General features: G+C 31.6%; 68 protein-coding genes, 1 pseudogene and 1 riboswitch (1 of these 70 running past the window's edge). Of the genes and pseudogenes, 51 read left to right on the forward strand and 18 right to left on the reverse strand.

Features of this window, described 5'->3' with window-relative positions:
• From LQ682_RS05720 to LQ682_RS14145, 3 genes are all read left to right on the forward strand, one after another.
• A partial coding sequence (locus LQ682_RS05720) for an IS3 family transposase (protein ID WP_239724001.1) occupies positions 1–483 on the forward strand: 483 nt, incomplete at its 5' end.
• 170 nt (positions 484–653) lie between these two features.
• On the forward strand, positions 654–1,127 hold the full coding sequence (locus LQ682_RS05725) for a GNAT family N-acetyltransferase (protein ID WP_070044924.1): 474 nt from the start codon (positions 654–656) through the stop codon (positions 1,125–1,127).
• 78 nt (positions 1,128–1,205) lie between these two features.
• Complete coding sequence (locus tag LQ682_RS14145) at positions 1,206–1,337, forward strand: hypothetical protein (protein ID WP_256933706.1); 132 nt, start codon at positions 1,206–1,208, stop codon at positions 1,335–1,337.
• A gap of 250 nt (positions 1,338–1,587) precedes the next feature.
• Here LQ682_RS14145 and LQ682_RS05730 read toward each other — a convergent pair whose 3' ends face one another.
• Positions 1,588–2,124 (reverse strand): GNAT family N-acetyltransferase, encoded by a 537-nt coding sequence (locus LQ682_RS05730; RefSeq protein WP_017000750.1) that lies wholly within the window; start codon positions 2,122–2,124, stop codon positions 1,588–1,590.
• Positions 2,125–2,317: 193 nt separating this feature from the next.
• Here LQ682_RS05730 and LQ682_RS05735 point away from each other — a divergent pair, with 193 nt between their 5' ends.
• Positions 2,318–3,322 carry a LysM peptidoglycan-binding domain-containing protein gene (locus tag LQ682_RS05735; RefSeq protein ID WP_017000749.1) on the forward strand — a complete coding sequence of 335 codons (1,005 nt, stop codon included), beginning with the start codon at positions 2,318–2,320 and terminating at the stop codon, positions 3,320–3,322.
• A 65-nt stretch (positions 3,323–3,387) separates the two neighbouring features.
• On the opposite strand, the gene LQ682_RS05740 is transcribed toward LQ682_RS05735, so the two are convergent.
• Both LQ682_RS05740 and LQ682_RS05745 read right to left on the reverse strand, forming a co-directional pair.
• Positions 3,388–3,885 carry a GNAT family N-acetyltransferase gene (locus LQ682_RS05740; protein WP_017000748.1) on the reverse strand — a complete coding sequence of 166 codons (498 nt, stop codon included), beginning with the start codon at positions 3,883–3,885 and terminating at the stop codon, positions 3,388–3,390.
• 91 nt (positions 3,886–3,976) lie between these two features.
• Positions 3,977–4,939, reverse strand: a complete 963-nt coding sequence (locus LQ682_RS05745) for an arsenic resistance protein (protein ID WP_147641211.1) — start codon at positions 4,937–4,939, stop codon at positions 3,977–3,979.
• A gap of 123 nt (positions 4,940–5,062) precedes the next feature.
• Between LQ682_RS05745 and LQ682_RS05750 the strand changes: the two genes are divergently transcribed.
• Positions 5,063–5,812, forward strand: a complete 750-nt coding sequence (locus tag LQ682_RS05750) for a hypothetical protein (protein WP_239724003.1) — start codon at positions 5,063–5,065, stop codon at positions 5,810–5,812.
• Between the two features lie 124 nt (positions 5,813–5,936).
• Positions 5,937–6,488 carry an NADH-quinone oxidoreductase subunit J gene (locus LQ682_RS05755; protein WP_147641210.1) on the forward strand — a complete coding sequence of 184 codons (552 nt, stop codon included), beginning with the start codon at positions 5,937–5,939 and terminating at the stop codon, positions 6,486–6,488.
• A 32-nt stretch (positions 6,489–6,520) separates the two neighbouring features.
• Here LQ682_RS05755 and LQ682_RS05760 read toward each other — a convergent pair whose 3' ends face one another.
• Genes LQ682_RS05760 through LQ682_RS05775 form a run of 4 tightly spaced genes read right to left on the reverse strand, consistent with a single transcriptional unit; the run spans position 6,521 to position 10,444 of the window.
• The gene (locus tag LQ682_RS05760; protein ID WP_239703767.1) at positions 6,521–7,435 is read right to left on the reverse strand and encodes a CobW family GTP-binding protein; all 915 of its coding nucleotides are present in this window, start codon (positions 7,433–7,435) and stop codon (positions 6,521–6,523) included.
• Between the two features lie 13 nt (positions 7,436–7,448).
• Positions 7,449–7,985, reverse strand: coding sequence for a dCTP deaminase (dcd, locus tag LQ682_RS05765; RefSeq protein ID WP_103268594.1), 537 nt, complete (start codon positions 7,983–7,985; stop codon positions 7,449–7,451).
• Positions 7,986–7,997: 12 nt separating this feature from the next.
• Positions 7,998–9,329 carry a nucleoside recognition domain-containing protein gene (locus LQ682_RS05770; protein WP_239706435.1) on the reverse strand — a complete coding sequence of 444 codons (1,332 nt, stop codon included), beginning with the start codon at positions 9,327–9,329 and terminating at the stop codon, positions 7,998–8,000.
• Positions 9,323–10,444, reverse strand: a complete 1,122-nt coding sequence (locus tag LQ682_RS05775; RefSeq protein ID WP_239706434.1) for an NAD(P)/FAD-dependent oxidoreductase — start codon at positions 10,442–10,444, stop codon at positions 9,323–9,325. The genes LQ682_RS05770 and LQ682_RS05775 overlap by 7 nt, the downstream gene beginning before the upstream one ends.
• A gap of 294 nt (positions 10,445–10,738) precedes the next feature.
• On the opposite strand from LQ682_RS05775, the gene rpsN reads away from it, so the two are divergent.
• The 4 genes from rpsN to LQ682_RS05795 all read left to right on the forward strand — a co-directional run bounded on the left by rpsN (position 10,739) and on the right by LQ682_RS05795 (position 13,573).
• Positions 10,739–11,008: a 30S ribosomal protein S14 gene (gene rpsN, locus LQ682_RS05780; RefSeq protein WP_017000733.1), complete on the forward strand. Its 270-nt coding sequence runs from the start codon at positions 10,739–10,741 to the stop codon at positions 11,006–11,008.
• Between the two features lie 49 nt (positions 11,009–11,057).
• Entirely contained in the window at positions 11,058–12,251 is a 1,194-nt protein-coding gene (locus tag LQ682_RS05785; protein WP_017000731.1) for a GTP-binding protein, read from the forward strand.
• 295 nt (positions 12,252–12,546) lie between these two features.
• A complete protein-coding gene (locus LQ682_RS05790) occupies positions 12,547–13,059 on the forward strand; it encodes a GrpB family protein (protein ID WP_017000729.1) in 513 nt (170 codons plus the stop codon).
• 13 nt (positions 13,060–13,072) lie between these two features.
• Entirely contained in the window at positions 13,073–13,573 is a 501-nt protein-coding gene (locus tag LQ682_RS05795) for a GNAT family N-acetyltransferase (protein WP_070044930.1), read from the forward strand.
• A gap of 87 nt (positions 13,574–13,660) precedes the next feature.
• On the opposite strand, the gene LQ682_RS05800 is transcribed toward LQ682_RS05795, so the two are convergent.
• Positions 13,661–14,080, reverse strand: a complete 420-nt coding sequence (locus LQ682_RS05800; protein ID WP_017000726.1) for a YolD-like family protein — start codon at positions 14,078–14,080, stop codon at positions 13,661–13,663.
• A 182-nt stretch (positions 14,081–14,262) separates the two neighbouring features.
• On the opposite strand from LQ682_RS05800, the gene LQ682_RS05805 reads away from it, so the two are divergent.
• Positions 14,263–14,763, forward strand: a complete 501-nt coding sequence (locus LQ682_RS05805; RefSeq protein WP_070044931.1) for a GNAT family N-acetyltransferase — start codon at positions 14,263–14,265, stop codon at positions 14,761–14,763.
• Here LQ682_RS05805 and LQ682_RS05810 read toward each other — a convergent pair.
• On the reverse strand, positions 14,760–15,161 hold the full coding sequence (locus LQ682_RS05810) for an NUDIX hydrolase (RefSeq protein WP_017000722.1): 402 nt from the start codon (positions 15,159–15,161) through the stop codon (positions 14,760–14,762). The genes LQ682_RS05805 and LQ682_RS05810 overlap by 4 nt on opposite strands.
• A gap of 167 nt (positions 15,162–15,328) precedes the next feature.
• Here LQ682_RS05810 and LQ682_RS05815 point away from each other — a divergent pair, with 167 nt between their 5' ends.
• On the forward strand, positions 15,329–16,024 hold the full coding sequence (locus LQ682_RS05815; RefSeq protein ID WP_064211751.1) for an MBL fold metallo-hydrolase: 696 nt from the start codon (positions 15,329–15,331) through the stop codon (positions 16,022–16,024).
• Positions 16,025–16,162: 138 nt separating this feature from the next.
• Positions 16,163–17,335 (forward strand): DUF4352 domain-containing protein, encoded by a 1,173-nt coding sequence (locus LQ682_RS05820; protein WP_239724005.1) that lies wholly within the window; start codon positions 16,163–16,165, stop codon positions 17,333–17,335.
• Between the two features lie 45 nt (positions 17,336–17,380).
• Here LQ682_RS05820 and LQ682_RS05825 read toward each other — a convergent pair whose 3' ends face one another.
• Complete coding sequence (locus tag LQ682_RS05825) at positions 17,381–18,685, reverse strand: TrkH family potassium uptake protein (protein ID WP_103268590.1); 1,305 nt, start codon at positions 18,683–18,685, stop codon at positions 17,381–17,383.
• Between the two features lie 149 nt (positions 18,686–18,834).
• Here LQ682_RS05825 and LQ682_RS05830 point away from each other — a divergent pair, with 149 nt between their 5' ends.
• A complete protein-coding gene (locus tag LQ682_RS05830; RefSeq protein ID WP_103268589.1) occupies positions 18,835–19,767 on the forward strand; it encodes a nucleoside hydrolase in 933 nt (310 codons plus the stop codon).
• 312 nt (positions 19,768–20,079) lie between these two features.
• Here LQ682_RS05830 and LQ682_RS05835 read toward each other — a convergent pair whose 3' ends face one another.
• Positions 20,080–20,298, reverse strand: a complete 219-nt coding sequence (locus LQ682_RS05835) for a hypothetical protein (RefSeq protein WP_239724007.1) — start codon at positions 20,296–20,298, stop codon at positions 20,080–20,082.
• A gap of 193 nt (positions 20,299–20,491) precedes the next feature.
• Here LQ682_RS05835 and LQ682_RS05840 point away from each other — a divergent pair, with 193 nt between their 5' ends.
• The gene (locus tag LQ682_RS05840) at positions 20,492–21,892 is read left to right on the forward strand and encodes an MFS transporter (RefSeq protein ID WP_103268588.1); all 1,401 of its coding nucleotides are present in this window, start codon (positions 20,492–20,494) and stop codon (positions 21,890–21,892) included.
• 106 nt (positions 21,893–21,998) lie between these two features.
• Here the strand turns inward: LQ682_RS05840 and LQ682_RS05845 are convergent, their stop codons facing one another.
• Entirely contained in the window at positions 21,999–22,415 is a 417-nt protein-coding gene (locus LQ682_RS05845) for an organic hydroperoxide resistance protein (RefSeq protein WP_017001064.1), read from the reverse strand.
• A gap of 170 nt (positions 22,416–22,585) precedes the next feature.
• On the opposite strand from LQ682_RS05845, the gene LQ682_RS05850 reads away from it, so the two are divergent.
• Positions 22,586–23,551 carry a DMT family transporter gene (locus LQ682_RS05850; RefSeq protein WP_103268587.1) on the forward strand — a complete coding sequence of 322 codons (966 nt, stop codon included), beginning with the start codon at positions 22,586–22,588 and terminating at the stop codon, positions 23,549–23,551.
• Positions 23,552–23,623: 72 nt separating this feature from the next.
• Positions 23,624–23,806, forward strand: a complete 183-nt coding sequence (locus LQ682_RS05855) for a CsbD family protein (RefSeq protein WP_017001066.1) — start codon at positions 23,624–23,626, stop codon at positions 23,804–23,806.
• A 48-nt stretch (positions 23,807–23,854) separates the two neighbouring features.
• Here the strand turns inward: LQ682_RS05855 and LQ682_RS05860 are convergent, their stop codons facing one another.
• Complete coding sequence (locus LQ682_RS05860) at positions 23,855–24,679, reverse strand: DUF4352 domain-containing protein (RefSeq protein ID WP_239724010.1); 825 nt, start codon at positions 24,677–24,679, stop codon at positions 23,855–23,857.
• A gap of 272 nt (positions 24,680–24,951) precedes the next feature.
• Here LQ682_RS05860 and LQ682_RS05865 point away from each other — a divergent pair, with 272 nt between their 5' ends.
• From LQ682_RS05865 to LQ682_RS05875, 3 genes are all read left to right on the forward strand, one after another.
• The gene (locus LQ682_RS05865) at positions 24,952–25,365 is read left to right on the forward strand and encodes a universal stress protein (protein ID WP_017001068.1); all 414 of its coding nucleotides are present in this window, start codon (positions 24,952–24,954) and stop codon (positions 25,363–25,365) included.
• Positions 25,366–25,506: 141 nt separating this feature from the next.
• On the forward strand, positions 25,507–26,244 hold the full coding sequence (aroD, locus tag LQ682_RS05870) for a type I 3-dehydroquinate dehydratase (protein WP_064204456.1): 738 nt from the start codon (positions 25,507–25,509) through the stop codon (positions 26,242–26,244).
• Between the two features lie 95 nt (positions 26,245–26,339).
• Positions 26,340–26,879, forward strand: coding sequence for a nitroreductase family protein (locus LQ682_RS05875; RefSeq protein WP_064204455.1), 540 nt, complete (start codon positions 26,340–26,342; stop codon positions 26,877–26,879).
• Between the two features lie 464 nt (positions 26,880–27,343).
• Here LQ682_RS05875 and LQ682_RS05880 read toward each other — a convergent pair whose 3' ends face one another.
• Positions 27,344–27,664 carry a thioredoxin family protein gene (locus LQ682_RS05880; protein ID WP_017001078.1) on the reverse strand — a complete coding sequence of 107 codons (321 nt, stop codon included), beginning with the start codon at positions 27,662–27,664 and terminating at the stop codon, positions 27,344–27,346.
• Positions 27,665–27,806: 142 nt separating this feature from the next.
• Between LQ682_RS05880 and LQ682_RS05885 the strand changes: the two genes are divergently transcribed.
• From LQ682_RS05885 to sufB, 13 genes are all read left to right on the forward strand, one after another.
• Positions 27,807–28,160: an arsenate reductase family protein gene (locus LQ682_RS05885; protein WP_017001079.1), complete on the forward strand. Its 354-nt coding sequence runs from the start codon at positions 27,807–27,809 to the stop codon at positions 28,158–28,160.
• Between the two features lie 66 nt (positions 28,161–28,226).
• Positions 28,227–28,607, forward strand: coding sequence for a glycine cleavage system protein GcvH (gene gcvH / locus LQ682_RS05890; protein WP_239724012.1), 381 nt, complete (start codon positions 28,227–28,229; stop codon positions 28,605–28,607).
• A 103-nt stretch (positions 28,608–28,710) separates the two neighbouring features.
• Positions 28,711–29,115, forward strand: a complete 405-nt coding sequence (locus LQ682_RS05895) for a toprim domain-containing protein (protein ID WP_017001080.1) — start codon at positions 28,711–28,713, stop codon at positions 29,113–29,115.
• Entirely contained in the window at positions 29,072–29,395 is a 324-nt protein-coding gene (locus LQ682_RS05900; RefSeq protein WP_017001081.1) for a thioredoxin family protein, read from the forward strand. The genes LQ682_RS05895 and LQ682_RS05900 overlap by 44 nt, the downstream gene beginning before the upstream one ends.
• 29 nt (positions 29,396–29,424) lie before the next feature.
• Positions 29,425–29,531: riboswitch (SAM riboswitch) on the forward strand.
• Between the two features lie 75 nt (positions 29,532–29,606).
• The gene (locus tag LQ682_RS05905) at positions 29,607–30,632 is read left to right on the forward strand and encodes a methionine ABC transporter ATP-binding protein (RefSeq protein WP_064211461.1); all 1,026 of its coding nucleotides are present in this window, start codon (positions 29,607–29,609) and stop codon (positions 30,630–30,632) included.
• Complete coding sequence (locus LQ682_RS05910; protein WP_017001083.1) at positions 30,625–31,320, forward strand: methionine ABC transporter permease; 696 nt, start codon at positions 30,625–30,627, stop codon at positions 31,318–31,320. The genes LQ682_RS05905 and LQ682_RS05910 overlap by 8 nt, the downstream gene beginning before the upstream one ends.
• Positions 31,321–31,334: 14 nt before the next feature.
• Positions 31,335–32,153 (forward strand): MetQ/NlpA family ABC transporter substrate-binding protein, encoded by an 819-nt coding sequence (locus tag LQ682_RS05915; protein ID WP_064204452.1) that lies wholly within the window; start codon positions 31,335–31,337, stop codon positions 32,151–32,153.
• 159 nt (positions 32,154–32,312) lie between these two features.
• A complete protein-coding gene (locus tag LQ682_RS05920; RefSeq protein WP_103268583.1) occupies positions 32,313–32,918 on the forward strand; it encodes a short chain dehydrogenase in 606 nt (201 codons plus the stop codon).
• A 645-nt stretch (positions 32,919–33,563) separates the two neighbouring features.
• On the forward strand, positions 33,564–34,343 hold the full coding sequence (sufC, locus tag LQ682_RS05925; RefSeq protein WP_017000937.1) for a Fe-S cluster assembly ATPase SufC: 780 nt from the start codon (positions 33,564–33,566) through the stop codon (positions 34,341–34,343).
• 35 nt (positions 34,344–34,378) lie between these two features.
• Positions 34,379–35,695 carry a Fe-S cluster assembly protein SufD gene (gene sufD, locus LQ682_RS05930; RefSeq protein WP_017000938.1) on the forward strand — a complete coding sequence of 439 codons (1,317 nt, stop codon included), beginning with the start codon at positions 34,379–34,381 and terminating at the stop codon, positions 35,693–35,695.
• A gap of 2 nt (positions 35,696–35,697) precedes the next feature.
• On the forward strand, positions 35,698–36,963 hold the full coding sequence (locus LQ682_RS05935) for a cysteine desulfurase (RefSeq protein ID WP_174700894.1): 1,266 nt from the start codon (positions 35,698–35,700) through the stop codon (positions 36,961–36,963).
• Complete coding sequence (gene sufU / locus LQ682_RS05940; RefSeq protein ID WP_064211459.1) at positions 36,953–37,393, forward strand: Fe-S cluster assembly sulfur transfer protein SufU; 441 nt, start codon at positions 36,953–36,955, stop codon at positions 37,391–37,393. Before LQ682_RS05935 ends, sufU begins: the two co-directional genes overlap by 11 nt.
• 46 nt (positions 37,394–37,439) lie before the next feature.
• A complete protein-coding gene (sufB, locus tag LQ682_RS05945) occupies positions 37,440–38,837 on the forward strand; it encodes a Fe-S cluster assembly protein SufB (protein ID WP_017000941.1) in 1,398 nt (465 codons plus the stop codon).
• Between the two features lie 547 nt (positions 38,838–39,384).
• Here sufB and glcP read toward each other — a convergent pair.
• Complete coding sequence (glcP, locus tag LQ682_RS05950) at positions 39,385–40,752, reverse strand: glucose transporter GlcP (protein WP_016999751.1); 1,368 nt, start codon at positions 40,750–40,752, stop codon at positions 39,385–39,387.
• Positions 40,753–40,951: 199 nt separating this feature from the next.
• Here glcP and LQ682_RS05955 point away from each other — a divergent pair, with 199 nt between their 5' ends.
• From LQ682_RS05955 to dgoD, 5 genes are read left to right on the forward strand one after another with little or no spacing between them, the layout of a single operon-like run.
• The gene (locus tag LQ682_RS05955) at positions 40,952–42,172 is read left to right on the forward strand and encodes an ROK family transcriptional regulator (protein WP_239723961.1); all 1,221 of its coding nucleotides are present in this window, start codon (positions 40,952–40,954) and stop codon (positions 42,170–42,172) included.
• An 18-nt stretch (positions 42,173–42,190) separates the two neighbouring features.
• A complete protein-coding gene (locus LQ682_RS05960; protein WP_135021386.1) occupies positions 42,191–42,976 on the forward strand; it encodes an SDR family NAD(P)-dependent oxidoreductase in 786 nt (261 codons plus the stop codon).
• A gap of 21 nt (positions 42,977–42,997) precedes the next feature.
• Positions 42,998–43,951 carry a sugar kinase gene (locus tag LQ682_RS05965; protein WP_239724014.1) on the forward strand — a complete coding sequence of 318 codons (954 nt, stop codon included), beginning with the start codon at positions 42,998–43,000 and terminating at the stop codon, positions 43,949–43,951.
• Between the two features lie 12 nt (positions 43,952–43,963).
• Positions 43,964–44,608: a bifunctional 4-hydroxy-2-oxoglutarate aldolase/2-dehydro-3-deoxy-phosphogluconate aldolase gene (locus tag LQ682_RS05970; protein ID WP_016999755.1), complete on the forward strand. Its 645-nt coding sequence runs from the start codon at positions 43,964–43,966 to the stop codon at positions 44,606–44,608.
• A 1-nt stretch (position 44,609) separates the two neighbouring features.
• A complete protein-coding gene (dgoD, locus tag LQ682_RS05975; protein ID WP_239724017.1) occupies positions 44,610–45,758 on the forward strand; it encodes a galactonate dehydratase in 1,149 nt (382 codons plus the stop codon).
• Positions 45,759–45,836: 78 nt separating this feature from the next.
• Here the strand turns inward: dgoD and LQ682_RS05980 are convergent, their stop codons facing one another.
• Complete coding sequence (locus LQ682_RS05980; RefSeq protein ID WP_016999757.1) at positions 45,837–46,301, reverse strand: ImmA/IrrE family metallo-endopeptidase; 465 nt, start codon at positions 46,299–46,301, stop codon at positions 45,837–45,839.
• Between the two features lie 37 nt (positions 46,302–46,338).
• Complete coding sequence (locus tag LQ682_RS05985) at positions 46,339–46,668, reverse strand: helix-turn-helix transcriptional regulator (protein ID WP_026023660.1); 330 nt, start codon at positions 46,666–46,668, stop codon at positions 46,339–46,341.
• Positions 46,669–46,809: 141 nt separating this feature from the next.
• Between LQ682_RS05985 and LQ682_RS05990 the strand changes: the two genes are divergently transcribed.
• The 8 genes and pseudogenes from LQ682_RS05990 to LQ682_RS06025 form a co-directional block, all read left to right on the forward strand.
• Positions 46,810–47,130 carry a phage holin gene (locus LQ682_RS05990; RefSeq protein WP_218707442.1) on the forward strand — a complete coding sequence of 107 codons (321 nt, stop codon included), beginning with the start codon at positions 46,810–46,812 and terminating at the stop codon, positions 47,128–47,130.
• A gap of 19 nt (positions 47,131–47,149) precedes the next feature.
• Positions 47,150–48,403: an N-acetylmuramoyl-L-alanine amidase gene (locus LQ682_RS05995; RefSeq protein WP_064211456.1), complete on the forward strand. Its 1,254-nt coding sequence runs from the start codon at positions 47,150–47,152 to the stop codon at positions 48,401–48,403.
• A 274-nt stretch (positions 48,404–48,677) separates the two neighbouring features.
• The gene (locus LQ682_RS06000) at positions 48,678–49,046 is read left to right on the forward strand and encodes a YxeA family protein (RefSeq protein WP_016999760.1); all 369 of its coding nucleotides are present in this window, start codon (positions 48,678–48,680) and stop codon (positions 49,044–49,046) included.
• Between the two features lie 162 nt (positions 49,047–49,208).
• The gene (locus LQ682_RS06005; protein WP_016999761.1) at positions 49,209–50,057 is read left to right on the forward strand and encodes a DUF72 domain-containing protein; all 849 of its coding nucleotides are present in this window, start codon (positions 49,209–49,211) and stop codon (positions 50,055–50,057) included.
• A 10-nt stretch (positions 50,058–50,067) separates the two neighbouring features.
• Positions 50,068–50,889: a sulfite exporter TauE/SafE family protein gene (locus LQ682_RS06010; protein ID WP_016999762.1), complete on the forward strand. Its 822-nt coding sequence runs from the start codon at positions 50,068–50,070 to the stop codon at positions 50,887–50,889.
• Positions 50,890–50,901: 12 nt separating this feature from the next.
• Positions 50,902–52,227 carry a bifunctional metallophosphatase/5'-nucleotidase gene (locus LQ682_RS06015; protein ID WP_239724019.1) on the forward strand — a complete coding sequence of 442 codons (1,326 nt, stop codon included), beginning with the start codon at positions 50,902–50,904 and terminating at the stop codon, positions 52,225–52,227.
• A gap of 81 nt (positions 52,228–52,308) precedes the next feature.
• A complete protein-coding gene (gene lipA, locus LQ682_RS06020; protein WP_016999764.1) occupies positions 52,309–53,226 on the forward strand; it encodes a lipoyl synthase in 918 nt (305 codons plus the stop codon).
• Positions 53,227–53,238: 12 nt separating this feature from the next.
• Positions 53,239–53,604: pseudogene (locus LQ682_RS06025) on the forward strand (YutD family protein); the annotation flags it as partial.
• A 772-nt stretch (positions 53,605–54,376) separates the two neighbouring features.
• Here LQ682_RS06025 and LQ682_RS06030 read toward each other — a convergent pair.
• Positions 54,377–54,646 carry a DUF3055 domain-containing protein gene (locus tag LQ682_RS06030; RefSeq protein WP_016999766.1) on the reverse strand — a complete coding sequence of 90 codons (270 nt, stop codon included), beginning with the start codon at positions 54,644–54,646 and terminating at the stop codon, positions 54,377–54,379.
• Between the two features lie 107 nt (positions 54,647–54,753).
• Between LQ682_RS06030 and LQ682_RS06035 the strand changes: the two genes are divergently transcribed.
• From LQ682_RS06035 to dltA, 5 genes are all read left to right on the forward strand, one after another.
• The gene (locus LQ682_RS06035; protein ID WP_070044943.1) at positions 54,754–55,197 is read left to right on the forward strand and encodes a DUF86 domain-containing protein; all 444 of its coding nucleotides are present in this window, start codon (positions 54,754–54,756) and stop codon (positions 55,195–55,197) included.
• Complete coding sequence (locus LQ682_RS06040; RefSeq protein WP_064211452.1) at positions 55,184–55,951, forward strand: TIGR01457 family HAD-type hydrolase; 768 nt, start codon at positions 55,184–55,186, stop codon at positions 55,949–55,951. Before LQ682_RS06035 ends, LQ682_RS06040 begins: the two co-directional genes overlap by 14 nt.
• A 21-nt stretch (positions 55,952–55,972) precedes the next feature.
• On the forward strand, positions 55,973–56,938 hold the full coding sequence (locus LQ682_RS06045; protein ID WP_239724021.1) for a 2-hydroxyacid dehydrogenase: 966 nt from the start codon (positions 55,973–55,975) through the stop codon (positions 56,936–56,938).
• Positions 56,939–57,189: 251 nt separating this feature from the next.
• Complete coding sequence (locus LQ682_RS14150) at positions 57,190–57,333, forward strand: teichoic acid D-Ala incorporation-associated protein DltX (RefSeq protein ID WP_017001077.1); 144 nt, start codon at positions 57,190–57,192, stop codon at positions 57,331–57,333.
• Between the two features lie 15 nt (positions 57,334–57,348).
• Positions 57,349–57,671, forward strand: the 5' end (the start) of a protein-coding gene (gene dltA, locus LQ682_RS06055; protein ID WP_147641136.1) for a D-alanine--poly(phosphoribitol) ligase subunit DltA. It continues 1,138 nt past the right edge of the window; only the first 323 of its 1,461 coding nucleotides appear in the window; its start codon is at positions 57,349–57,351; the stop codon falls past the right edge of the window.

Raw genomic sequence — 57,671 nt, forward strand, 5'->3', positions numbered from 1 at the left:
TTTAATGAAACTAAGAAAAACAAGAAATGGTTAACTGATGTGACTGAATTTAAATTAAAAAATGGCAATAAAGTATACTTAAGTGCGATTTATGATTTAGGTAGTAAAACTATTTTAAGCTATGAATTGAGTAGTTCAAATAATAACCAATTAGTATTTAACACGCTTGATAAAGCTGTTAAAAAAGTAAAAAATACCAAGGGTATTATATTTCATAGCGATAGAGGGTTTCAATATACTTCTAGAAGTTTCAAGGCAAAATTAAAAGAGCATAAAATGATTCAAAGTATGTCACGTGTAGGCTGTTGTATTGATAATGGACCTATGGAATCAGTATGGGGAATGATGAAAAGTGAAATTTATAAAGGAAATAAGAACTTTTCTTTTATAAATTATGAACAGGCAGTAATAGAATTAGCTAAATATATCCATTTTTATAATACTAATCGAATTACATTAAAAATGGCCAAATCCATAGCTTAGCTATGAATTTGACCAAAAAGACATTTTTATTATTTAGTTGTCTACTTGACAGGGTTAACTTCATATTTTAAACTTTGATAGGTTTTTTATTCCACGTTTCATATATGCTTAAATAGTATTAATATAAAAAAGAGTCATATATTACTTTTAAAGAGCAGGAGTGAGACAACATGAACATAAGAATGTTTGAAACAAAAGATGCTGAAGAAATAAGCGAATTAATTATACATACACTTAGAACAACGAATGTTAAAGATGAGCCTATTGAAGAAATTGAGAAAGTAGTTAGTACGATGACACCAGAAGCTATTATAGAAAGAGCAAGTTTTACTAACTTTTATGTCTTTGAAGAAGAATCTAAAATCGTTGGAACAGGTGCTATTGGACCGTACTGGGATAGTGAAACTGAGAGCAGCTTATTTACAATATTTGTTTCACCAGATTATCAAGGTAAGGGAATAGGAAAGTTAATCATTCAAACATTAGAAAGTGATTTTTACTTTAAACGAGCTGAGCGCATTGAAATACCCGCTTCTATCACTGCCGTACACTTCTATAGAAAATATGGATATGATTATAAAGACGGTATTAAAGAACCAGATGATGAAGGACTTTTAAGACTAGAAAAGTTTAAACACAATTAATATATAGACTAAAAAAGATGGGTATATAATATACATAAGAACTGTAAAAAATTAGGATTTTTTAAGGAGAGATGTTAAATGCAAAGAATGAAGAAGCGAACGATTTTTATGGAAGTGGTATCAGATATTTTATTTGAAATACCAGGTATATTAATGCTTATACCAAGATTTTTTATCTGGGTTGGAAGAGTTATCTCTAAAATATTCTAGTAGTATAATTAATTTGTATACAAAAAATGAAGAGATAAATAAGATATTAATATAAATAAATGTGTAACCTTCTTAATTGTTGGGTATGTACTGATAAAGGTATAAAATAATCCGAAAACAAGGAGTTAAACAATATGCAAAGTATTATCAAACGAATTTTTAGATATATTAGTGTAGCAGTCATAATGAGGTTAATACGTAAATTAATAAATAAAGGTTCTAATAAAAAGGGTAATTAGGTGTAAAACACTTAATTACTCTTTTCCCATTCTTCTCTTAATAATCCCATGCGAATAGAATCATAATAACAACCATTATAATATCTCACTTTTCTTATTTTAGCTTCCATAGTCATACCAAGCTTTTCACCAATTCTTATCATACCTTTATTTCCAGACCATGTTGTATAGCCTACACGTACTATATTTAAAGTGTTAAATAAATGTTCTATCCATATACTCATAACTTTTGTACCTATACCCTTACCCCAAGTATGTGGTTGATGAAGAGTAATACCCATTTCTAGCCATCTAGAAGGTTCGTGTTCCCAGTAGTATGAAACTGTGCCTATCACATCATCATCATATATGACAGCCTTCTTATTAGGCACATTTACCCAAGTATCTCTCAGCTTTAAAAATTCCTCAAATGACATTGTTTCATGTTTGAAATAGGGAGCATCCCATTTTTTCCATTCGGGGTTTTCTTCTTTAAATGCTAAAGACCAAATTATATATAAATCATCTTCTTTAATAGGCCTTATAAATAACTTTTGTGTTGAATTCATAACTTACCTCATTTCTATATCAATATTAAATGTAATTATACAATATAATGTTGTTTCTTGAATATGAGTCATAAAAATAAAAAACAAAATATTTCAAACATGTTAATTAATAATTACAAATATTAATATCCTGTATTAATTAATATTATTTTATCATACAATGTTCAAAGAACTTTAATGAAGGAGGATTATTATGAAGTATAAATTTGGAACGGTATTAATTTTGACATCTGGTTTATTGCTTTCTCAATCTGGTTTGCATGTGAATGCTGAAGAATCTAATGAGGCGAGTAATAGTCAAACTGAAAATACAAGTAAATCAATTAACTTCGAAGAGGCTCAAAAAATGAAGCCGAAAGAACTTACGAATTTACTAACGGATGAAGATTTAGAGTTACATAATAAAGTTGCTGAGCATGGTTCTACTGAAATGAGATCAAAGAAAAGTACGAACGAAGCTTATCAAGATGTAAATAATTACATTGAGAAAAATAACATAAAGCCATCGAATATTACTCAAGATTCTAGAATGGATAGCTTACCAAAATATGATTTTAAATCTGATGAATTTATTGGTGTAGTTATTCATGAAACATCTAATCCTAGTAGTACAATCGATGATGAAATTAATTATATGTATAATAATTATGAGAGTGCATTTGTGCATGCATATGCAGGTAGTAATAAAATAGTACAAACAGCATCAAGTGACTATTTAGCGTGGGGTGCAGGTGCTAAAGCGAATCCTTACTTTTACCAAATAGAATTAGCGCAAGCAAGTACGTTTGATGAATTTGCTAAATCAGTAAATAATCAAGCATATTTAACAGCTGAAATGCTTAAACAAAATGGTTTAAAACCATCATTAGCAGATAATAATGAAGGTACTGGTACTGTAATCAGTCATAATGCCATCAGTGAATATTGGGGTGGAACAGACCACACGGATCCTATCAATTACTTTAGTCAATGGGGATACGATATGGATCAGTTCTATAAACTTGTAGAAAAACATTATAATGGAACGAATGAAACAGATAATGAAGAGACTATAAGTGGTGATACACATAAAGTAGTTTCAGGAGATACATTATATAATATTTCTAAACGAAGCGGTGTAAGTGTAGATAAACTTAAAGAATTAAATGATTTAAGTTCAAATGACTTAACAGTAGGACAAGAATTAAAGTTAAAATAATTAAATAAAGCTAATAAGATTAAACAGCTCTAAACGTAAGAAAACCTTACGTTTAGAGCTGTTTTTTATGAAATATATTCACATTTTAATAAAGCCATTAAAAAAGCGTCTTTATATTTACCTTTAGCATAAAAGTGTTCTCTTAATAGACCTTCTTTTTTAAATCCGTAACTTTCATATATATGTATAGCTTTTTCATTATCTTGGTCTACATATAAATAAACTTTATGCATGTTTAAAATATCAAACGCGTAACTTGTAGCATTATCAAAGGCAAATTTAGCATATCCTTTGCCACCGAATTCTGGTTTAATAATAATTTGAATTTCACAGTTACGGTGAATATAATCAATTTCTACAAGTTCAACAATCCCTACAATCTGTTTATCATCTTCAACTATAAATCTTCTTTCAGATTCATCAAGTAAATGTTTATCAAACAAATACTGAAGCTCAGTTAACGATTCATATGGTTCTTCAAACCAATATGACATGATTGAATATTCATTGTTTAATTCGTGTACAAAAGGTAAGTCATTAGATTCTAATGCTCTAACTCTCAAGATTTCACTCCTAATTATTCATAATATAACTCTATTATTACACGACTTCATTAAATAACAAAATAAAGTTATTAAGATATTAAAAAATAATTTATTTGATGATTTTTTTTATGACGCGTATATAAACTAATTCACCAATTAATTCAACAACTGTTTGTGTCACAATTACTACCGTAACGATAGCAGACCATTCTTTAGGTAACGAAAGAGCTAAAGGTAATACAACTAAAGCATTTCTTGTACTAGAACTGAATGCTAAAGTTCTTTTTAAATCAACAGGTAGTGCAAAAAGTTTTCCTGTAAATGACCCAATGAATGGAGCGATAACCATAAAGCAAATATAAATAGGAATAACTGTAATAACATTATCCAAATCATGAGTTAACGTAGAAATATGAGAGGCAATAACCACGATTAAAACAAGTGCCATAAAAGGAACAGGAAGCCATTCAGTTAAATTCAAACACTTTTTCATTTGGATAGATTTTTGACTCGCTAGTTGTAAAATCAGGACTAAAATAAATGGAATTAAAATTAATAAAACAAACGTTTCAATAAATGGTCCTAATTTTATATATTGAGAGAAGTCTTGTCTTAAAAATAATACAAAATAAACAGGCAACAAGACAAACTGTACAATAAACAATATTGGAGTAGAGATTAGCATGTACTGAGCGTCACCTTTACCTAGTTTAGTGAAGACGATGACATAATCAATGCATGGTGTCAGTAAAACAAGATAAACACCAATTAAAATGGGTATAGATGTCACATTGAAAAGAGACACAAGTATAAAAACAAAAATAGGTATTAAAATAAAATTCGAAACAAGTAGCGCTAAAACATATTTAAAATCTAATAGTTTATCTTTAAGGTTTAAAAACGGTATTTGAGCAAACATGCTAAATAATAATATAGCTAAAAAAAATGAAATAAAAGGCTCAAACAGTTTTTTTAAATCACCAAACGATAAACCTAAAACAGCACCACAAATCAAGAAAATAATATAAATATAAATCTGTTTAACCTCTAAAAATGATTTAATATGCTGCATAAAAATCTCCTTCAAAATATCATTTCAATTATATATAAGTTTACCAAAAATAATGAGAATGTATTATGGTATATTAAAAATGAATAGAATTTGTTAAATCACTTTAAAAAGTCGGTGGTAGATATGAAAAGTATATATATGTTAGATAGTTTAGATACGAATGTAGAAGTTGAAAAATTAGCAAGATATTTTTATAACGAAATTAAAATCTATGTTGAAAAATTAAAAATAGAATATGAATTAAAAGATGAACCAGCACATATTATTTGGACTAGTAAGTATGTAATGGAAAATGTGTTACAAAAAAATATCCCAGCTTATACTAATGAAAAAGGTGTTTTTATAAGTATAGACTTAGATAGCTGGAAAGAATTTTTAACAGAAGCAATCCAAGACGATATGAGTGTTGATACAAAAACATTTTTCAATCATTATTTGAAGAAGGAAATTTTATGTATATTAGGGCATGAAATAACACATCACTGTGATTTTTTCTTGTCTTATTTTGATGATGAAGATGTTTCTTCAGATGATTTATGGTTTGAAGAAGGACTAGTTATGTTCTTACCGAGATTTTATTTTTATACAGAAGAAGAATTTAGCAAAATATATAATCTTGAATTAGAATTATTCAATTATTATAAAGAACGTTATGATGAAAAATATTTAGAGGCTTTCACATATGATTTGTATGAAAATGAAGATACAAATTCAATTATGTTTCATTATTGGAAAAGTTTTTTAGCAATCACTGATTTAGTATTTAATCATTACAACAAAAATATACATCTATTAATTGAAGATTATCATAGTTGGGATAAAGGAGGACGTAATCAAAGGTTGAGTGAATATTTGTATAAAATCAAAAATTGAGATACTTTAAACTCGCTATGAAAACGTGTTCTTTCGGTTTTTGAAACAAAATAAATGACATTTGTTTACATTAGGTCTAATATATACTGATGTAAAAACGAAAAAATCAAGGGAGTAATGAAAAATGGAAAGTTTTATATTTAGCGTTTTAGGAATTATAGTATTAATAGCTTTTTGTGCAGCGATAGGTACAACTGTGGTTAAAGCGATTAAAGATACTAGGTTTAGAGTTCCGTTGCTAAGTACCATTGTATTATTCTTTTTAACTTTAGGTTGTATTGTTGGCGTTGTATCTACTGAGCCAAACCAAGATCGTGATTCAACTTTTAATATGGATGGTAATGTGGCACAAGCTCAAGCTGATCACTTCAATCAAGAGAAAATGAATCATTCTATTGAGATTGATTATGATAAGTTCAATAATGAAACTTATGATCATGATCAATTATTAAAAGTAACGAATGCAAAGGTTAAGAAAATTAGCGAGAATGAAGTAGGGAATAAGGTTGTGGAAGTAGTAAAAGAAAGTGGTAATAGTACAGAATCTTATTTTATTATTGATTACGACCATAAATTGCTAGAAGAAGGTAAAACTTATACGTTTTATGGTAAAGAAGATTTGAAATTTGACGAGAATAGCCAAGTGCATGGTCTAAATGTTTGGAAAGTAGAATAATATAAAATCCAATTTATAAAAAAAGCATCTCATCATTTACTTTGATGAGATGCTTTTTTTATTTCATTAGGGGAAAATACCGCTTCTTTATTCAAATTATCGCCAATCAATATTAAGTAATCATCGATATTAATGTTATATTGTTCTATCCTTAGGTTATCATTTGAAACTTGGATTAAATATTTATTTGGATCGTTTTTAAATGTAATAAAGCCTTTAATTCTATAGATGTTATTAGGTAAATCTTTTAACCATGTTTTAAAACCTTCCATCATAATTGGTTCTGTTAATGGATAATATTTATGGAAAACATGACCATGATGATGTGCGTCGTGTTGTGTAACCTTTAAATCTCGATTAGATTTTGTAAAATGACTAAAATGGATATTTCCAAATGTCGTAGAAAAGATATCCGCTTCTGTATAGTCTTCTTGTATAGATTTCATTGTGTTTATAGCGTCATCTGTATCCATCATGTCGATTTTGTTTAATACAATATCGTGACAATATTTAAGTTGTATATCTATCAGTTGTTGTGTTTGTTCAGTATAAGAAGAAAGGTGTTGATAAGCCGGTAAATCCACAATGCCAATAATTGTTCTTATTGTTGAAAATGGCGCAAGTACCGGTGTTAAGCATGCATCTAATACTTCAAGTGGATGGGCGATGCCGCTACATTCTATAAATACGACATCTGGTTGGTATTCTAAATAAACTTGGTGTAATTGTGTTGCAACATCTTCTTTCATAACACAACATATGCATCCATTTATCATTTCACTTATTGGAACGTCAGATTGAATGAGCTCAGTATCAATGCTACGTTTTCCGAACTCATTCATAATGACTGCTGATTTTTTATTTTCTTGTTGAACATCATTGATTAAACTATTCAACATCGTCGTTTTGCCGCTTCCTAAAAATCCGGTTATAATTACAATTTCCATTTAAAAGCCACCTTTATTTTGGGTCTTTATCCATATAAACTTTACTACCTGTTGTATTCTTTTGTCCTTGATATTTACCATTGTAAGCATGATTGGCAGGAGAACGTGTTTGAGCGAGAACTAATTGACATATACGCTGATTAACATTTATTTCTAATGCAAAATCGTTCGCGTTGAATAACTCTAATGTAATTTGTCCAGCAAATCCTGGATCAACCCATCCTGCGTTTTGTATGAATAAACCAGCTCTTCCTATAGAACTTCTTCCTCCTACAAATCCTGTTATATCATTCGGTAACTCAATATACTCAACAGTAGTTGCTAAGACAAAGGATTTAGCAGGTATGGTGAATTTCTCTGCGTGAATCTCGTTGTACTCTATAGCTGTTGATAAAGGCTGCACACCACTTTTAGGTGTTTTAGGTAAAAGGAAATGATTGCCTAATGTTAAATCGATAGAAGCGGGTTCAATAAACGCTTCATGAAAAGGTGTAATTTTTAATTTTTCTTCGTTGATATATTGCTTTATATCTTGATCCGATAATATCAAGGTTTAATTCCCCTATAATAAATTTAAAATTAATACTGTAATGAAGAAACAAATCGTTGCAGTTACCATCTGTTTGCCAACGATTTTAATGCCTTCTAGCCAACCTAAACTTTTAATTATCATCGTAATTGTTACTGAACAAGCAGAAAAAGTCGAACTAAATAATATAAGTAAGAAAGCACTTTTTAACGAAATAGATTGTAGTATAGCTCCATGATTCATATTAAATAAAAGCATGCCGTCTTTTCTGATCATTGAAAAAAGAATGCCTGTTGACATTTCTTTAGGTACGTTAATTGGTTGTAATATGATATTGAATATATTTGAGACATAAACAAGTATAGGTGTCATAGATAATAAACTTGCTAGGATGCATATTACGAAGAATATAGGTAAAGCTTGAACGAGAAAAGATTTAATTGTATCCATAGATTGAAGCCATATAGCTTTTATAGAAGGCTTTCTTACTTTATCTAATACAAAATAATGTGTAGGTAATATAGACTTTGGAGACCATAGTTTTATATGTATGATTCCACCTATAAAGACAATTAAAATATAAGGCATAAAGAGCCAGGGTGCGTTCATCACACTAAAAAGTGATAAAGTTGCACCAATTTGATAACTGCATGATGAACCGAAACTTATTAAACTAATGCAATTGCTTTTACTACAAGCACTACAATCATGGTTGGCTCTTAATACTGCAGCTGAGTTACAACCGAACCCTTCAATCACTGGTACAATATCGTAACCGGTTAAACCAACTTTAGTCATAATTGGATCGATTGACCATACGATATAAGATTTTAAATGACTTTCACTCACAATGTTTGTAGAAATACTAATGAATATGACAACTGGTAACGCCCAGACGACAGAATAAATGCCAAGGGATAGTAGCCCATAATCACCGAACAATATATCATTTAAAAATTCTGATTGAAAGTGTAGACTGTTAGATGTAAAACTAAGAAAACTTTCCATCCAGTTGTTTTGAACAAAGCTTGAAAGATAAAAAGATATATAAATAGGTAACATAAACATTAAAATAATAAGTAATAATGATGATGTCATATCTTTCAATGTAGGAACTCGACGCAACTTTTCTTTTCTAAGTAATTCTAGTTCTGAAATGATATCTTTAGTTTCAGAACGATTTTCTATGATGTTTTTATGTGATTCATCTAATGTTAAATTTAATTTTTTCTTAATAATAAAGTTTTTGAAAGACATTTTTTGTTCAGTTGTCAGTTTATTTAAATGCTTTACAACAATATAATGTTTTTCATTAGGTATATTAGAAAATGGCCCATCTTTTAAATTGTATTCCACTCTTAACATGAGCAATCAACTTCACAGCAAGAATAATCATCTAAATACATTTGATTATTCTTATAAAATTCAATTGCATCTTCATTTGCTTCTATGCCTTCTCTTTCACAAACAAGGTTAGCTAATACTGAAAAGCGTGTTCTAAATTTATAAATGTAGCAAAGAATGACATCTTGATGTTTAACTGTATCTCCAATTAGGAATATATTTTGATTAATTGTTGATTCATCATCGTCAGTTAATTCATAACTATTCCCGTTATTTTCAAATAGAATATTTGTTAACGGATTATTTTGAACAGGGTTAAAGCCAGTAGCTAAAATTGGTTCATTTGCAACAGTTATACTTCGTGTTTGATTTTCAAACCTTATTGTATATTGATTATTTATGAAATCAATTTCCTCTATAGAATAGTTTGAGTGTAGTTTAATAGGATAACCTTGTTCTACTAACTCAACATAACGCTGATGCGTGTATGGCGAAAGTCTAACGCTTGGGTCAGGATCTTGTTGGTCGTAGCTTGTAGAATTTGTGTATATATCGACTTTCTTACCTAAAAGGGCTAAGTGTATTGCAGCATCGAAGCCACTTTCATTTCCTCCTATTATAGTAGCAGTTTCTCCTTCAACATTTGAAAAATTCTTTATCTCACAGTAATGAACACCATGTTTAAATGGTTTATGTGGAAATGAGAAATTACCTGTTCCTATAAAAATATAATCTGCTTTAAAACCTTTCTTTTCTGTACTTATAGTATATGAATCATTTTGTTCATCAGTTGAAATATCGATGACTTCTGTATGTTCCTTTATATTTAACTCATATATTTGAGTAAGTGCATTTAAATATTGAGCGTATTCAAATCCTGAAATATGTTCCTTTTTAAATGTGAATGCTGGAGAGCTATGTGGTGTAATAGCATTGATGTCTGGTGTACCAAATCCATTTGTGGTAAAAGATGGCGTAATAAATCGAGTAGTATCTGGCCAATTAATGAATGATTCACCAACTTTACCTTTATCTAAAATCATGACATCTTGCAAACCAAGTTCTTTTAGAGCAATAGCCATACCGATTCCAGAAGGGCCGGCACCAATTATTATTGCTTTAAATGTATCTTTCATATTATACACTTCCTAAATCGTAATAACTACGTTTTGTATAATAGTAAAGTATCATCTTTGAAGTAGGTAAGCAAGTTTAAAATTATTGAAATTGAAAGAAATGAAATTTTCTACTTGCAAAAGTTGGAATTATGTTTTATAGTTAAAGCGTAGTCATTACGATTTACCTCCGAGAGATTACGTGGCTACTTCATTTACTTTATTTAATATACGATTTCAAGCCAACTTCTTTGTTGGCTTATTTATTTCATTATTCACATTATGTTCAATAATAATTTAAAAGGAGTTATATACATGGCAAAAAAATCTAAAATAGCAAAAGAACAAAAACGTATTCAAATGGTAGAGAAATATAGAGAAAAAAGAGAAGAATTAAAAGCAAATAAAGACTACGAAGGTTTAAAAAAACTTCCTAGAGACGCATCACCTACGCGTATTACACGTAGATGTCAAGTTACTGGTAGACCTAGAGGTGTATACAGAAAATTTGGTATGTCTAGAATTGCTTTAAGAGAATATGCGCACAAAGGTCAAATTCCTGGCGTGAAAAAATCAAGTTGGTAAGCAACTGTGTGATTTGGGCATAAGCAATTAGAAAGTAGGGGGAAACAAATTGAATAAAATACCTGTAACTGTACTAAGTGGATATTTAGGTTCAGGAAAAACGACGTTATTAAACAACATCTTAAAAAATAGAGAAGGTTTAAAAATAGCGGTCATCGTAAACGATATGAGTGAAATCAATATAGATAAAGATTTAGTCATAGAAGGTGGGGGTATTTCTAGAACTGATGAAAAACTCGTCGAACTTTCTAATGGCTGTATTTGTTGTACATTAAGAGAAGATTTATTAGTAGAAGTACAAAAAATAGCAGAACGTGGAGATGTAGACCAAATTGTAATTGAATCAACAGGTATTTCAGAACCCGTACCAGTTGCTCAAACATTCTCATATATTGACGATGAACTAGGTATCGATTTAACAAGCATTTGTCGATTAGATACTATGGTAACAGTAGTCGATGCGCACCGCTTCATTAACGATATGCGCTCTGAAGATTTATTAACTGATAGAGATCAAGGTGTTAGTGAAGAAGACGAAAGATCAATTTCTGATTTATTAATAGATCAAATTGAATTTTGTGACGTGTTGATTCTAAATAAAACAGACTTAGTGGACAAAAAAGATTTAGATCAACTAGAGAATGTATTAAGAAAATTACAACCAACCGCTAAATTTATAAAAACAAACTTTGCTGATGTACCAATTAAAGAGGTTGTTAACACAGGCTTATTTAATTTTGAAAAGGCGAGTAATTCTGCCGGTTGGATTAAAGAATTGACTGAAGGCGGTCATGCTAGTCATACACCAGAAACTGAAGAATACGGTATTTCATCATTTGCATACAGAAGACGTTTACCTTTCCATGCTGATAGATTTAATAAATGGATGGAAAATATGCAAGGGAATATCATCAGAGCAAAAGGTATTGTATGGTTAGCACAATATAATCACGTAGCTTGTCTATTTTCACAAGCAGGTTCATTCGTTAACATCCATCCAATAACATATTGGGTTGATGCAATGAGTGAAGCACAAAAAAATGAAATACTAAGTGAAAGACCTGAAGTAAAAGCAAATTGGGATCCAGAATATGGAGATAGAGAAACACAATTTGTTATTATCGGCAGTGATTTAGACGTTGATGAAATTACAAAATCATTAGATGAATGTCTCATTAATGCAGATGAAATAGATCAAGACTGGTCACAATTAAAAGATCCATATAGTTGGGTATTACAATAAAACTTATGAAATAGGAAAGAATCCGAGACAAAAGCACGCTCGGGTTCTTTTTTTATGGAATAATTTATTTCTCATACTCTTTTTTTGTACATAATGGTAATATTGGTGGAAATAGATTCATAATGTATAAAAATATCTTCGAAAGAAGTAGTGAAACGTGAAACATATGAAGAAACGAATTTGTCTATTAAAAATTCAAAGTTTATTGAAATAAACAAGTTACTAGATAATTTAAGTTGACCAAATAGAACTAAAGAACTTATTTTATGTTATTTATTAAATAAGGGGTGATCATTTGAAGATTAGGTTAAGTTCATATAAAGAAAGTTGGAAAAGTCTTTATCAAAATGAGTGTAAAAATTTAGAGGGAATTTTAGGAGATTTAATTATTCAGTTTGAGCATTTTGGAAGTACTTCTATTGAAGGGATGAAAGCTAAACCAGTTATCGATATGATGGTTATAGTACGTGATATTCAAAAGGTCGATCAGTTTAACTCATTATTTATAAACTTAGGTTACGAAGTAGCGGGAGAATGGGGTATTAGTGGCAGAAGACTATTAAGAAAAGGCGGAGAAAACAGAACCCATCATATACATATATATGAACAAGGAAATAAAGAAATAGAAAGACATATCATTTTTAGAGATTATTTGAGAGTAAATGAAAAGGTTGCCCAAGAATATAGCCACTACAAAGAAATGTTAGCAAGTAAATACCATGACACACGAGAATACAGTAAAGCTAAAAAAGATTACGTGAGAAATATTGAAAAAGAAGCTTTGATGTGGTTTGACAATCTGAAATAGGAGGCGATTTATATTGAAAATTCGTAAATTAAATAAAACTGATGCCATTGAATTTAGGGAGCTTAGATTATTAGCTTTGCAAACTGATGCCCAAGCTTTTGCTTCTTTGTATGAAGATGAGGTTGAATATCCTTTTAGTAGATTTGAACAACGTTTAGAAAGTACTGATTCTAAATTTACATATGGTGGATTTAGAAATGATGAACTTGTATGTGTTGCAACATTTTATAGAGAAGGTGTTAAAAAGCTACAACATAAAGGGAACATAGTCGCTATGTATTGTAAAGAAAAGGATAGGGGGAGTGGTGTTTCTGAAAGCGTAGTGAAAGAACTTATAAAAGAAGCATCTAGTATAGAAAGATTAAAAGTGATTGATTTAACAGTTTTATCTATGAATGATAGAGCGATTCAATTTTATAAAAAATTAGGTTTTGAAAGATTTGCAACTGAACCGATGGCTATTTATGATGGAAAGCAATATTATGATGAAGATATGATGCGATTTTATTTATAGAAGGTTCGATAAAACAAAATTATCGAACCGTAAAAACCTAAAAACGACAAAAAAGAATCGCTGGTATCTACAGGCGATTCTTTTTCATTATTCTATTCCTAATATACAGTCCATATCTAAGTACATGACTTGTTTATTTTCTTGATTAATAACTTGTAGCATATTAATTTCGGAGTTGAATTTATGTATTTCACATTTCACTTGTTTAATATAGCCATTGTGCCAATATTTAATTTCGCAATTTGGATTATAGAAAATTTTCTCCGCTAATACATGGTTTAAATCAGCTAGCGCGGATTCATCAAGTGTAGGTTTTTCTATCTTTGTTTGATCTTTAATATATTGTGAGATTTCTTCGAATTGCTGTGGCATTGTCGCAAATGGCGCCCATTTAATCATTCCTCTTCCTTGAGGAATTCTCGGATTTAAATATTCTCTTGGAATATTTCTGTAATCTGTCTCATTTTGAAATTCTTCAGGCATATCTGGATTAATTATTTTTACCACATTATCATCTCCAAAAACATTATACTTTTATTATACGAACATATGTTCTGTTTTGTAAAGTGAAATCTTCTTTTAATAAAAGTTGAGTAAATATATAGGAATTAGTTTATATAGATATGTAATTATGTTAAGATAATCCCAATCGTTTAGTCATAAAGCATAGAAATATTAGGAGGATTAGGATGGATTACTATTTAAGAGATTTAAAAGAATCGGATTTAGATGATATTCACGCGTATACTTCACTACCTGAAGTGGCGAAATATCAAACTTGGGATCCGTTAACATATGAAGAGACTGAAGAATTTGTACAAACGTTATTAAATAGAGATGAAGATTGGATGTACAATGTAATAGTAGATGCGGATACGGATAATGTTATAGGTGCTATCCAATTAATAAGTGATAAGAAGAATAATAGTGGAGAAATTGAATTCACTATCCATCCAGAATATTGGAGCAATGGTATTGCAACAGATGTAGCTAGAACTATTGTGAAGTATGGTTTCAAAGTGTTGAAACTGAATAGAATATGGGCTTCAACAGACATAAATAATACCGCTTCAGAAATCGTACTTCAAAAATTAAAAATGAGACATGAAGCGATATTGAGACAAAATATTAAACTTAAAGATGGTTATAGAGATACACTAGTATATAGTATCTTGAAAGATGAATACTAGAACGTAACAAGAAATGGTTCTTTTTCATTCAGACTTAAAGAGATTCTTTCTTTGAAATTTTTCCACGTAACCATTTCCATTGCTTCATCATATGTAAAGAAGCCTACTTCTAAACTTTCGTCACTCGTACATAACTCGCCACCTATGTAGTGTGCTAAAAATAATGTGTTGACAATACCGTCAGTAGTGTTTTGGAAAATACCACAGAATCTGGTGATTTCAATGTGAGCGCCAGATTCTTCTTTTACTTCGCGTATAGCTGCTTCATGCAAAGGTTCACCGATTTCGACTTGACCACCAGGCATCTCCCAACCACGTTTAGGTCCTTTAATTAGTAATATTTCCTGTTCGTCGTTTAATACAATACATGCAGCTGAAACGATATGTTTAGGTATCATGCTAATCCTCCTAAAAATTAAAAAGCCAAAAACCTTTCTAATGTAATTTGTTTCCTTTAAAATAATATTATATATATCATTTTATATAGTAGTAATTGTAATGAGAATCATAATAATTAACAATTTCGAAAAAGACCGTTAGAAAATAAAGGAGCTCTATTATGACTATTCAAATAGAAGAATTAGAAATAAAGTTTAATTATGAAGGGCATGAGCATGCTATATATCCAACGCTCATCGTATTAGAAGAGGCTTTAACACTTGTTGATACTGGGTATCCCGGTTTCTTACCGAAGATAGAAGAAGCTGTTCAAAACTTAGGTTATGATATGAATAATTTACAAAATATCATTATTACTCATTATGATGACGATCATATAGGGGCTCTTAAAGCCTTTAAGGATAAATACCAACATGTAAAAGTAATAAGTAGTTTCATAGAAGCAAAGTATATAAACGGTAGTGAAAAATCTGAAAGACTTACTCAAGCGGAAGAATTATTAAAAAGCATGCCTGAATACGATAAAGAGAAAGGTACACAGTTCATAGAACTACTAGAATCTTTAGATCATGTGGAAGTTGATATAGAAGTTACAGATGGTGCAATCATACTAGAAGAAGAGGTCGAGATTGTGCAAACCCCTGGTCATACAAGTGGACACATTTCTTTATACATACAGTCAGAAGATAGCGTGATAACAGGTGATGCCGCAGTAAAAGAAGGTGAGGAGCTTATAGTAGCAAATCCGGACTATAGCATGAATTTAAAAGAAGCAAAACATTCATTAAAAAAAGTTGTTGATTTAAATGCTTCAAAATATTTTTGTTACCATGGTGGTTTGTTAGTAAAAGAGAAAGAGTAAATAAGTTTAGTGAATTAATTTTAAATTTCAAATTTTAGGGAATGATTATAAAAAGGAAATAAAGTTTGTTTTATTATTTTTATTTAGATAATCCGTGCTATTATAAGATAAATAAAAGATACGATAAGGAGAGAAAAAATGAACAGTTTAATTTTTACGTTTGTATGGATTTTAATATCTATAGCATTTGTCACGATGTTGGTGACGACTATTGTAAAAATTGCGAACAAAAGTAAGTTTGTTGGAGTGTTAATAAGCACTGTAACACTATTTTTCGTAGGGTTAATTTGTTTTGTTTCGATTTTTTTAACGCTGCCGAAAAGTAGTAGTTATTCTGTAGACCAGTTATTTGGCGAGCAACAAACGAAAGATAAAAAGACTGAGACTAAAAAGCTCGAAGACACGCCTGAAAAAGGTCTGAAGGGTTTGGAATTAGGAGATAAAATTAGAGTGAACGGACTTGAAATTACTGTTGTTAAGGCAGAGTTTGTTCAACCTGAAGATCAATATTACTACCCTGAGAATGGTAAAGTATTAAAAGTATATTATAAATTTAAAAATGTAGATAAAAAGCAAATTCTAGTGGATAATTCTGCTTTTGATCTCACGATTGATGGTGAAAGTCAAAATCAATTCTTTGGTATGAATGAAAATACACCTGGATTCCAACATCAGTTAAAAAAAGGTAACACAGAAAATAGTTATTTATATTATGATGTACCAGAAGCGGATAATTATAAAGTAGAAATGAACTTTAAGCCAGAAGATAAGACTTATAAAGCAGACTGGAATATTAAAAATTCAGAAGTAAAAGAAACTGAAAGTAATCAACCGCCAGCAACAGAAGAAGTACCAACTGAACAAATACCATCATCAGAAGAACAATATAATAATAATGCGGTCCAAAATAATGATCAACAGAAAAAATTAGAAGAACAAGAGAAGAAGAGACAAGAAGAGGCAGATAAAAAAGCACAAGAAGAAGAAAAACAAGCTGAAGCGGATAAAAAACGTGAAGAAGAACTAAAGCAAAAAGAAGAAGAGAAAGCTAAAGAAGAAGAGAAAAAGGCTCAAGAAGAGGCAGATAAAAAAGCTGAAGAGCAACAGCGTAAAGAAGAGGAACAAGCACAAGAAGACGCTGAGAAAAAGGCTGAAGAACAGCAACGTCAAGCAGAAGAAAAGGCCAAAGAAGAAGCTGATCGTAAAGCACAAGAAGAAGATAAAAAAGCTCAAGAGGATGCCGAACAAAAAGCTAAAGACAACTCAAGTAACGAAGATAAAGCTGACTCAAAATCTAACGAAGATGAATAATAAAAAGAGAGTCTGGGACAATTATTTATGTCCCAGACTCATTTTTTATAGATGTACTTTGCCATCAGCAAATCGGTAATTAGATGTATCTCGTTGTGTTAGAAGGGCTAATAATGTAATAATGCCTATTTTACCAACAATCATGACGATAATAATTAGTGATTTCGAACATGTGTTGAGGTCAAAAGTAATACCAGTAGACAAACCGACTGTTCCAAATGCAGAAGTTACTTCAAATAATTGCTTATGATATGCAATGTCTGGTTGAAATAGGTTCATAGTTAAACTCACGATTATTACCAAAATAAAGCTGAGTAATGCAATAGATAAAGCTTTTGATATTTGATGAAATTGAATTGTTCTTTTAAAGATATAAGGATACTCATAACTCCTAACATTTTGCCAAAGAAATACTAATATTAAAATAAATGTAGTTACTTTAATACCGCCAGCACTACTTACTGGAGCTGCTCCGATAAACATTAAGAAAATCATAACTGCATATGTAGCTGGTAATAAATGATTTAATTCTATTGTATTAAAACCTGCAGTACGAGTTGAAACAGATTGGAAGTATGAAGTTAATAATTTATCTTTTATTGATAATTTAGATAGACCATGATGGTATTCAAGTAAAAATATAGACAATGTACCAAATAAAATTAGAAAAGCAGTAGCTGTTATCACGATTTTAGTATGTAGGTGCAGTTTGTTAAAACGTTTTTTAACGACAATATCATAAACAACTAATGGTCCTATACCACCTAAAATTATTAAAAAAGATACGACAAAATTAATATATAAATCTGATGAAAAAGACATCAAGTTATTAGAAAATAGTGATATGCCAGCGTTATTAAACGCAGATATAGATGTAAAAAGTGATATGAAAAGTCCTTTTTTTAATCCGAATAATGGTAGAAATTTGATTGATAATAGTAAGAAACCTGCACTTTCCACAATGATTGTATATATAAATAGGTTTCTAAGGATTTTTATAACTCCACCGAATTCATCGAAATTCCAAGTAATCATTAATAATTCTCTGTTTAAGAATGAAATTTTTTTATTAAATAAAATCAAAGAAAACAGAGCTACTGCGACGATACCTAATCCACCAATTTGAATAAGTAGTAAAATAACAATATACCCTAACGTATTGAATTGGCTAGGTATATCTACAGTAGATATACCAGTTACTGTAAAGGCACTTGTGGTTACAAAAAATGCATCAATAAAAGAAATAGTTTTCCTGCCTGTAATAGGTAGAAAGAGCAATAATGAACCAATAAGTGTAGTACTCAGAAATAAACTTAAATAAAAAATGATTAGTTTTATAAATATTTTCATCTTTTCATCTCATATCCTAAAATTTTACATTTAATAATGAGAGTATATATCTTTAGTGATACATAAACAAGTAAATTTAAATAATTGATATAATAAAAATTAATTATTATGTATAATGGTGCTATTGGGAATGAAAGAAGGGTATATAAATGAAGACAGTATATTTTAACCATGACGGTGGCGTGGATGACTTAATTTCGCTATTTTTATTATTACAAATGGAAGATGTAGATTTAATAGGCGTTAGTGCAATCGGAGCGGATTGTTATGTTGAGCCTGCTACGAGCGCTTCTTGCAAAATTATCAATCGTTTTTCAAATCAAAAATTAAATGTTGCACCTTCAAATGAAAGAGGGAAAAATCCATTTCCTAAAGATTGGAGAATGCATGCATTTTATGTAGATGCTATGCCTATTTTAAATGAAGAAATGAATATTCATTCAACAGTTTCAGAAAAAGAAGCATACGAAGATATTATTGAAAAATTAATGAATAGCAAAGAAAAAGTAACAATGTTATTTACAGGTCCTCTTACTGATTTAGCTAAAAGTTTAAAAGTTGAACCTAAAATAGAAGAACGTATAGAAAGATTAGTTTGGATGGGCGGTACGCTTTTAGACAAAGGTAACGTTGAAGAACCAGAACATGATGGAACAGCTGAATGGAATGCTTTTTGGGATCCTGAAGCGGTTAAAGTTGTATTTGATACAGATATTAAAATAGATATGGTAGCATTAGAAAGTACAAATCAAGTACCTCTTACACCAGATGTTCGTAAAAGGTGGGCGAATGAAAGAAACTATGAAGGTGTAGATTTCTTAGGGATATGTTATGCGCTTGTTCCACCACTTACACATTTCGTTACAAATTCAACGTACTTCTTATGGGATGTGTTAACAACTGCTTATGTTGGTAAACCAGAACTTGTACAAAAAGAACAACAAAAACTAGGTGTACTTACTCATGGACCAAGCCAAGGTAGAACATACAAGAGTGAAGAAGGAAGAAACGTTAATATTATTAATGATGTAAATAGAGATGCATTCTTTGATTATATGACTGACTTAGCAAAGAAAATATAAGTTTATTCTAGAACAAATAATATATGCGTTAAAGTTGTGAGAATTTATATAGGAAAAGCCACTCTGTTGAGGATTCAACAGAGTGGCTTTTTAATTAAATGATAGAATTATAGCGATTTTGCGTCGAAGCTGTATGTTTGTTAGTATGTATATTATGCAAATATTGCGATAATTACAAGGTGTAAAAAACCTGTAATGAATGGGCCGTAAGTTTTAAAATCATTTTTTAAAATTATCCCAATAAACCCATCAAAGATATGTGTTAAAGCAACAGCGAGCGCAACACCAGTTAAAAAAGCAGCGCAACACCAGTTAAAAAAGCAGCGCAACACCAGTTAAAAAAGCAGCGCTACCAGTAAATAAGGCGATAATAGATAATAAAAATAAAACTAAACTTCGTGATAAAGCATAAAGTGCGTTTGTTTGAGATTTTTGATTTTGTTTTCTATCAGCGACTGCATTTAATGAAAATCCTAAACTCACAATGGCACTGATTATTGTAACAATTACTAAAAAGTAAAACCCTGACATGTATTCCCTCCTAAAAAATATCTTTATTTCAATATAGAGCTAAATATAGAAAAAGTAAATTTATTAGTACTTCTATAATTATTGGTATGAAAATATTTTAAGAAATATTTTAAATTGAATTTCAAAAATTTTGATTAAAAAATTTTAATAGGTTATATGTTTATATAGAGATAAATGGGGAGTGTATTTAAAAATGAAGTTTAAGAAAGACAACGTCAATGTTGTAGATGCGAGTAAAACGAAGAAAACCGTATTTGCAACAGGTATTGGTAACGCTATTGAGTGGTTTGACTTTGGTCTTTACGCTCAACTAGCGGTTATCATTAGTTCGAATTTCTTCGGGAACATGCCAAAAGAAATACAGTTGGCATCAACCTTTGCAGTTTTTGCTTTTGCTTTTATAGTAAGACCGATTGGAGGAATATTCTTCAGTCACATAGGGGATAAACATGGTCGTAAAGTTGTTCTGTCATCAACCATTATTTTAATGGCATGTTCTACTTTAGTGTTAGGGTTACTTCCAACGCAACATCAAATCGGGATTTGGGCACCAATCTTATTGCTTATTGTTAGAATGGTTCAATCATTCTCAACTGGTGGAGAATACGCTGGTGCGATGACATACATAGCGGAGACATCTCCTGATAAGACAAGAGGAAAATTAGGAAGTGGCCTTGAAATAGGAACATTATCAGGGAATATTTTAGCTGCGGCATTAGTTGGTATTATGTATGCATTACTAAGTGATGAACAAATGGCAGCATGGGGTTGGAGAATTCCATTCATTATTGCGGCACCATTAGGTATTGTAGGGGTTTATTTAAGAAACAATCTAGATGAAAGCCCAGCATACGAATCAACTTTAGAAGAACAAGAAGAACTCGAATATTCTTATAAGGATATCTTCAAAAAATATTGGAGAGATATCATTGTATGTTTCACTGGTGTAGCATTTTTAAACGTTGCAAACTACATGGTATTGTCGTACATACCATCATTCCTAAATGGAACGATTGATTTAGGTGGTACGATGAGTAGTGTATTAAGTACAGTAACAATGGCTGCAATGATACCAGCAGTATTCTTCTTTGGATGGTACAGTGATAAAGTAGGTAATAAAAACACAATATTATTTGGTTTAATAGGTTTCAGTTTATTCTCAGTTGTAGCATTCTGGTTTATGAGTATACCTTCTATACCAATGATTATTATCGGTCTATTTATTATTGCTTTATTCATGTCAACATTTGAAGGAGTTATGCCTTCAGTCTTACCAAGTATATTCCATACGAAAGTAAGATTAAGAACGTTATCGCTCGTTTATAATATAGGTGCAGCGGTATTTGGTGGTTTAACACCATTTATTTTAACAACTTTAGTAGAAACAACTGGTCAAAAAATTGCACCGTCATATTATTTAACTGTTATTAACGTTATAGGACTACTTGTATTTGTGTTTATGTTTAAAACAACATCAAATAAATCGCTTCGTGGATCTTATCCGAACGTTGATAATAAAAAGGATTTACATGAAGTTTTTGAAAATCCGAAAGATGCATTATGGTGGCATGCTGAAGAAAGTGAAAAAAATTAATGATGTCACGTTAAAATAATATATTAAATAAAAATCAGGAGGCGTTCTTTTAAATTGAAGAACGCCTCCTGATTTATTTGACTTTAAATTAATCTTGGCAATTATATTAAACTGCTTCTACGTTTAATTTAACGTCGATATTACCTCTTGTCGCTTTAGAATAAGGACAGAAGTCATGAGCATCTTTTAAATATTTTTCCGCATCTTCTTGAGAAACATTTTTAACTTTTGCATCAATGTCTACCTCTAATTTAGGGCTTTCAGCTTCTGGATCATCTGCTAAACGAACTGTTAACGTAACTTCTGGTTCAGCGTCACGCACTTTGTTTTGTTTAAGGATTAAATCAAAAGCACCATTGAAGCAAGAAGCATAGCCTGCAGCGAATAACTGTTCAGGGTTAGTCGCATTGCCATCAGCTTGTTGTGGTGGTAATACGTCTACATCAATTGCTTTATCGTCTGTATAAACATGACCTTTACGTCCACCAGTGTTTGTTGCTTTAGTTTCATATTGAGTTGCCATAAAAAAAAGACCTCCTTATAGATTATATATATTGTTTACCCGCTTATTATAAATTAAACCATTTTAAAAATATTTAATTTATAAATATGAGATATTTTCTAAAAAAATAATGTAAAACGTCATTCTTTTATGGAATAATGAATATTAAACGTATAAGAAAGAGGGCTAACATGAGAGCGATTTTAATTGGTATTTTGGCAGCTTTATTTTTTGCAGTTACATTTGTATTTAATCATTTAATGGCTAATGAAGGTGGATCATGGTATTTCAGTTCATCTCTTCGCTTTATTTTCATGTTGCCTTTTTTATGGTTAATTGTAGTAATTAAAGGAAAAACAGGTCATGTCTTGAAGCATATCAGCATGTACAAATCATCTTGGTTTATATGGAGTTTCTTTGCATTCGTTTTATTTTATGCACCTTTAACGTTTGCAGCTGAATATAGCCCTGGTTGGGTAATATCAGGGACATGGCAAATTACGATTATATGTGGCATGTTATTAGCGCCACTCTTTATAGATAAAGTGAAAGTATCCGGTGAAACCATTTTAGTGAGAAATAAAATACCATGGAGGTCCCTTGCTATATCTAGCATTATGTTTGTAGGCATTATCATTATACAAATACCACAAGCTTCGGAAATTCATTTAAATATTTTCTTGCTTGGATTTCTACCTATAATAATTGCTGCATTTTGTTATCCGTTAGGAAATAGAAAAATGATGAGTGTAGTCAAACATGATATAGGTACAATTGAACGAGTATTTGGAATGACCTTAGTTACGATGCCCGTCTGGTTTATAATATTTGGCATAGGATATATTAAACATGGTCTACCATCTTCTAATCAAGTTACACAATCTTTTATAGTTGCGTTGTTTTCTGGAATTATTGCAACAGTACTGTTTTTCTATGCAACGAATCTTGTAAAAGATGACCAAGAGAAATTAGCAGGAGTCGAGGCAACGCAGTCTTTAGAAGTTGTCTTTGCTATTATAGGAGAGATGATATTACTTGGATTGCCTATCCCAGGGCCATTGAGTATGCTAGGAGTGGCACTTATTATTATCGGCATGGCGATATATAGCTTTATAGATAGTTTGCCATTAAAAAAACCTTCCAAAATTAATGTTTAAAGCTATATGGAAAGTGGTATGTAATTAATGAATGATAAATCATTCAAATTGATTTATAAAGGGTGATAAATGATGGCAGACGAAAGTAAATATGAAAAAGCAAAAGGTAATGTTAAAGAAACAGTAGGTGACGTTACGGATAATAAAGATTTAGAAAACGAAGGTAAAAAAGAAAAAACTTCAGGCAAAGCTAAAGAAGCTGTAGAGAACGTTAAAGATAAAGCAAATGAAGTAATTGATAAATTCAAGAAATAAAAAAGATAAGAAGCCGTTAGACAAGTTTATTGTCAAACGGCTTCTTATTTACTTTAAATCTGAATCTTTAATATTCCATTTCATTCTATAACTATTATCTTTTGATTTTAATTGTAAATGTACCTCATATTTATCTGCATCAGGCACGTCATAATATACATAACCTTCATCTGATTGTCCAGGTTTCAAGCTAAAGCTGAAACCAGCATCGGAATCACGCATACTATAGAATTTACTTACTCTCTGGCCATCTGCTGTAACGCCAAAGTTAGTGTCGCCTACAATCAAGCTAGAATTATTAATGTTTTCTAGTTTATAGTAAACTTTTAATATTTTATCTTTGCTTGGTTTACTATATTTAGAATCTGGTTCAACGAATTCTGCTTTTTCGACTGTGATTTTTGTACCCACAGCGTTAATTGATCCGCCAAGATTTGATGTTTTATTTGTCACCGAACTATCGTTGTCATTTTCTTCAGTTGTTGATTCCTCAGTAGTAGATTCTTCGCTTGTCTCTTCTTCAGTTGTTTCTTCTTCTGTAGATTCTTCCTCAGTTGATTCCTCTTCGGTAGACTTTTCTTCAGTATCACTCGTAAAGTTATCAATTTGTTCTTTGATTGGCCCTGCTGCACATGCACCTAGAATAATCGCCAATATTATGAATATAACTAAGCATCCACCACAACCAAATAACCATGGTTTAAGATTTGAATCTCCCTGATCTCCAGAATGAGGTGGTTGATTCCCTTGAAAACCACTTTGGTTCGACTGATTAAACGGGTTCTCTTGTTGTGAATTTTGTTGTTGATTGCTTTGTTGGTCTGAGTTGTTTTGATTGAATGGATTTTCATTTGATTGGTTAGAATTATTCATAATATTTCCCCCTTCCACAAAACTATTTTTTAATAAAAAATAAATAGAAATTCATTTTTTTCTAATTGCCTTATAATAGAGATTAAAAAATGAAAAACAATTGTATTCTTTATTAATTATTTTTAGTTTATAGTAATTTGGGGAATAAATCTACACTTATTATTAAATATACAGAATATTAATAGTCGGTTAATAATAAATATATATAATGGTTGATAAAAGTTGAATAGTGCTTACAATATCATTTAAAATAAAGTAAAGGAGTGGTAAACATGTATAGAGACATTTTATTCGGCATCGATACAGATATGAAAAATGAAAAAGTTCTGGAAGAAATAGCAAAACTTTCAGGTGAAGGTACAGTTGTTACAATGATTAATATGATAAGCGAGAAAGATATACAAGCCTCAGTCCGTACAGGTGTGCACTTTGAAGAAATGACAGAGAAACGTCAAAAAGGTATTCAACATGTATTTGACTTCTTTAATGAACGAAACATTAAATATAATCTAGAATTTATTAAAGGTAATCCAAAGGCTGGGTTACTTAAATTAGCAAATAGCGGAGATTATGAAATTGTAGTACTAAGTAATAGAAAAGCTGAAGATGCTGATAAATTAGTACTAGGAAGCGTAAGTCATAAAGTAGCTAAAAGAGCTAAGATTCCAGTTTTAATAGTAAAATAATAAACTTTATTATAAGCAGTAAAAGTTCTTAATAAAATAAGAATTTTTGCTGTTTTTTTATTATCGTATTATATTGAATTCAATAGAAAAAAAGCGCTAACTAATGTAAAATGGTAATAGAAGAACATTGGAGGAATGGCTATGAAACAAAAAGGCAAAGAAACGTTTCCTGATATTGTTGCGACCGTATCTTTAAAAGATAAAAACGATATTGAAAAAACAGTAGAAGAACTTAATATGAACGACAAATCAGTAGATATTGTAGAATTTAGAGCGGATACACTATCTGATACTTCTTTGGAAAATATAAATGAAGTGTTAGCTGCGTTTAAATCAAAGTATACCGCTTCACCAATTCTCTTTACTTATCGTTCAAAAGGTCAAGGTGGATTAGGGGACTTCGACCATGAAACATATTATAAATTGATGCAAGATATTATTTGTAATCAAAAAGCAGATTATGTCGATGTTCAATTAGATACTTATGAAGATAATCTAATGAATTGTATTACAAGAGCTAAAAATAATAACGTCAAAATAATTATTTCGCACCATGATTTTAAAGCAACGCCAGATGTGGAAGAAATGTTTGTGACTTACGAAAAAATGGCAGAGCTAGGTGCTGATATTGGAAAATTAGCAGTAATGCCTAACAACGAAAAAGACTTATTATCGTTGTTAAATGCGATGAATAGAGCATATCATCAATTAGATATCGACGTAGTAGGTATATCAATGGGTGAGCTTGGTATTATGACTAGGATTACTGGCGGTTTATTTGGTTCACGACTTACTTATGGTTTTGTAGGTAGCGAAGCAGCACCAGGGCAATTACATGTTAAAAATATTAAAGAACAACTCGCACTGTATAACCAGTAGAATATTTTTAAGCCTGAATTCTCAAAGTTAGAACTCAGGCTTATTTATATGATATAATTGATAATAATTATCAATAGATTAATAGGAGTGTTAAAATGGAATTACAACAAGTCATACAAGAAAGACGTAGTGTTAAAAATTATGATCATGATATGCATATTGATGAAGAAAAGCTAATGTCACTAGTTGATTTAGCAACATATGCTCCGAATCATGGAATGAGAGAACCTTGGCGTTTAGTATACGTTAGTAAAGACAAAATAAATGAATTTGCTAAAAAGGTAGCTACATCTGCATTTGTGAATGATGAGAAAAAACAAGAACAGCATATAGAAAAAGTTTCAAGACTTGGTGGTATTTTTGTAATATTAGCTAGAAGAGATACTAGACAAAAAGAAAATCTTGAAAATCAAATGGCTGTAGCAACATTTATGCAAAACCTAATGCTATTGATACACGAAGCGGGTATGGGCTCATGTTGGAAAACACCTGACTACATCTTTAAACCAACATTCCGTGATATCGTTGGTGCAAATGATGATGAAGACGTAAACGGATTTTTATATGTAACTGAAAAAGATGAAAATGCTGTATTCTCAAGAAGAAAAAATAAATCCACATTAACGAAGTGGTAAGTTTTAATTTAAAAGAGCTAGGGATATAAATCCTTAGCTCTTTTTTGGATGTTATTAATCAAAAAAGCATGAGTTGATATTGTTATTGGATTTACTAAGACAATAATCCAAGTAGAGCACTTTTATTGGATTTTCTACCTCAATAATCCAAGTAGAGCACTTTTTATTGGATTTTCTATGACGTTAATCCAACTACACACACCTCTATTGGATTAAGTAATACCTAAACTCACGAATTAACTTTTTATTCTGGCTCAAACCTAAAAACAAAGCACTTTCGTATATCTTCACAATAAAAATCTAAAGAAAAATATGATTTATGGGTTGCTATAATAACAATAAACATAAAAAATGGCAGATCTAAGAATTAGCAAAACAAGCATGCACTTTTTAAAATATCATATAAAAAATCTCCTCATCCGTTAATAACAAACCCATCGGATGAGGAGAAGCCTTAAATCATCTTATTTTAAATTTTCAGCTAAGAATGCTTTTACGTCTTCTGGTGTTTTAGCATTTGCTGAATGTAAGTGTGCTAGTTTTTCATTGTTTTTGAATATTAATAAACTTGGGATACCCATTACATCATTTTCAGTTGCTGCATCTGGGACATCGTCACGATTAATTTGATACCAATCGTAATTATTGTATTCTTGGACAATCGGATCTATCCATTGATCCATACGCGTACAATCTGGGCACCAGCCTGCAAAGAATTTAATGACTACTGGTTTATCGCTTTGTGTAACCTCTTTGAATTCATCATATTGGTTTATTGTTTTCATATATTTTCAAGCTCCTTAAGAATTAATATTATAAATGAATTATAGCTTATTTTTGTTTATTAAAAAAATATTTAACTCAAGACTATGTGTTCTTAATTAATATTGGTATAATGATGTTAAATACACATATGGAGGTATAGACATGATAAAATTTTATCAATATCCTAACTGTACAACATGTAAAAAAGCTGCAAAATTTTTAGAAACAAATGGTGCGAGTTTTGAACCAATAGATATTACTCAATTAACACCAACTGCTAACGAATTAAAAGATATGATTGATGGAACAGACGTTACTGTTAATCAATTATTTAACACGCGTGGTGCAAAATATCGTGAGTTAGGTCTTAAAGATAAAATTGATGATTTATCTGACGACGAAAAATTCGAATTATTAGCTTCAGATGGCATGTTAATTAAACGCCCATTAGCTGTATTAGGTAACAAAATCACTTTAGGTTTTAAAGAAGATGAATACCGCCAAACTTGGCTATAAAATAGTTGCTTGAATAAGGGCTTTATGTCATTATTATAATTGAATTACATATAGGAGGGGATTACTTTGGCAGTGCCTAATGAGTTAAAATATTCAAAAGAACATGAGTGGGTAAAAGTTGATGGCGATGTAGTTACAATCGGTATTACTGATTTCGCTCAATCTGAATTAGGGGACATCGTATTTGTTGAGTTACCAGAAGAAGGTGACGAATTAACTAGTGGAGATTCATTCGGTAGTGTAGAATCTGTAAAAACAGTTTCTGAACTATATGCACCTCTTTCTGGTAAAGTTGTAGAAGTAAATGATGAATTAGAAGATAGTCCTGAATACGTTAATGAATCTTCTTATGACAAAGCTTGGATGGTCAAAGTAGAATTAACTGATAAATCACAATTAGATGATTTATTAGATGCTGGTGCGTATAGTGAAATGATAGGTGAATAGCAATACAACAAACTCCACGGTACAGTAGTATCATGGAGTTTTTTAGCATAATCTCATTGAGAAGTAAAAATATAATATTATTCATTTGTAGAAGGTGAAGGCCATGGCGATGATTAAAAAAGTAATAATCGTAGAAGGTATTTCAGATAAGAAGCGAGTGAAAGAAGTATTAAATGAACCCGTTCACGTAATTTGCACACACGGTACAATGGGTGTCGAAAAAATGGACGAACTTTTAGATGAAATTTATGGTAAACAAGTGTATATATTAGTCGATCAAGATAAAGAAGGTAAACGCATAAGAAAATGGTTCAAAAAATATGTGAGTGAAAGTCATCATATTTATATAGATTCAACTTTTACTGAGGTAGCACGTTGCCCAAGACAATATTTAGCGAATGTGTTAAACTATCATGGATTTGAAGTTAATCACGACTTTGTATTGAAAGGGAAGTATCGTTATCATGAAACGCACAGAAATATCGAACGATGTATACAAGCTTTTTAATGAAGATATACATTTGTTATTCGGTTATACACCAACATGTGGAACGTGTAAAATCTCAGAACGCATGCTAGATATTGCCAACGAAATGACAAAACTACCTATAAACAAATGTGACTTAAACTTTTATCCGGAATTTTGTGAAGAATATGAAATACAATCCGTACCAGTTCTATTTATAATGAAACAAGAAAAAGTTATAAAAAGAATTTATGCATTTCAGTCAGTTCCGTATATAGTTGAGAATATTCAAAAAGTTATTGACGATAAAAACTTATCGTGATAGTATGAATTTAATTAAATACGTAATAGCTCTTATCAAGAGTGGTGGAGGGATGTGCCCTTAGAAGCCCGGCAACCGTCATATAAATATGAAATGGTGCCAATTCACAGAAAGTGTAAACTTTTGGAGATGAGAGAAAGACAATTAATAACGCCTTTCTCTAATCATTAGAGTGAGGCGTTTTTAATTTAAGGATTAGGAGGCAACAGATTTGATCGAGTTAAATAAGGTCGTAAAGACTTTCAAGACAAAAAAAGGTGACATAAAAGCTGTTGACCATGTTGACTTAAATATAGAAAAAGGAAGTATATATGGCGTAATCGGTTTTTCAGGAGCTGGAAAGAGTACCTTGATTCGAATGTTTAACGGGTTAGAAACCCCTACTGAAGGTGAAGTTATAGTAGATGGTGCGAATATAGGTAAATTGTCAAAACAAGAACTTCGAAAAAAACGACAAAAAGTAAGTATGATATTCCAGCATTTTAACTTACTTTGGTCTAGAACAGTTAAAGACAACATTGCTTTTCCGTTAGAGATCGCAGGTGTCTCTAAAAGCGAGATTAATAAAAAGACAGAAGCGTTAATCAAAAGAGTAGGATTAGAAGGTCGTGAAAATGCTTATCCATCTCAATTATCTGGTGGGCAAAAGCAAAGAGTAGGAATCGCGAGAGCTTTAGCAAATGATCCACACGTACTATTATGTGATGAAGCTACGAGTGCCCTTGACCCTCAAACAACAGATGAAATACTAGATTTATTGATAGACATCAATAAAGAGCTGGATTTAACAATTATACTTATCACACATGAAATGCACGTTATAAGAAAGATTTGTGATCATGTTGCCGTAATGGAAAATGGTAAGTTTGTCGAAGAAGGAGAAGTCATCAATGTATTCAATAATCCTCAAACACATGTAACGCAAAGATTTGTTAAGGATGATTTGAAAGCAGATGATTTAGAAAGAACGTTGCAAGACTTCAAGAAAGAACAGCCTGAAGGTGAAATATGGAAGCTGAACTTTGTAGGTGGAACTAGTTCAGAACCTGTGTTAGCCAAAGTGATTAAAGAATATAACGTAAATATTAATGTCATTGAAGGCGACGTTAAACTCACTCAAAATGGTACTTTTGGGCATATGATTGTACATCTGCCTGATGGAAACTATTCTAAAGACCAGATTAAACAAGAATTAAATAATCTTGGTGTGAAAGTTGAGGTGGGTATTAATGAATAAGTCATTTGGTGAAATAATCACTGAAATGGTAACAATGCCTAACGTGAGATGGGACGCTGTATGGGAAGCGTTATACGAGACCTTATACATGACCGTCATTTCAACAGTTTTTACACTAGTGTTTGGCTTAATACTAGGAACGTTATTGTTCTTAACATCTAAAGGAACATCTAAAAGTTCTCGTGTATTTTATTCAATTGTTTCATTTATAGTGAATTTATTTAGAGCAATACCATTTATCATACTTATACTATTGTTGCTACCATTTACTGATATTTTACTTGGTACAATAAGTGGTCCGAAAGGTGCTCTACCAGCCTTAATCATTGGAGCTGCGCCATTCTACGCAAGATTAGTAGAGATTGGCATGAAAGAAATAGATAAAGGTGTAATAGAAGCGGCTGTATCTATGGGTGCAAACACATGGACAGTTGTGAGAAAAGTATTACTTAAAGAATCATTACCTGCACTTGTATCAGGTCTAACTGTAACTGCAATTGCATTAGTAGGATCTACAGCAATCGCTGGTGTTATCGGTGCAGGAGGATTAGGTAACTTAGCATATCTAACTGGTTTCACACGAAATCAAAATGATGTAATCCTAGTTTCTACTATATTAATACTAGTTATTGTATTTGTTATCCAATTTATTGGAGATTTAATTGTTAAGAAAATTGATAAACGTTAAAGGAGTGCCTTAAAATGAAAAAAGTTCTAGGACTATTGTTTGTTTCAATATTGACAGTTGTATTGGCCGCTTGTGGCGGAGGAGACGGAGATAAAGATAAAAAAGAAACGATTAAAGTCGGTGCATCTCCAGCACCACATGCAGAAATATTAGAAGAAGCTAAACCAATTCTTGAAAAAGAAGGCTACAAGTTAGAAATTAAAACGATTAATGACTACACAACACCAAATAAATTATTAGATAAAGGTGAATTAGACGCAAACTTCTTCCAACATACACCATACTTAGAAACTGAATCTAAAGATAAAGGTTACAAAATAGAATCTGCAGGTAACGTACATATCGAACCAATGGCAGTATATTCAAAGAAGTATAAAAAATTAACTGACTTACCAAAAGGTGCAACAGTATATGTATCTAATAACCCAGCTGAAGAAGGACGTTTCTTATCATTCTTTGAAAAAGAAGGATTAATTAAACTTAAAGATGGCGTTGATCCAGTAGATGCTACATTCGATGATATCGCTGAAAATAAAAAAGATATAAAATTCAATAACAAACAAGCAGCTGAATTTTTACCAAAATCTTATCAAGCAGATGAAGGTGACGCAACAATTATCAACTCTAACTATGCAATTGAACAAGGGTTAAATCCATTAAAAGATTCAATCGCAGTTGAAGGTAAAGATTCACCATATGCTAACTTAATCGCAGTACAAAAAGGTCATAAAGACGATGAAAAAATTAAAGCATTAATGAAAGTTTTACAATCAAAAGAAATTAAAGACTTCATCAAAGAAAAATACGATGGTGCAGTAATCGAAGCAAAATAATGATATAAGAATTAGCCCGGGACATTTATATATGTCTCGGGCTTTTTTATTCTAAATAGTTTGGTTAAACGTCTCATGATTTACGCTATGCATCTTTCTTGTTATTACTTTGTTGGTTTAATAAACTACATTTAAGACTTAAAACAAAGGTGGATAAACATGAAAATAATACTAGTTGGAGCACATGGCACGATAGGTTCAGCCGTTGTAACTGAATTAGAAGAAAATGGTCATGAAGTCATAAAAGTTGGACGTAATTCAGGTGATTACCAAATGGATATGACAAACGTAGAGGATATCAAACTCATGTTTCAACAAATCGAAAATATAGATGCTGTAGTCTCTACTGCAGGAGCAGCGAATTTTGATGATTTAAGTGAGTTAACACCAGAATCAAATGAGGTAGCTATAACAGGTAAGCTATTGGGACAAATCAATTTAGTACTTATAGGCCAACATTATATAAATGATGGAGGAAGCTTTACTTTGACTACGGGCGTTATTATGGATGATCCAATAAAAGGGGGCGTTTCTTCAGCGATGGCCGGCGGTGGTATAGAAGCATTTGTTAAATCTGCTGCCTTTGAATTAAAACGGAATTTAAGAATTAATAACGTCAGTCCTAATGTAATCGAAGAAGCGCTTGAAGATTATGGTGATTTCTTTAAAGGTTTTAACGCAGTACCAGCAAGTAAAGCAGCAAAGGCATATTTGAAAAGCGTAGAAGGAATACAATCAGGACAAACTTTTCGTATATATGAATAAAATATAATTGAAGACAAAAATCAGGAAAAATTCTTTCTTCAGTAGAATTTTTCCTGATTTTTTAAAATTATTCTAAAATAATTCATTTGCAAGGTACAATACAAGCATTAAAGCGGCAATAGCATATAAAATCAAGCCGATAAATTTAGAATTTCTAATATTAAATGTGGCTATCGTAACTATCGTTAAAATAGTAAGTAAAGTATTTATTAAACTGCTCAAATTAATAACATTGACTAGATTGAGTAATAGTATAAAAGCGCATATCGCACTAATTACAAATGAAAATTGTTCATATCGTTTCATATTTAAAATCCTTCCTAAATTTATATCTCTAATTATTATAATTATATTATAAAAAAATAAAAAATGCTTACTGAGGCCTTTCAAATAGAATATTTATAAATTGAGAATGAAATCATTTTATTATCATTTAAAAAATATTTCGCTTAAACCCTTGTAATAATAGGGTTTTATAATAAAAAGTGAGCGTAAGTGTTTGATTGCCTATATAACTACGTTATAATAATAAGAGTAAAGAAACATAACAAACTTTGACGTTACATTAAAATTATTATAAACTAGAAAAGATAATGTAGGGTTATCTTTTTAAAATGTGAATAAATTCTCTGGAGGGAAATAAACATGGCATCAAAATTAGAAATCAAAGATTTACACGTAGAAATAGAAGGCAAGGAAATTCTTAAAGGAGTAAACTTAACAATACAACAAGGTGAAATCCATGCAATCATGGGACCTAACGGTACTGGTAAGTCAACTTTATCATCAGCTATTATGGGTCACCCTAAATATGAAGTAACTAAAGGTGAAATCCTTTTAGATGGTGAAGATGTATTAGAAATGGAAGTTGATGAGCGTGCTCAAGCAGGTTTATTCCTAGCAATGCAATATCCATCAGAAATTTCTGGTGTTACAAACGCTGACTTCTTACGTTCTGCAATCAATGCTAAACGTGAAGAAGGCGATGAAATCAACTTAATGCAATTCATCAAGAAATTAGACAAACAAATGGATTTATTAGATATGGATCAAGACATGGCTCAAAGATACCTAAATGAAGGTTTCTCTGGCGGTGAGAAGAAACGTAACGAAATTCTTCAATTAATGATGTTAGAACCTAAATTCGGTATTTTAGACGAAGTTGACTCAGGTCTAGATATCGACGCATTAAAAGTAGTATCTAAAGGTATCAACAATATGCGTGGTGACAACTTTGGTTGCTTAATCATCACTCACTATCAAAGACTATTAAATTATATTTCACCAGATTTCGTACACGTAATGATGCAAGGTCGCGTGGTTAAATCAGGTGGCGAAGAATTAGCGAGACGTCTTGAAGCTGAAGGGTATGAATGGATTAAAGAAGAGCTTGATATTGAAGACGAAACAATTAACGCTGAATAATATATAAGAATTATAGTCAAGTAGGAGGAGTATAAATGGCAACTGAAACAAAGTTAAACATTAGCGTTGAAGATTTAGTAAATTATTCAGCATCTCAAAATGAACCACAATGGATGACTGATTTACGTAAAGACAGTTTTCAAAAGTTAGAACAATTAGAAATGCCTAAACCAGATAAAACAAAAATAAACAGATGGGATTTTGATTCTTTCAAATCTCACACTGTTGAAAGTGATACATTTGAGTCTATCGATAAATTACCTGAATCAGTTCAAAAAATTATCGATACTGAAAATGCTAAAAATCTAATCGTTCAGCATAATAATACACCTGCTTTTACAAAAGTAGATGATAAATTAACTGAACAAGGTGTTGTAATTAAAGATTTAAAAACTGCACTTATTGAAAACAGTGATTTAGTTCAAAAATATTTTATGACAGATGCTGTTAAAGTAGATGAGCATAGATTAACTGCACTACATGCTGCATTAGTTAATGGTGGGGTATTCGTTTACGTTCCTAAAAATGTAGTAGTAGAAGATCCTATCCAATATGTAGTATTACATGACGATAGCGATGCGAGTTTCTTCAATCACGCTATCATTGTGGCTGAAGAAAGTGCAGAAGTAACATACGTTGAAAACTATTTATCAACTGTTTCTTCTAACGATAATCAATTAAATATCGTATCTGAAGTTATTGCTGGAGCTAATTCTAAAATAACTTACGGTACAGTTGATTTCATGGATAAAGGATTCACTGGACACATAATCCGTCGTGGTATTGCAGCAGCAGACTCTACTATCGACTGGGCATTAGGTTTAATGAATGACTGTAGCACTATTAATGATAATACAACATACTTAATGGGCGATCGTTCAAACTGTAACTTAAAAACAGTAGTAGTTGGTCGTGGTGAACAAAAACAAAACTTCACAACTCAAATTATTCAATATGGTAAAGAATCAAATGGTCATATCTTGAAACATGGTGTAATGAAAGATAGTTCTTCATCTATTTTCAATGGTATTGGTTACATTAAACACGGTGGAACAAAAGCAGATGCACAACAAGAATCACGTGTACTTATGCTTTCTGAAAAAGCACGTGGAGATGCAAACCCAATATTATTAATTGATGAAGACGATGTAACTGCAGGACACGCAGCATCAGTAGGTAGAGTAGACCCTACTCAACTATACTACTTAATGAGTAGAGGTATTTCTCGTGAAGAAGCTGAAAGATTAGTTATACATGGTTTCTTAGACCCAGTTGTTTCTGCATTGCCAATTGAAGGCGTTAAACGTCAATTACGTGAAGTTATTGAAACTAAAGTAACAACGCAAATATAAAAATAGGCACAGAAAGGTCTGATAATGTGGCCGAATCAACATTTAATGTAGAAAAAGTAAAAAAAGATTTTCCAATATTAGAGCAAGAAGTAAACGGTAAAAAACTTGTATATTTAGATTCATCTGCCACAAGTCAAACGCCGATACAAGTAACGGATTCTATTGTAGATTACTACAATCGATATAATTCGAATGTACACCGTGGTGTGCACACACTTGGAACGCTTGCTACGGATGCTTATGAAAAAGCACGTGAAACAGTCAGAAGATTTATCAACGCTCGATACTTTGAAGAAGTTGTTTTTACTAGAGGAACAACTACAGCAATTAACTTAGTTGCACATAGTTACGGAGACGCAAATGTTTCTGAAGGTGACGAAATTGTCGTGACTCAAATGGAGCATCATGCTAATATCGTCCCTTGGCAACAACTTGCTAAACGTACTGGTGCAACATTAAAATTTATTCCGATGTCTGACAGTGGCGAACTTGAAAAAGAAGCAATTGATAACACGATAACGGATAATACAAAAATTGTTGCAGTTACACATGTTTCAAACGTATTGGGTACGATAAATGATGTTAAATATATTGCTGAAGTTGCACATCAACATGATGCAGTAATTGCAGTTGATGGCGCACAATCAGCTCCACATATGAAAGTTGACGTTCAAGATTTAGATGTGGACTTCTTTAGCTTCAGTGGACATAAAATGCTAGGTCCAACCGGCATTGGTGCACTATACGGTAAACGTCATTTACTTGATAAAATGGAACCAATTGAATTTGGTGGAGACATGATTGATTTTGTAGGATTAGAAGATGCAACTTGGACAGACTTACCAACTAAGTTTGAAGCAGGTACACCACTTATAGCTGAAGCTATCGGATTTGCTGAAGCAATTAGATACATTGATGAATTAGGCTTAGAAGAAATTCATCAACATGAATATGAGCTAGTTAATTACGCATATAATGAGATGTCTAAAATAGAAGGTTTAGAAATTTACGGACCTTCACCTGAAAAGCGAGCTGGTTTGATTACGTTCAACGTTGAAGGTGTTCATCCACATGATTTAGCAACAGCACTAGATTCTGAAGGTGTAGCTGTTAGAGCTGGACATCACTGTGCACAACCGCTAATGAAATGGTTAAATCAATCATCTACAGCACGTGCTAGTTTCTATGTATATAATACTACTGAAGATGTTGATAAGTTAATTCAGGCACTCTATAGAACGAAGGAGTTTTTCTCTTATGAATTTTAATAATTTAGATCAACTATATCGTTCTGTGATTATGGATCATTATAAAAATCCTAGAAATAAAGGAGCTATCGAAGATGGTTCCATGACGATAGATATGAATAACCCAACATGTGGGGACCGCATCCGCTTAACATTAGATGTAGTAGATAATGTTATTAAAGATGCTAAGTTTGAAGGTGAGGGTTGTTCTATTTCAATGTCTAGTGCATCAATGATGACGGAGGCGGTAAAAGGTCATACCATCGAAGAAGCATTACACATGAGTCAAGAGTTTTCTAATATGATGCTAGGAGAATCTTATGAGATCACAGATGATATGGGTGATATCGAATCTTTATCAGGTGTGTCTAAGTTCCCAGCACGTATTAAATGCGCGACTTTAGCGTGGAAAGCATTTGAAAAGGGCACAAAAGAAGAAGATGACCAGTAACTTTTGAAGATTGGGCGTAAGCTATAATAAAAGAGGAGTGAAGAAAATGGCTAAAAAATCACCAGAAGTTGGAGATTATAAATATGGTTTCCATGATGAAGACGTTTCTATTTTCCGTTCAGGTAGAGGTTTGACAGAAGAAATTGTTAGAAAAATATCTGAAATGAAAGATGAACCACAATGGATGCTAGATTTCCGTTTGAAATCATTAAAACAATTCTATAAAATGCCAATGCCAATGTGGGGTGGCGATTTATCAGAATTAAACTTTGATGAAATCACATATTATGTAAAACCATCAGAACGTTCTGAACGTTCATGGGATGAAGTACCAGAAGAAATTAAAAACACTTTCGATAAATTAGGTATTCCAGAAGCTGAACAAAAATATCTTGCAGGTGTATCTGCACAATATGAATCAGAAGTTGTATACCACAACATGGAGAAAGACTTAGAAGAACAAGGTATCATCTTTAAAGATACAGATTCAGCTTTACGTGAAAACGAAGACTTATTCAAAGAATACTTTGCTTCTGTAATTCCAGCAGCAGATAACAAATTCTCAGCATTAAACTCAGCAGTATGGTCAGGTGGATCATTCATTTACGTACCTAAAGGTGTAAAACTTGAAACACCATTACAAGCTTACTTCAGAATTAACTCTGAAAATATGGGTCAATTCGAAAGAACTTTAATCATTGCAGACGAAGGTTCTTCAGTACACTACGTAGAAGGTTGTACTGCTCCAGTTTATACAACAAACTCACTACACTCAGCAGTAGTTGAAATCATTGTTAAAAAAGACGCATATTGCCGTTATACAACAATCCAAAACTGGGCAAACAACGTTTATAACTTAGTTACAAAACGTACGTTTGTTTATGAAAATGGTACGATGGAATGGATCGATGGTAACTTAGGTTCTAAGTTAACTATGAAATATCCATCATGTTTCTTACTTGAAGAAGGCGCTAGAGGTATGACATTATCTATAGCACTTGCAGGTAAAGGACAAGTTCAAGATGCTGGAGCTAAAATGATTCATAAAGCACCAAACACATCTTCAACTATTGTATCTAAATCAATCTCTAAAAATGGCGGTAAAGTAGTTTACCGTGGACAAGTACACTTTGGCCGTAAAGCTACAGGTGCTCGTTCTAACATTGAATGTGATACTTTAATTATGGATAATGAATCAACATCAGATACAATTCCTTATAATGAAATTATGAATGATAACATTTCATTAGAACACGAAGCGAAAGTTTCTAAAGTATCTGAAGAACAATTATTCTACTTAATGAGCCGCGGTATTTCAGAAGAAGAAGCAACTGAAATGATCGTAATGGGCTTCATTGAGCCATTCACAAAAGAACTACCAATGGAATACGCAGTAGAAATGAACCGTCTAATCAAATTCGAAATGGAAGGTTCAATCGGTTAATTATATAACGACAAACCCCCTTACCAATTTAATTGGTGAGGGGGTTTTGTTTTATAAGTGCGAGTAGCTTATTGTTTATGATGGATAAGAAGAAGGTAAAGCCTCTAACGTGCAAGAAATTTGAGACAAGCCCGTTACATTTTCTAACGGGCAAGTGCTAATAAACAAGCCCGTTAGCACAATATCTTGCATAATTATAATGTAATTTCACATTAAATATATATGATACATCACTTTAATGTGCAAGAAATTTGAGACAAGCCCGTTACATTTTCTAACGAGCAAGTGCTAGTAAACAAGCCCGTTAGAGCGATATTTTCTACGATTTTGTAAAGTGCTGACGCCTGAGGAAATAGTGTGAGTGAGAGACTACAGTCTCGAACCATACTCTAGGCAAGCATGCGTGTACAAAATCGTATATTATATAAAAAATAAGCATATCACTTTCAAACTGAAATAATCAGTTAAGTGATATGCTTATTTATTTTGAGTTGGGATTTTTATCCGAAACTCTATAGCTTATTCTTCATTTTTCAAAACTTTAATATTAATCTACTTCTGATAATTTAGTAGATGATGTTCTATTTCTTAAGTCTACTTCTATTTCTTCTAAGCTACGTCCTCTTGTTTCTGGTAGATACTTAATAACAAATATCATAGCTAAAATACCGATTACTGCGAAGATTAAGAACACTAGCTCAATACTTAATACTGACGTAAGTATTGGGAATAATTGAGCTACTAATAAGCTCCCGATTGATAGTGATAATGTTGCTATACCTGTAGCAGCACCTCTAGCTCTCATTGGGAATAATTCTGGTAGCATTACCCATAATATTGGTCCCCAAGTAAATGCGAAGAATACAATAAATAGTGTTAGACAAGCTACAATAATCCAAGCACCAACTGTTGAACCAAGACCGATTGTCCATACTAATCCTGCCATTATAAGTAATGATCCAACCATACCTATGTTACCAGTAATTAATAGTTTCTTTCTATCTATTTTATCTATGATTTGAATAGCAAAGATTGTAACAATCACGTTTACTGAACCTATTCCTACTGTTCCTAATATTGCAGTAGAATCTCCTAAACCTGCTTTTGTAAAGATAGTAGGTGCATAATAAATGATTGCGTTAATACCGATTATTTGTTGTAGTAGAGCGAATAAACAACCAATTATGAGTACTGGTCTTAACCATACTGATTTCAATACAGTCCAAGTACTTTCTGAAATGTCTATAATTTCTTTCATTTCGTCAATTTCTTTATCAATTTCTTTTTGTTTACGCGTCATACCCATAACTTTACGAGCTGATTTTTCACTTTTATGTTCGAGTAGCCATCTTGGACTTTCTGGCATGAAGTATACACCAATCATTAAGATAACTGATGGTACAACAGCTAGTCCAACCATCCATCTCCAAGCTTCCATATCTGCGAAAGCATAGTTTATAAGATATGAAGCAAGTATACCAATTGTTATCATCAATTGGTTTAAAGAACTGAGCGACCCTCTTTTATCTGTAGGAGCCATTTCTGATAGATATACCGGAACGATTGCTGAAGAACCACCTACAGCTAACCCGATTATAAATCTACCTATAACAAGCATGCTTAAGTTTTGTGCACCTGCAAGTAATAGCGCACCAGCAATAAATACGATTGCTATTATAAACACAAGTCTACGTCGTCCAAGCTTGTCTGATAATGGTCCACTTGAACCGGCACCAAATATAGCCCCGATAAGCATTGAACTAACGACAAATCCTTCAGCAGTACTTGAAAGTGGTATGTCATTTTTTATGAATAGTAAAGCGCCTGAAATTACGCCTGTATCGTAACCGTAAAGCAATCCACCTAAAGCTCCTAGGAAGAATATTAACTTTGTTCGAAAATTGCTTGTTCCCATTCTAATAACCTCCAAAATTTTAAATATTTAAAGACAAATGTCAGATTTAATTATCTCAAATAACTAAATACTTGTTTTTAATTATTAAATCTGATTTAATATTAAATGTAAGCCTTTGCAGATAGAAAATCAAGTGAAAAATATTTTATTTAACATATTAATAGTTATTGTAGATTACTGAAGGTAATGGAGGACGGCTATGAAAGATTCATCAAGAATTAATGTGAATTTGATGAAAGATTATAATAAACAACTCGTTTTAAGAACAATTCAAAAATATGGACCTATTTCTAGAGTGGAAATAGCTAAACAGATTGACTTATCTAGACCGTCTGTATCTGAAATAGTTTCTATTTTGATTGAAGAACAATGGATTCAAGAAAAACCTTCTGAAATAAAAGTAAGAGGTAGACAGCCTATACCGTTAGATATTAATAAAGAGAAGAAAGTTATAGTCGGTTTAGAAATTGGTGCTTACTCAACAAAAATTATCGTAAGTAATTTGAAGGCTGAAATATTAGATCAAATTCAAATAGAAATGAACAAGCAAAAGGATCCAAATTCAACCATTGAATATTTAGGTGAGCAAATTAAATTAATTGCAAATGAGTATAAAGCAAAACAAATTGAAGTATTAGGTATAGGTGTTGGAATGCATGGTCTTGTAGATACTAAAGAAGGTAAGAATATTTTTGCACCTAATTTAGGTTGGGAAAATATTGAGATTAAAAAGATTCTAGAAAGCATAACACAACTCAAAGTAATAATTGATAATGACTGTAATAGCGCTGCACTGGCGGAGATGTGGTTTGGCCAAGGAAAAGATGAAACGAATTTCATCTCAGTCCTGGTAGATTATGGAGTGGGCGCAAGTATTATCAACAATGGCTCCATATTTAAAGGTACACATCATGTAACGGGTCAAATTGGGCACGTAACAATCGATCCAGATGGTCCATTATGTTCATGTGGGAATTATGGTTGCTTAGAGACGTTTACATCTGAAACAGCTATTTTGAAAATGTTAAAACGTAAATTGAAATTAGGTGAAAGTAATGTATTTTCAATGCAGAATATAAACATTGATGACTTGAATATAGATGACTTTTATAACGCAGTAAACAAAGGTGATGAACTTTGCATCGATATAGCAAAAGAAGTTGGAAGAAATTTAGGATTAGGTTTTACAATTTTAATCAATTTGTTCGGACCTAAGTTTATTGTGTTAGGAGGTAGCTTAACTAAAATCAGTGACATTTTACTACCGATTATTAAAGAAGTTATTCAATTTAAGGTAATGGGTGAAGAAGCTAAAAAAACACCTATCATTACATCAGCACTAGGTGAGAATTTGTATACGATAGGTGCAGCTTCTTTAATTGTTGAAGACATATTTACTTTGCCAAAACCAAATAAATAAAAATAGGGAGGATTTATAATGGCTAATTTAAACGAACAAGTCGTAATAGTAACAGGATCAGGAAAAGGTATAGGAAAAGGTATTGCTAAGCAATTGGGTCATAAAGAAGCAAAAATAGTAGTAGCTACTATTGATGCAGATTTTGGTAAAGAAACGGTTGAAGAAATTATTCAAGATGGTGGAGATGCATATTTTGTAGAAACTGATGTCTCTAAAGAAGAAAGTATAATAAATATGGTAGAAGAAACAGTGAAGCATTATGGAAAAATTAATACGCTTGTTAACAATGCAGGTATCACGGTATTTAAATCTATTGAAGAAGCAACTGTAGAAGATTGGGATTCAATTATTAATATCGACTTAAGAGGTACATTCTTATGCTCAAAACACGTAATTCCAGAAATGAAAAAACAAAACGGTGGTTCTATTATTAATATTTCTTCTAACCATTCAATCGCTACATTACCTGATACAGACATGTATGCCGCTGCTAAAGGTGGTGTAAATGGTATGACAAGAGGAATGGCGTTGAGCTTAGGTAAATATAATATTCGAGTAAATGCTATTTGCCCTGGATTTACAAATACTGCCCACTTAAAAAATTGGTTTGATTCAATGGATAATGAAGAGGAAGTTAGACAAGGTGTCTTAGATTTACATGCTACTTCAAGAATTAACGAACCAGAAGATATTGGCAAATTAGCTCAATACTTGGCTTCAGATGATTCTGAAATGATGACAGGTGAGCACTTAGTTATCGATGGTGGTTTATCAGCTCGCTTATATAACGCAGATGGTTATTAATATTTAAGGAGGATTAGAATAATGGATGTATTATCGATAGGTGAAACGATGATTGCTTTTTCTCCAAATGAAGTTGGACCAATGCGCTATGCTCGTGACTTTTCTACTCATATAGCTGGAGCGGAAACGAATACGCTTATTGGATTAGAAAAACTTGGTGTAAGAACTGGATGGATTAGTCAACTTGGTAACGATGAATTAGGACATAGAATACTTTCATTCGTGAGAGGTGAGGGTATTAATGTAGATTCAGTAAAATTGACTGATGAAGCACGCACAGGCATTTTCCTTAAAGAAAAGGCACGATATGACCAAACACATGTACATTATTATAGAAATGATTCAGCTGCTAGCATAATGTCAAAAGATAATATTGATAAAAGTTATATATCACAATTTAAATATTTATATATAACAGGTATTACACCAGCATTAAGTGAAAACTGTAAAGAAGCTGTTCTTTATTTAATTAATGTCGCTAAAGAACTAGGTTTAAAAGTTATTTTTGATCCAAATTTAAGATTAAAGTTATGGAGCGAAGAAGAAGCAAGAGAAACTTTACTCAATATTATTTCTTTAAGTGATATTGTTTTACCTGGTATAAGTGAAGGAGAATTTTTATTTAATGAGAAATCTGAAGATAAAATCGCTCAACATATTGTTGTTTTAGGACCTTCAACAGTTATTGTAAAGTTAGGAGAAAAAGGTGCGTATTATCAAACCCGAAATGAATCTGGTTATGCGAAAGCATCTAAAGAAATAGAAGTAGTTGACCCTGTAGGTGCTGGAGATGGTTTTGCAGCTGGATATATAGCAGGATTTATTAACGGATTATCATTACATGATGCTGTGGAGCAAGCATGTAATGCAGGTGCTCTCGTTACTACGGTCAAAGGTGATGTAGAAGGATTGCCAAGTAAGAATGAACTTGAGCAATTCAAAAATCAAGATAAAACAGATGATGTTATTAGATAAGGAGCTGTCAAAATGGACACTTTAAATACAATAAAAGAAACTAAAATTATAGCAATCATAAGAAACGCAAAGCCTGATGATATTTTACCAATTGTTAAAAGTTTATATAAATCAGGTATTCGAGCAATTGAAATCACAATGAATTCTCCTAAAGCTTTAGAATCTATCGAACTAGTTGCTACTGAGATGAAGGATAAAGTCGTTGTTGGTGCAGGCACAGTATTAGATGCAGAATCAGCAAGACTAGCGATATTGAGTGGAGCTACGTTTATTTTATCGCCAACACTGAATAAAGAAACAATACAAATGACTAAAAAATATGGGGCAGTGAGCATACCAGGTGCATTATCTCCTACTGAGATTTTAGATGCATATGAGTATGGTGGAGATATTATAAAAGTATTTCCTACAACATCTATGGGGCCAGAATATATTAAAGATTTACAAGGACCTTTACCACAAATTCCATTGTTACCGACGGGTGGTATTGATTTAAATAATATTGAGCAATTTATGAAAGCTGGCGCTGTTGGCGTTGGATTAGGTAGTTCTTTAGTGAATACTAAATTAGAAGCAAATGAAGAATATTATAAAAATTTAGAAGAAACAGCAAAACAATTTAGTGATATTGTACATTTGAAAAAAGGACGTGCATAAAATGAAAATTATTGATTATGAATTATTTCAAGTGCCACCACGTTGGTTATTTTTAAAAATTACAACGGATGAAGGAATCGTTGGTTGGGGCGAACCAGTAATAGAAGGTAAAGCAGCAACAGTAAAAGCAGCTGTACATGAGTTTATGCAACAATTAATGGGAGAGAACCCTTTAAATATCGAAGATCATTGGAATATGATGTATAGAAGTAGCTTTTATAGAGGCGGCCCGATATTAATGAGTGCCATCTCTGGTATTGATCAAGCTTTATGGGATATAAAAGGTAAATACTATAATGCACCAGTTCATGAATTAATGGGAGGCGCTTGTAAGCACTCCATGAAAGTTTATTCTTGGATAGGTGGAGATAGACCGATAGATACTTCTAACGCTGCTAAAAAAGCGTATGAGAATGGATTTTCAGCTATTAAAATGAATGCGACAGAAGAATTACAATATATAGATAGTTTCGATAAAATTGAAAGTGTTGTTGAAAGAGTAGCTGGGATTAGAGAAGCGGTTGGCAATAACCTAGGCATTGGTATTGATTTTCATGGTAGAGTACATAGACCAATGGCAAAAGTGTTAGCAAAAGAATTAGAACAATTTAATCCGATGTTTATAGAAGAACCTGTATTGAGTGAGAATATAGAAGCGATAAGAGAAATGAGTCAGACAACAAGTATTCCTATAGCTTTAGGCGAGAGACTATACTCAAGATGGGACTTTAAACCAATTTTAGAAAGTGGCTATGTTGATGTCATTCAACCTGACTTATCTCACGCTGGAGGTATAACAGAATGTAAAAAAATTATATCTATGGCTGAAGCTTATGATGTTGGAGCAGCACCGCATTGTCCACTAGGTCCTATAGCGCTAGCTTCATGTCTACAAGTGGACGCTACTTGTCATAATTCATTTATTCAAGAGCAAAGTTTAGGTATTCATTATAATAAAGGTAGCGATATTTTAGATTACATCAAAAATAAAGAAGTATTTGAATTTGATAATGGCTATGTCAAAATTCCAAAAGGTCCAGGCTTAGGTGTAGAAATCGATGAAGACCTTGTTAGAAAAATGGCTGAAAAAGGTCATGATTGGCATAATCCAGTCTGGAGACATAAAGACGGAAGTATTGCTGAGTGGTAAGTTTTTAACTTTCAAAAAATGAATATATTAAAAAGCCCTAATTCGTTTATTAAATTCAACGAGTTAGGGCTATTATTTTTAATTGATTTCTTTATATTCAAATACTTGTAAGGGATTAAATTTAATTAAGTAGTTTTCATACCACGTGCTTAACCCATATTTTTGTTGGTAATGTTCTAATACCTCGTCAATATATCCTTCTGATACGTCTAAATAATTACTTAATTCATATTTATTATGCACGCCAGATTGGTAGGCTTGAACAATATTCTGTAAAGGAATAATCTTTTCAAAGCCAAGTCGTCTTGCTTTATGTTCAAACTTCCATTTCCATAATTCGTTAGTATCTAATATATCTCCATATGTAATATCGTGATGGGCTAACTCTTCACCTAGAACTTCTAATTTTTCTTTGTCTGATAAATTGTCTTTCAACAAAATTAATCCATCTACATATAAACCTTTCATATCCTTTGGAAGATGATTGGTTTCTTTTATGACGATGTGTTCATTATTGATCAGTGTTTTTTCATATCTATTCAAAATATCCCCACCATAGTAATCGATTATTAAATATAGATTATTTGTTTTGATGCTTCAAAAAGTCTACATATTCTAATACTTTTTTTAACTCTTCTTCTGATAATTCCCCATCTAAATGTGCAGCTATTGTTTCTGCAGTGGAGTTATAAGATTGTTTTGTTTCCCCGTCTAATATATAACTGACACTTACATTAAACAATTTAGCCATTTCTTCTATTTTCTTCATCTTTGGTGCTTTTCTTCCTGTTTCCCAATAAGAAATGGATTGTTTTGAAACATTGAGTTCGTCTGCTAACTTCTGTTGCGTCCATCCATTCTTTGTTCTTAATAAACTAATTTGTTCCGAGAGTTTATTTTCAGACACCATAAGCTTCCCGCTCCTTAAATGTTTTATAACTTTATTATAACCAATAGTTATATTAATTCAAATAAAAAATAAAAAATATAACCAAAAGTTATTGACGTCAACCGAAAGTTATACTATAGTGTAACCAAGGAGGTGATAGACATGGTTAAAATGAACTTCAAAACAAACAAAGTAGATTTGAATTATTCAGAAGATGAAAGGGGGTTAGGAGTTGATTTAGATAAAGTTAAACAATTCATTGCAATGATAGGTGGATTTTTAGGCGCAGTATATTTAGCCTTAAACGCTTCAGGCATTTATATAGAATGGTTAAGCCCAGATAAGTTAAATGCATGGATGAATGTATTTAATACAGGTGTTCCAATATTGTTTGTTTTATACGGTATTTGGAAAAATACATTCATTATAACTAATCAATCTAGAGCGCAAGAAAAGTTTTTGAAAGAATCAGGAAAAAAATAAAAATGTAAAGGATGATTATATGTTAACAGCGATATCATATTTAACTAAGAAAGGATGGGAAATATCATCAGATCCAAGAACATTTGATGATTATCCAAAGAATTATGGTTATAGAAATTATGTAGAAGATGGTATAAACTATGATGCATTTTGCAGTGGGTATCACAGAGCATTTGATGTTTTTAATAATAAAACTGACGAAATACCTGCAGTTGCAAGTGGAACAGTTATTTTAAGCGAACCATTCGGTAATTTTGGTGGGACGATGGAAATACGAGATAGCAATGGAAACGACTGGATTTACGGTCATATGCAAAGAGATTCTTTGAAATTTTCCAAAGGAGATAAAGTGATACAAGGAAATATCATAGGCTTACAAGGCGATACAAACTATGACGATAACCCTATGAGTGCACATTTGCATATTCAATTAAGAGAAAAAGGAACAGACATTACAAGTGAAGTATCAAGAGTGTGTAGTGGTATACCGATAGAAAATTATGACATTACAAAATTAAATCAAAAATTAGATCAATCTAAAAATAAAGGAGAAGTTAAAATGAGTAAAAAAATTATGATAGTTGCAGGTCACGGTTATAACGATCCAGGAGCAGTAGGAAATGGAACAAATGAAAGAGATTTTATTAGAGCTAATATTGTAGATAGAGTAGCAAACTACTTAAAACAAGCAGGTAATAATGTTGCAGTGTATGGTAAAGACCAAGATATGTATCAAGATACAGCATACGGACAACAAGTAGGTAACAAGACAGATTATGGGCTGTATTGGGTTAAATCGCAAGGATATGAAATCGTAGTAGAGTTTCATTTAGATTCAGCGTCGGCATCCGCAACAGGAGGGCATGTTATTATACCGAGTGGATTAGCGCCAGATAATATCGACAAAGCATTACAAGCAGCCGTTAAAAAGCATGTTGGTACAATTCGAGGTATTACAGAGAGAAGTGACCTATTAAATTGTAACGTTGCAAAAGCAGAATATATCAACTATAGACTTGTAGAATTAGGGTTCATTACTTCGACTAAAGATATGAATGCTATTAAGAACAACCTAAACGCATATACAAAATCATTAGCAGAAGCCATTCATGGAGCAGCGATTGGAAGTAAACCATCAACGTATACAGTTGTTGCCGGAGATACACTGTGGGGAATTAGTCAAAAAACAGGTGTTACAGTAGCAACATTAAAGAAATTAAACGGATTAACATCAGATGTGATACAAATCGGACAAGTATTAAAATTGAAATAGGAGGTATAAATATGGGGAATAAAAAAGAAAAAATACCTTAAACATAAACATTACCCAATGACGGCCATCATTTAATAAGTTTATGCAAGGTATCTTGACTAAGTAAAATATAACACAAACCCCCACCATCAACAAGAAGATGGCGGGGGTTTTCTATGGAAATAAATGTATAAAACCTTATTGACAGAATATTATGAATTTATTATATTCTTTTTAATATAGATTAAAAAGAAAATGAGATAATGCTTAAAGAATTTGAGACGAGGTGAAGTCAGTGGTAAAAAGAAAATTTGTTGTTGTTCTTCTAGTTTTATTATTTTCATGTATTGCTGTGTATTTCGCTATGTATACGAATGATAAATTGGATAGATTAAACCCATTCGTCAAAGAACAGTTGAGCTATGCAAAAGTACCTAATCATGAAAATATTGAGGAATTAAGAGGTCAGGCTTTAGTAGACGCGCAAAGATATGAAGATATTCAGTCTTATGATGAAAAGGGACGTGGAAATAGTTATTTATTAACTTTTACCGGATATGATCCTTCTCAAAAATATGTAAAAATTAGACATAAAGGGAAATGGGTTTATCATATAGAATACATTTCTGAAAATGAATATGATAAGAAGATAAATCAATATTAATAATATTGATGATTACATAAAAAAATTATAATTTGTAATTGAAACTAATATTTTATAAGACTAAGACATAAGAAAAATGTCTTAGTCTTTTTTTATATCGTTTTAATCATACAGACTGAACTATAAATACGCTATATGGTATGATGAATATGGTGATAAAATATGATAAAAATTGGGCTAACGGGTTGGGGAGATCATGATAGTTTATACACAGATCTTTCTAATAAAAAAGATAAATTAAAAGCTTATGCTTCTCATTTTCCTATTGTGGAGTTGGATGCGACTTATTATGCAATTCAACCGCAAAGAAATATTGAGAAGTGGATTCGTGAAACGCCAAAGAATTTTAGATTTGTTGTTAAAATTCACCAAGCTTTGACAGGTCATGCTGATGCGAAAGAATTTGCTGAAGACAAGAAAGAATTATTTAATTTATTTAAAGATTCTATGAGGCCTTTGAAAGCTTCGGGTAAATTAGCGATGATTCTTGTTCAGTTTCCGCCTTGGTTTGATTTACAAACACAAAATATTAATTATTTAAGGTATGTTCGTGAACAATTAAAAGAATTTGATGTATGTATAGAATTTAGAAACAGAACTTGGTTTCAAAATGATGTAAAAGAATACACTTTGGAATTTTTAACAGATATGAATTTTATCCATAGTGTATGTGATGAGCCTCAAAGTGGAGAAGGTTCAATACCTATGGTGAACCGAGTTACTCATGATATTGCTTTTGTGCGTTATCATGGGCGTAATGTTAACGGTTGGACTAAAAAAGATATGACTGATCAAGAATGGCGAGATGTTCGTTATTTATATAATTATAATGAAGCGGAATTGAAAGAATTAAGTGATAAAGTCAAAATTTTGAATCATAAAGCGAAAGACGTATACGTAGTATTTAATAATAATTCAGGTGGTCATGCTGCACAAAATGCTAAAACTTACCAAGATTTATTAGATATTAAATATGAAGGTTTAGCTCCTAAACAACTAAAACTATTTTAGAGGTGACGATGTGGCATATATTGTATTAATATTAATCGGTGCTTTATCAGCAATTATCGGTGCGCTAGTAGGCATCGGTGGGGGTATTATTATAGTACCTTCACTTGTTTATTTTGGTATAGACCATCAACTTTTATCTGGAATGACACCTCAAAGAGCAATTGGTACTTCTTCAGTAATTCTGATTACTACAGGATTAACAGCTACATTAGGTTATTTAAAAACAAAGCAAGTAGATGTTAAAAATGGTTTAATATTTTTAATAGGTATTATTCCTGGTGCGCTAATTGGTGCATATATAAGTAGATATTTAACGTTAGATTCATTTAATTTATATTTCGGTATATTTCTTATTATTATTTCTATCATTTTAATGATTAGAAATAGCGTTAAACCTATTAAATATTTTCAACAAGAGAAATATATGAAATCATTTACAGATCGCTATGGAGAAGAACATCGATATGGTATTCCACCAGTTGTAGCAATTATTTCTTCATTTATTGTAGGTATAACAACGGGTTTATTTGGAATAGGTGGTGGTGCTTTAATGACGCCACTTATGATTATTATATTTAAGTTCCCACCACATGTAGCTGTAGGAACAAGTATGATGATGATATTCTTCTCAAGTTTTTCTAGTTCAGTCAGTCACGTTGTTCAAGGAAACGTATTATGGGTCCACGCGATTGTATTGATTATTTCTAGTTATTTTGGGGCCAAAATAGGCGTGAGAATTAATAGTAAAATTAAATCAGATACAGTTGTTTTAATTTTGAGATTTACGATGTTAATTTTAGGTATATATTTGATTGTAAAAAGTATTCTTTAAGGAGTTGAACTTGTGAAACTCACGATATTCCATACGAACGATATTCATAGCCATTTAGATACATACGCTAAAATATCTAAGTACATTAAAACACAAAGAAAAAACATTAATCATGACACGATATACATTGATATTGGTGATCATATAGATTTATTTCATCCATTAACTGAAGCTTCACAAGGTACAGAAAACGTAAAAATATTAAACGATAGCGGGGTTGATGTTGCGACTATCGGTAATAATGAGGGTATGACTATTTCTCATGATGCATTAAATCGATTATACGATGATGCAAAATTTGATATAACATGCTGTAATTTATTTGATTTTGAAGGTGAATTACCACGTAACATCACTTCACATATTATTAAAGAAGTGAACGGATTAAAAATCTGCATGATAGGTTTGACTGCTCCTTTTAATCATTTTTATGAAACTCTAGGCTGGAAAGTCACGACGCCATTACTTGCTTTAAAAAATGAAATAGCTCAAGTTGAAGGGGATTATGATGTATTATTGGTTCTTAGTCATGTTGGCATATTCTTTGATGAGCAATTATGTGAAGAATGTCCTGAAATTGATATTATTTTTGGAGCGCATACACATCACTATTTTGAAAATGGTGAAATGAAGAATGGCGTGTTGATGGCTGCCGCTGGAAAGTACGGACATTATGTAGGTCAAGTAGATTTAGAAATAAAAAATAAAAGAATTATAAAAAAAGAAGCGCATATATTAAATAGTGATGAATTAGAACACGTTAATAATGATTATGAAGAAAAGGGCAGAACCTTGCTCAACAGACCAGTTTTAAATAGAAGTTTTTCTTTGCCAAGAAGGTTAAATAGTGCAAGTTATACAACAGATTTGCTTTGTGAAAGTGTGTTAGAATTTACTGAAGCAGACTGTGCGATTATAAATGCAGGCCTTATAGTGAAAGAGAAGTCTGGTAATGAATTAACAGAATTTGATATTCATCAAATGTTACCTCATCCTATTAATACAGCTACGATTGATCTCAAAGGGACTGAACTCAAACAAATCATATATAAAGCGATGGAACAATCTTATATTGATGAAGTGGCAATTGGGTTTGGATTTAGAGGAGATATATTTGGAGGATATGTATTTAAAAATATCGGCTACATTGAGTCGACAGGACAATGTTTTGTAAAAGGCGAAGAAGTTCAAGATAATCAATATTATAAATTGGGCACAATCGATATGTATACATTCGGAAGATATTTCCCTATACTGAAAGATATGGAAATAAATTATATTATGCCAGAGTTCTTAAGAAATATTTTTGAACAAAAATTATTACAAATTGAAAAGTAAATGTAAATGGGATTTTCATTTGTAACTATTTTCGGTATAATGTACGAAGATGAAAATACTAATAGAAGGGTGTTCACGTATATGGCTACTAAAAATGAAGAAATATTACGTAAACCGGATTGGCTAAAGATTAAGTTAAACACTAACAAAAACTACACTGGCTTGAAAAAAATGATGCGAGAAAAGAATCTTCATACTGTTTGTGAAGAAGCAAAATGTCCAAACATTCATGAATGTTGGGGTGAAAGACGTACCGCTACATTTATGATTTTAGGAGCAGTGTGTACAAGAGCTTGTCGTTTTTGTGCTGTTAAAACTGGTCTACCGAATGAACTTGATTTAGAAGAACCACAACGTGTAGCAGAATCTGTTCAATTGATGAATTTAAAGCATGTTGTTATTACAGCAGTTGCTAGAGATGACTTAAAAGATGCAGGTTCAAATGTTTATGCAGAAACAGTTCGTAAAGTAAGAGAATTAAATCCTTATACTACTATTGAAATTTTACCATCAGATATGGGAGGTAGCTATGAAGCACTTGAAACGCTAATGGCTGCTCAACCAGATATTTTAAACCATAATATTGAAACAGTAAGACGTTTAACTCCAAGAGTTAGAGCGCGTGCTAAATATGATCGTACGTTAGAATTTTTAAGACGTTCTAAAGAAATGTATCCAGATATTCCTACTAAATCAAGCTTAATGGTTGGTTTAGGTGAAACTGTCGAAGAAATATATGAAACTATGGATGATTTACGTGCAAATGATGTAGATATTATGACGATTGGACAATATTTACAACCATCTCGTAAACATTTAAAAGTTCAAAAATATTATACACCTTTAGAATTTGGTAAACTTAGAAAAGTAGCAATGGAAAAAGGATTTAAACATTGTCAAGCAGGCCCAATGGTGCGTAGTTCTTATCATGCTGATGAGCAAGTTAATGAAGCAGCTAAAAGAAAGCATATACTAGGTGAACAAGCACTTAATAACTAATAAGGTGATTTAATGTTAACTAAAATAGGACAAGACTATTTTGAAGTAATAAAAGATGACCAAAAATCATTCGATGAAGAAAGATTTGCAGCGCGTTATTCTGAAATCTTAGATAAATATGATTTTATAGTCGGTGATTATGGATACGAGCAATTACGCTTAAAAGGCTTTTATTATGATTCTAATAAGAAAAGTGATGCCAATAAACGATTTTCATCTATACAAGATTATTTACTTGAATACTGTAACTTTGGCTGTAAATATTTTGTCTTAAGACGATTGTCTAAAGGAGAAATTACAAAGTTAACAGCAGAAGATGCTGAATTTGTTGATGAAGAAAGTAAATTGGATAATGTGAAAATTGAACCAACAATACAACAAAATAGTAAATCCGAAAACAAAGCACACCAAATAGAAACAGAAGAAACTGAAATAGAAGAAATCAAAGTAGAAGTAGAGAACGAAGAGCAAATAGAAATTGTTGAAGAAACAATTATTAGCAAAAATACTTTGAAAGATTATTTATAAAAAATAACAAGCTGAGACATTTATTTATGTCCCAGCTTGTTTCGTTATATATAAGGACAGTAATATTTTTTTTATTGTAGTTGGATTAATGTGATAGAAAATCTAATAAGAGGCGTGTAGTTGGATTAACGTGATGGAAAATCCAATAAGAAGGTGTGTAATTGGATTAATGTCATAGAAAATCCAATAAAAGTATGTTTAGTTGGATTAACGTGATAGAAAATCCAATAAAAGTATGTTTAGTTGGATTAATGTGATAGAAAATCCAATAAGAGGCGTGTAGTTGGATTAACGTGATGGAAAATCCAATAAGAAGGTGTGTAATTGGATTAATGTCATAATGGAAAATCCAATAAGAAGGTGTGTAATTGGATTAATGTGATAGAAAATCCAATAAGAGGCGTTTAGTTGGATTAATGTGATAGAAAATCCAATAAAAGTGTTGTTAGTTGGATTAATGTGATAGAAAATCCAATAAAAGTATGTGTAGTTGGATTAATGTGATAGAAAATCTAATAAGAGGGTGAGACAACTTTATGTCCCGCCCTCTTATTTTTATGGTTTTTTAATAGATAAAGCTAATTTTGTTTATTATTTTAATCTTTATCAAAAACTTTTTTAATTATATATCAATTACTTCATGTAAATATTCTGTTACTTCTTCGCCTTCTTCTTCTGATAAACCTAGAACATGACTGATATAACCTTCTTCTTCTAAATCGTCTTTACCAATTATGCCAAAAGTATTATTTTGTGTGTTTAATACGATTGTCTTACCGAAATGACGATCTGTATAAATTAAAGTTAAATCATATCGGCTATGTTCGCCTACAAAACCTACGAACTGAATTTTTGCTTCGCTTTGGTCGTCATATAAAAACATTTCTATCATTGTTATGGCTCCTTTATTTTAAAGCTTCGTTTATCTTATTAGTATACAGAGCAATGCCTTACAATTCAAAATTATGATATCATAATAGATGAATAGGAGGGATCTACATGTATTTTGTAGATATTAAAACACTTAATCTTAAATTAGAATATTTAGAACAACTTACACAAGATTTTGAAACAGAAAAAAATTCAAAATATGCTTTAGAAAGAATCGCTCACATGATGATTGAATCTGTGGTAGATATAGGTAATTTAATTATCGATGCATTTATTTTAAGAGATCCGGGTAATTACAAAGATGTCATTGATATTATGGAATTAGAAAAAGTATTCCAACCTACAACTGCAGAAGAAATCAGAAACTCAATTGATTTTAGAAAAGAATTAACACGTAATTATGAATCAATTAACCACGCTGAATTAAGAAAAGGTTTTGAAAAAGCAGTGCCTTTTTATAAGCAGTCTATTGTTGATACGAAACACTTTTTAGAGAATGAAAATGTAGCCGTAACTGCATTTGGAGAAGGAGATAAGAATGAAAGATTATAAAGGTTATTTAATAGATTTAGATGGCACGATGTATAAAGGTTCACAAGTTATTGAAGGTGCCATTGAATTTATAGATTATTTGAATAAAGAAGATAAAGACTACTTATTTGTTACGAATAATTCTTCAAAGACACCTGAAGAAGTAGCGGAAAAATTAAATGAAATAGGTTTTCATACTTCTAGTGAGCATGTGATTACTACAGCTATGGCGACAGCTGGATATATTAGTGAAGAATCTCCTGGTGCAACTGTATACATGGTAGGTGGCACTGGACTTAGAAAGTCACTAAATGATGCCGGATTAATTGTTAAAGATGATGAGCATGTTGATTATGTTGTAATGGGATTAGATGAAGAAATTACATACGAGAAGTTAACTGTAGCTTGTCTTGCAGTTCGTAATGGTGCTAAATTTATTTCAACAAATAAAGATGTTTCTATTCCGAAAGAAAGAGGTTTTCTTCCAGGTAACGGTTCTTTAACGAGCGTAGTGAGTGTATCAACTGGCCAAACACCTATATTTATAGGAAAACCAGAAACTATTATTATGGAACAAGCATTAGAAAAAATTGGTCATGCTAAAGAAGAATGTATCATGATAGGTGATCTTTATGATACTGATATTTTAGCTGGTATTAATAGTGGTATAGATACATTACATGTTCATACGGGTGTTACAACATTTGAAGAAATTCAGAGAAAAGAAGTGTTGCCTACTTATAGTATTAAAAACTTACTAGAAATTATTGAATAAATTGTTTAGGAGATGAGAAGAATGAGAGATAAAATATTAGTTGCAAGATTATTACCTCAAGAGTTCATAGATCAAATGAAGCAATTTGCTGAAGTAGATGTTTGGGATAGTGAGTTAGAACCAATGCCCCGAGAAGAATTTTTAAAACGTTCTAAAGAGGCTACAGTTGTCATTACCACTCTTAGTGAAAAAATCGATCAATCATTTTTCGATTCTGCTACGAATGTTAAAGGTGTTGTAAATTTAGCAGTTGGCTATGATAACATCGACCTTGAACTAGCTAAAAGTAAAGGTGTAATTGTTACGAACACACCTGATGTGTTAACTGAAACAACGGCTGAATTAGGATTCACACTAATGTTAACAGCTGCCAGAAGAATTGTTGAAGCGGTAGAATACGTAAAAGATGGAAAATGGCAAAGTTGGGGACCTTACTTGTTAGCTGGTCAGGATATTCATGGTTCTACAGTTGGGGTATATGGAATGGGATCAATAGGTGAAGCATTTGCTAGAAGGTTAAAAGATTTTAACTGTAATGTTCTTTATCATAATCGTTCCAGAAAAGAAAAAGCCGAACAAGAATTAGGTGTAACATATAAATCAATGGATGATTTATTGACAGAAAGCGACTTCGTTGTATGTACAGCACCTTTAACAGAGGAAACAAAGGGTAAATTCAATAAAGAAACTTTCAGTAAGATGAAATCATCAGCTATCTTTGTAAATATTGGTAGAGGTGGACATGTCATCGAATCGGATTTAATTGAAGCTATTAAACAAAATGAAATTCGTGGAGCAGCATTAGACGTCGTTGAAAACGAGCCAATAGCAAATGACCACCCATTTTTAAATATGGATGAAATTATTGTTGTCCCACACATAGGTAGTAGTTCAATTGAAACGAGAAATAATATGGTTCAACTTTGCGTTGATAACGCAGAAAAAATTATAAATGGAGATTCACCAATTACACCGGTTAATAAATAGTTTAAATAAAAGCAGAGGATATTCTTAAATCAATAAGAATATCCTCTGCTTTTATGTTATAACAATTGGAAAATTTTAATAATATAAGTTCCTTTATATTTAGCGCTTTAAAGCTATTTAAACCTTTAAAAACGATGTAATCATATTCAATAAACTTCCTTTTAATTCAAGTTTTTTACATATTTTGATTGATAAAAATCTTAATTATACATATAATATAAAAATAGAATAAAAACAAAAGGAGATTATCAATGGAAAAAATTAGAGAATTTATTAACTCTGAGAATTTTAAACTATTTAGTTTAACCATTTTCTATTTCCTAATCATGCTTATTTTATTTTGGATTTATGCTGGTGGAAGTGCGAGCAATAATTTCATTTACAATGAGTTTTAGTAAAGGAGTATGTTTATGAGAGACGTCATAGAACAGTTATCATACATGAGCGATAATCATGGTGATAATGAAGCGATTTGCTATAGAAATAATAAGATGACATATAAAGATTTAGATATTTATTCAAGTAAATTAGCAACTTTGTTAAAAGATACATCTCAGCCTCTTGTAATTTATGGTCATATGTCACCATTTATGATTGTAGGTATGATAGCAAGTATTAAAGCGGGTATAGGTTACGTTCCAATTGATACTTCCATACCTAAAGAACGAATAGAACACATTATAGATAAAGTTGAACCAAAGTATGTATTCAATACTACTGAAATTTTATTAGA

This window comes from Mammaliicoccus sp. A-M4 (genome assembly GCF_022386955.1).
Taxonomy (GTDB): domain Bacteria; phylum Bacillota; class Bacilli; order Staphylococcales; family Staphylococcaceae; genus Mammaliicoccus; species Mammaliicoccus lentus.

Coding starts and splice junctions, on each gene's coding strand:
- LQ682_RS05810 (WP_017000722.1), bottom strand. CDS start 15,161: ATGATACCTAAACATATCGTTTCAGCTGCATGTATTGTATTAAACGAC.
- LQ682_RS05875 (WP_064204455.1), top strand. CDS start 26,340: ATGGAATTACAACAAGTCATACAAGAAAGACGTAGTGTTAAAAATTAT.
- LQ682_RS06045 (WP_239724021.1), top strand. CDS start 55,973: ATGAGAGATAAAATATTAGTTGCAAGATTATTACCTCAAGAGTTCATA.
- LQ682_RS05885 (WP_017001079.1), top strand. CDS start 27,807: ATGATAAAATTTTATCAATATCCTAACTGTACAACATGTAAAAAAGCT.
- LQ682_RS06035 (WP_070044943.1), top strand. CDS start 54,754: ATGTATTTTGTAGATATTAAAACACTTAATCTTAAATTAGAATATTTA.
- rpsN (WP_017000733.1), top strand. CDS start 10,739: ATGGCAAAAAAATCTAAAATAGCAAAAGAACAAAAACGTATTCAAATG.
- LQ682_RS05805 (WP_070044931.1), top strand. CDS start 14,263: ATGGATTACTATTTAAGAGATTTAAAAGAATCGGATTTAGATGATATT.
- LQ682_RS05830 (WP_103268589.1), top strand. CDS start 18,835: ATGAAGACAGTATATTTTAACCATGACGGTGGCGTGGATGACTTAATT.
- LQ682_RS05850 (WP_103268587.1), top strand. CDS start 22,586: ATGAGAGCGATTTTAATTGGTATTTTGGCAGCTTTATTTTTTGCAGTT.
- LQ682_RS05990 (WP_218707442.1), top strand. CDS start 46,810: ATGGTTAAAATGAACTTCAAAACAAACAAAGTAGATTTGAATTATTCA.
- sufC (WP_017000937.1), top strand. CDS start 33,564: ATGGCATCAAAATTAGAAATCAAAGATTTACACGTAGAAATAGAAGGC.
- LQ682_RS06040 (WP_064211452.1), top strand. CDS start 55,184: ATGAAAGATTATAAAGGTTATTTAATAGATTTAGATGGCACGATGTAT.
- LQ682_RS05960 (WP_135021386.1), top strand. CDS start 42,191: ATGGCTAATTTAAACGAACAAGTCGTAATAGTAACAGGATCAGGAAAA.
- LQ682_RS05745 (WP_147641211.1), bottom strand. CDS start 4,939: ATGCAGCATATTAAATCATTTTTAGAGGTTAAACAGATTTATATTTAT.
- LQ682_RS05915 (WP_064204452.1), top strand. CDS start 31,335: ATGAAAAAAGTTCTAGGACTATTGTTTGTTTCAATATTGACAGTTGTA.
- aroD (WP_064204456.1), top strand. CDS start 25,507: ATGAAACAAAAAGGCAAAGAAACGTTTCCTGATATTGTTGCGACCGTA.
- LQ682_RS05860 (WP_239724010.1), bottom strand. CDS start 24,679: ATGAATAATTCTAACCAATCAAATGAAAATCCATTCAATCAAAACAAC.
- LQ682_RS05845 (WP_017001064.1), bottom strand. CDS start 22,415: ATGGCAACTCAATATGAAACTAAAGCAACAAACACTGGTGGACGTAAA.
- LQ682_RS05760 (WP_239703767.1), bottom strand. CDS start 7,435: ATGGAAATTGTAATTATAACCGGATTTTTAGGAAGCGGCAAAACGACG.
- LQ682_RS05970 (WP_016999755.1), top strand. CDS start 43,964: ATGGACACTTTAAATACAATAAAAGAAACTAAAATTATAGCAATCATA.
- LQ682_RS05895 (WP_017001080.1), top strand. CDS start 28,711: ATGGCGATGATTAAAAAAGTAATAATCGTAGAAGGTATTTCAGATAAG.
- LQ682_RS05755 (WP_147641210.1), top strand. CDS start 5,937: ATGGAAAGTTTTATATTTAGCGTTTTAGGAATTATAGTATTAATAGCT.
- LQ682_RS05910 (WP_017001083.1), top strand. CDS start 30,625: ATGAATAAGTCATTTGGTGAAATAATCACTGAAATGGTAACAATGCCT.
- LQ682_RS05750 (WP_239724003.1), top strand. CDS start 5,063: ATGAAAAGTATATATATGTTAGATAGTTTAGATACGAATGTAGAAGTT.
- glcP (WP_016999751.1), bottom strand. CDS start 40,752: ATGGGAACAAGCAATTTTCGAACAAAGTTAATATTCTTCCTAGGAGCT.
- LQ682_RS05825 (WP_103268590.1), bottom strand. CDS start 18,685: ATGAAAATATTTATAAAACTAATCATTTTTTATTTAAGTTTATTTCTG.
- LQ682_RS14150 (WP_017001077.1), top strand. CDS start 57,190: ATGGAAAAAATTAGAGAATTTATTAACTCTGAGAATTTTAAACTATTT.
- LQ682_RS06030 (WP_016999766.1), bottom strand. CDS start 54,646: ATGATAGAAATGTTTTTATATGACGACCAAAGCGAAGCAAAAATTCAG.
- LQ682_RS05995 (WP_064211456.1), top strand. CDS start 47,150: ATGTTAACAGCGATATCATATTTAACTAAGAAAGGATGGGAAATATCA.
- sufB (WP_017000941.1), top strand. CDS start 37,440: ATGGCTAAAAAATCACCAGAAGTTGGAGATTATAAATATGGTTTCCAT.
- dgoD (WP_239724017.1), top strand. CDS start 44,610: ATGAAAATTATTGATTATGAATTATTTCAAGTGCCACCACGTTGGTTA.
- LQ682_RS06005 (WP_016999761.1), top strand. CDS start 49,209: ATGATAAAAATTGGGCTAACGGGTTGGGGAGATCATGATAGTTTATAC.
- LQ682_RS05835 (WP_239724007.1), bottom strand. CDS start 20,298: ATGTCAGGGTTTTACTTTTTAGTAATTGTTACAATAATCAGTGCCATT.
- LQ682_RS05840 (WP_103268588.1), top strand. CDS start 20,492: ATGAAGTTTAAGAAAGACAACGTCAATGTTGTAGATGCGAGTAAAACG.
- LQ682_RS14145 (WP_256933706.1), top strand. CDS start 1,206: ATGCAAAGAATGAAGAAGCGAACGATTTTTATGGAAGTGGTATCAGAT.
- LQ682_RS05955 (WP_239723961.1), top strand. CDS start 40,952: ATGAAAGATTCATCAAGAATTAATGTGAATTTGATGAAAGATTATAAT.
- LQ682_RS05920 (WP_103268583.1), top strand. CDS start 32,313: ATGAAAATAATACTAGTTGGAGCACATGGCACGATAGGTTCAGCCGTT.
- LQ682_RS05820 (WP_239724005.1), top strand. CDS start 16,163: ATGAACAGTTTAATTTTTACGTTTGTATGGATTTTAATATCTATAGCA.
- LQ682_RS05880 (WP_017001078.1), bottom strand. CDS start 27,664: ATGAAAACAATAAACCAATATGATGAATTCAAAGAGGTTACACAAAGC.
- sufU (WP_064211459.1), top strand. CDS start 36,953: ATGAATTTTAATAATTTAGATCAACTATATCGTTCTGTGATTATGGAT.
- LQ682_RS05725 (WP_070044924.1), top strand. CDS start 654: ATGAACATAAGAATGTTTGAAACAAAAGATGCTGAAGAAATAAGCGAA.
- LQ682_RS05900 (WP_017001081.1), top strand. CDS start 29,072: ATGAAACGCACAGAAATATCGAACGATGTATACAAGCTTTTTAATGAA.
- LQ682_RS05730 (WP_017000750.1), bottom strand. CDS start 2,124: ATGAATTCAACACAAAAGTTATTTATAAGGCCTATTAAAGAAGATGAT.
- LQ682_RS05775 (WP_239706434.1), bottom strand. CDS start 10,444: ATGAAAGATACATTTAAAGCAATAATAATTGGTGCCGGCCCTTCTGGA.
- LQ682_RS05770 (WP_239706435.1), bottom strand. CDS start 9,329: ATGTTAAGAGTGGAATACAATTTAAAAGATGGGCCATTTTCTAATATA.
- LQ682_RS05855 (WP_017001066.1), top strand. CDS start 23,624: ATGGCAGACGAAAGTAAATATGAAAAAGCAAAAGGTAATGTTAAAGAA.
- lipA (WP_016999764.1), top strand. CDS start 52,309: ATGGCTACTAAAAATGAAGAAATATTACGTAAACCGGATTGGCTAAAG.
- sufD (WP_017000938.1), top strand. CDS start 34,379: ATGGCAACTGAAACAAAGTTAAACATTAGCGTTGAAGATTTAGTAAAT.
- LQ682_RS05865 (WP_017001068.1), top strand. CDS start 24,952: ATGTATAGAGACATTTTATTCGGCATCGATACAGATATGAAAAATGAA.
- LQ682_RS05985 (WP_026023660.1), bottom strand. CDS start 46,668: ATGGTGTCTGAAAATAAACTCTCGGAACAAATTAGTTTATTAAGAACA.
- LQ682_RS05965 (WP_239724014.1), top strand. CDS start 42,998: ATGGATGTATTATCGATAGGTGAAACGATGATTGCTTTTTCTCCAAAT.
- LQ682_RS05735 (WP_017000749.1), top strand. CDS start 2,318: ATGAAGTATAAATTTGGAACGGTATTAATTTTGACATCTGGTTTATTG.